This window comes from Staphylococcus caeli (assembly GCF_900097965.1).
Lineage (GTDB): Bacteria > Bacillota > Bacilli > Staphylococcales > Staphylococcaceae > Staphylococcus > Staphylococcus caeli.
On sequence record NZ_FMPG01000001.1, the window covers coordinates 519,045 to 576,715 of the forward strand.

Sequence of the window (57,671 nt, forward strand, 5' to 3'; positions counted from 1 at the left end):
TACAAATAACACTGGTATGATAACAACACCTTGCAAGATTGCCATAATCGTTGCACCACGACCTTGACCAGTGGCTTGTAGCATACCTGTAAATAGGAAACCAATACCATTTAATAGTAGTGAAGTCATCGTCACTTTCAAGATAAATGTCGCTAAATCAACAATAGTAGCATCATTAGAGAACATACCAATGATTGAGTGACCCATTGTAAATACAATAATCATGCATACAACAAACAGCATAGCAATTGATAAAATAACTGCTTTAATAATATTTTTCATACGTGCTTTATTTGAAATAAAATTATAAGCAATCAGTGGCACAACACCTTCACATAATCCCATAATAATTAATTCTGGAAATTGTACTAATCTAAAAGAAATACCATAACTAGCAATCGCGAAGTTTCCATATCCTGCTAAAAATAAATTAAGTACGAGCCCTGTCACACCCATTAGAACACTCATTAAAAACGCCGGTATTCCGACTTTAACAATTTCTGTTAAAATCTCACGTGTTGGCTTGATGTACTTAATACTAATCGAAATGATGTCATTTTTTCTCATAAAGTAAAGAATAAAAAAGATGGATGCAACTACGTTTGAAATTGCTGTTCCTAATGCTGCACCTACTACATTTAAATCAAATCCAAAAATGAGTATCGGATCTAAAATAATATTTATTGCCACACTCAATAACATACCAACCATAGATATAACCGGTGCACCCATTGCACGTGCAAATTGTTCTAAAATAAAGAATAAAATTACAAATGGTGCACTTAAAAACATTACTTTCAAATAATTACTTGTAAAATACATCGTTTCTCCGTGAGCACCTAATATTTGTGCAATTTGTTCAGTATTAAAAATAGTTACTAAGATTATCAGGATGCCTAAAACCAATCCACCATATATTGAAAAACCGCTCACAAATTTTGTTTTGTGATAATCCTTTGCGCCTAATAATCGGGATATATATGTCCCACCACCTACACCAAAAAAGTTTCCAAATCCCATCAGTAATGCAAATATTGGCAGTGTAAGCGAAATAGCTGAAATCATGTGACTATCGCCTAAAAATCCAATGAAATAAATATTTAAAATGCCATAAATTACGCTTAATAAAGTTCCAATCATCATTGGCAATGAAAAATGCATCATTGCTTTAAATACTGATGCTTTTTCAAAATAATATAACTGTTCTTCCTTCATTTTTAAAATCTCCCATTCCGTTAGACACCTTATAATTAGATATCTAACTATATATTCAAAATAATAGTGACTGTGGATTAAGATCCAAAACAGCCACTCTATATCACTAATCTTCCAAGCTTTTTATCATTTTCATCAAATTTTGTTTCATTTTTTCATTTTCTTCTTTCGAAAATTGTGCACACATGAGTGCTTCAATTTCATCAAAGACACCTGTAAATGACTCAACTAGCTTCCTTCCAGCTTCCGTTAAACCTAGGTTTTTGCGTCTTGTATCATTTGCATCGACATAGCGATAAATCAACTTTTTATTTTCTAAATTCTTGAGTAAGCTACTGACCGTTGAGCCCTTACGTTGCAGGCTTACTACTATATCATTTTGGGTGAGTCCGTCTTGCTGATGTGCATAAATATAACCAAGTGTATGTCCTTGTTCATTGGTAATATCGTAAGATTTCAATCGTTGATCTGCTTTGCGCTTCATCTCATGACCAAGCATCCGAAATAAATACCCATATGACTCTTCCAAACTAACACCTCATTTAATTAGATATCTAACGAATATAATACACTAGAATTTTTGAATGTCAATGTTTAATACAAATTTTAAAAATCTATTCTCATACTTAACAGAACCTATTAGTTTATTTATCTTTATAACACAAAAAAATGCCACCAAGATATTAAACTTGATGACATTTCAGTTTCATATTTAATAATATAAAGTATTTCTAATCATTTAAACACGCTTATCTTTTGCCCACCATAAAGCTTTATCAGGGTTATTTGCATAGTAATCAAATTCTTTATCATTTTCAACGTTCGGATAAGAACCTTTCAATGATTTACCTGATGTACTAACATGTAACAAAGTAATGACGATAATACCGACAATACTCATTGCAGTTAAATAATAAGCTGGTGCCAATGGATCGCCAGTCTTCGCAACGAGTGAAGTTGCAATTAATGGTGTAGTTCCACCAAATAGAGATACAGAAACATTAAATGTTACTGCCAATGTTCTATATCTAATATGTGTATAGAACATTGTAGGTAATGAACCTGGCATTGTTCCTTCATATGTTGCCAAGAAGAATCCTAAGACAAAGACCCCTACAATAACAAAGACAATTGATGTTGATTGTAACAGTATAAAAGCCAAGATACTAAATACTGCTGTACCTACTAAGCCTATTAAGAATACATTTTTCTCACCAATTCTATCTGCAAGGCGTCCAAACATCAATGCTAATGGAATCATAACCGCCATGACTATTGTAATTAGTATAGAAACAGTTGCACTATCCATCTTCACAATTTCTTGTAAATATGAAGGTAAGTATGAAGTTACCATATAATTTGTACAGTTAAAGAACGCAACTGCTACAAAGCATACAATAATATCTTTATAGTAATATCTTATAATTGTTAAGAAACCAACGTTATCTCTTTTTGGCTTCGTTGCAATTTCATTTTCAAATACAGGTGATTCTTCTAACTTTCTTCTTAAATAAAAACCAAATATTCCTAAGAATAATCCTAAAATAAATGGAATTCTCCAACCCCATGATGCCATTTGATCCTCACTTAAAAAGAAGAACAATAAACCACTTAATATTGATGCTGCAATATAACCAGACAAAGTTCCAATTTCTAAACCAGAACCAAGCGTATTACGTTTTTTATCTGGAGATGATTCAGCAATATAGACCATTGCTCCTGCGTATTCTCCACCTGTTGAAAATCCTTGTAAAATTCTACCGAGTAAGAGGAATATCGGTGCCCAAACACCTATTTGATCATATGTTGGTAACAACCCAATGAGTAACGTCGAGAACGCCATCATAATAATGGTTGTTGTAAGAACTACTTTTCTGCCATATTTATCGCCAATAATACCAAATATGATACCACCGACTGGTCGAAGTAAGAATGCGATTGCAAAGGTCGCAAATGTAAATACCATTTTCAGTTGATCATTTTCTACTGAACTAAAGAAGTTCTGCGCTATGATAACCGCTAGATATGAATACAATCCAAAGTCAAACCATTCCATTGCATTTCCGATACCTGTAGCAAACACAGTTTTTTTAGCTGTTTTCGCATCTACCTTATTTATGTTACTTTTATCAAAATCATTTTCATAATCCATGAATATGTCCACTCCCTTAATATGTTACATAATTATACGGAGTTAATTAATATTGTCAAACTGATTTGCGATTCGAAAAGTATTTTTCATAAATTTTTATACATAAAAGGTATATTAAATATGACATGTCTTTTTATTTTAAATCATTTTTATACAGATATTTTATATGCTTGAATATCGTTTTTAATTTTTAACTTTTAAAAATTTTCATCTTGATTTTTCCACATACATTTGACACAATCACCTTGTTATCGGTGGTGTGCTTATAATCAATAACTTCATTTATCTCAATACTTTCAACATATTTAATTTTAAATGATGACCAATCTAATTGTAGTTGTGAAATTATTATTTGTGCGACCATTTGCCCAGGTATAATTTGATCATGTATCGGGTTTGGATCATTGACTATTTTTAAATATTGTTCAACTGCTTCTCTTGTTATTTGAATCATTTTAAATTCTCTCCATAAAAGTTTGGATAATAGTTATACAGTTATATTCATTTTTATTAATTTCTAGTTTCAGGACATATTTCATAAATTGTCGTACTTTCTTCTGTTCTAATATGTAAATATTCGCTAAATAGTGTGAATCTACTTTCAAGTCATATATTTGAGTAACTTGTGTTTCTTTTAATAATATTGTTTTTTTCATAAATGGTTGAAACAACTCAAATTGCGGCCACAATTTGGCACAATAAAGCGGTGGTACTAGATTGGATGGAGAATTATCACCAAATAATTGTTTATAAGCATCTATTTCTTTACCATCAAACTGAATTATTTTTGTTACATGACCATCGTTCAAATAGGGCTGCATTCCCCATTCCTCCCCCAATTCCCATTGTCGCAATGGTTTTGTTATGATTTTCCAAATAAAACAAACGTGTGACCAATGCAGCACCACTCGCACCATATGGGTGACCCGTAGCTATTGCACCACCATAGATATTAAGTTTCTCAGTAGGAATATTTAAACTTCTTTGACTCGCTAAGACTTGCGAAGCAAAGGCTTCATTTAATTCCACTGCATCGATATCATCCATTTTGTATTCACAATTAGTTAATAATTGAGTTACTGCTGGTATAGGTCCTATACCTAAGAGCTTTGAATCAACGCCGACTGTTACGCCTGCTTTAAATGACAAACCACTCGTAAATCCATGGTTAAGCGCCGTTGTTTTATCCATAATAAGTAAAAGTACCGCTCCATCATTCTTCATACAACAATTGCCAGCAGTCACGGAACCACCTGGTAGTAGTGGTTTTAAACGATTTAATAATCGTTCATCTAAATGTGATTTAATACTTTCATCCTGATGCAGTGTCTTCCCTTTTACGCGCATCGGTATAATTTCTCGGGAAATAATATGTTGCTGATACGCATCAATCGTTTTCCTGTGACTTAGGTATGCATATTTATCCTGATCTTCCCTACTTATATGGTAGGTTTGTGCTACATTTTCAGCAGCTTCAATCATTGACGGGTCTTGTCCATCAGGGGCAAATGACGCGCGTTCATAAAATTCAGGCAACTGTGTCTCATAAACAGACTGCGGACGTTTAATCTTCCATGGTGCGCGACTTGTACTTTCTACACCACCTGCAATATAAATTGAACCTGCACCAGATTGAATCATTCTGCATGCTTGCATAATAGCCTCTAAGCCAGAACCACATTGTCTATCCACAGTGAGTCCAGGTATTTCTGTCTTTAGCCCCGCTTCTAACAATGCTTTTCTCGCAATATTGCCGCCGTTACCAATGACATTACCTAAAATAACATCATCCACGCGAGCCATAGATTCAGGGTATTGTGCTTTAAAATAGTCAAACAATGGCATCAATAAATTTTCAGGTTCAATATGTTTGAGCGCGCCGCCATATTTTCCAAATGGTGTACGTTTTGCTGCTACTATGACAACATCCTTCATATTTTAAAATTCCCCTTTCAAATAGCGTTTTTTCATTGTGCTTCGTGCAATTTTCCCACTTTGCGTATAAGACATTTGCTGTATTTTAATTATTTTCGACGGTATTTGGTATTTAGCTAAATGATTACTCAAAAAAGATTTTATCTCTTTTTTAGAAATATTAGTTTCACCTACATAAAGTAAGACTGCAATTTCTCCAAATTTAGAATGTGGCTCACTTAATACCACCACTTCATCTAATTCTGGATATATTTGTGCAACACGTTCGATTTCACTTGGATAAACATTTCGTCCACCAATAATCATGCGATCATGTTGCCGACCATGTAAATACAAATAGCCATGCTGATCAATGGAAGCAAAATCTCCGACATTAATCCAATCAACTTCCTTATACTGATTCAAAACATAGCCATTAAACGTCATATTACTTCTAATGTTTAACTGACCGATGCCTTGTGAATCAGGTTGATTCAATTGAATTTCAACATTTGAAAATGGTTTTCCAACAGATGCTGCTGGTGCTTCATTATTATAGTTATAACTAATAAAGCTTGCCTCTGATGTTCCAAAAAATTCTATGAGTAATGCACGTGGAAAATGTAGTTGCACTTGCTCCCTAACTGAATCAGACAATTTATCTCCGGTCGTAAATACATACCTTAATTGTCGCGTAACTTGATGTGAAACAAAACATGAAACTAACATAGTTGGTACTACAAATAAGGCGCTTGTATTTTCCTGTAGTTCTTGATGTATGGTTTCCAATAATAATCGACCATCAAACTGTTCTTGACCAATAAAACTTCGTCCACTATATAAAGCAAACACACAAACAAATAATGATAATGAATGTGATAGCGGCCCAGGAGCTACTAGTGTATCTACTTTTTCTTCCATTAACGCTTCAGTCATTTCATATGAAATTAGCCAAGAGCGTTCACCCCTATAATATGCTTTGGGCAGACCCGTTGTTCCAGAAGTAAAACCTATATGTAATAAGTCATGATGCCATTCTAATTTATGCTGAACTGCATGCGTAGAGGTTACTTCTAACTCGTCATTGATGAGATATGGAATACCATATTGTGCCACAATTTGATCAATTTGTTTTTGCGACCACCGTACATCGATGACGCATGGTACACAGCCGGAATTCAATAACGCCAAGTATAGAACCATTGTCATCCTAGGTTGTTGTACGACAATGCCTACAAAACACCGCTTAGGTATTTGAGCTAGTTGTATCTCAAGGCGCTTGATTTCATCGTTTAGTTGTTTGTATGTAACACACTCGGCACCAAAACATAATGCATTACGATTAGGTGCTATTTTGGAAAAATATTGTATTTGGTCCAGTAATTTTGGCATCTTCATCCCACTCTTTGTAAACTTTTATATAAAACATGTTAACATTATAGTCTGAATTTCGCTCGTTTATTATACTTACATCTACTCAATTGATAATATGGTTCGTAATGCCATAGCAATCCCATTTCTTAAGTAAATTTAGTCATATTTTCGTAGTACATAGCCATTTATAATTAAAAATCAATCATCTTGTGGTTATCTATCCCATTTTCATTTAAATTCAACTAAGATTGATGACTGCTTTATAATTGCTCCCTATTTTTTATACATTATGTAAAATAAGCTATAAAAAAAGCTGCGAAACTAACCTATGTTATAGATTGTTTCGCAGCTTAAATTTTTGTTTTATTTAAATTACAGCCTAACCCATCAAATTTTTCATTCTAAATTTGCGTGATTTTGTTGCATCATTGTTTCATCTATCTTGAGCTTAGGCATCAAATCCAAGACAATACTGTCTAAAAAGATTTGTGATGCTTGTTCAAACAAACTACCTAATGGCTGGGATGAACCTTCAGCATCGTATTTAGTACCAGCAGGTAATTCTATTACTGCATCAGCACTTTCACCAATGTCTGAATCTGGTTTTGTTGTTAATAGTACAACCTCAGCACCCACTTCTTGTGCTTTATCTGTGAGTAATTTTAAGTGTACAGTTGAACCTGAGCCTGAAATAACGATAAATAAATCTTTGTCAGAAATAGAAGGTGTCGTTGATTCACCAATGACATGCGCTATTTTTCCTAATTGATTCAAACGCATTGCAAAACCATTGGCTACAAATCCTGAACGCCCTTTACCTGCTACAAAAATTTGTTTCGCTTCTACGATTTTAGCAACAAGGGTTTCAGCTTCACTATCTTTAATGTGATTTAGTGTGTTTGCTAATTCATCTAAGATCAGACGATAATTTGTGATTTCAGTCATATTATCTGCCTTCAATCGCATCTTTACATTGTTTTGCTGCTGCTACTGGATCATCTGCATTCGCAATACCGCCACCAACTACAACTAAGTCTGGCTCTTCAGCCACAACTTCTTTAATTGTATCTGGTTTAATACCACCGATTACTGCAACTTTAGAATTATTAATCACTGATTTTACTTGGCGAAGGCTTTCTAATGGTGATTCACCTTCAGCTTGTAAATCATAACCTGTATGCACTGCGATATAATCTGCACCTAATTCATCTAATTCTTTTGCACGTTTTTGTAAATCTTGCACGGCAATCATATCTACTAATAATTCTTTGCCATTTTTATGTGCTTCTTCGACTGCAGCTTTAATTGATGCGTCTTCAGCTACACCTAAAATCGTAACTACATCTGCACCAAATTTAATCGCTTGGCTCACTTCATAGTCTGCTGCATCCATAATTTTCAAGTCAGCTAAGACCTTAACGCCATCAATGTTATCATTTAAATGTTGAACTGCTGGTAAACCTTCATTAATAACAATTGGTGTACCAATTTCTACAATATCTACATAATCTTTAACTTTATTTGCAAGTTCTGCTGCTTCTTCTTTATTTAATAAATCAATTGCAAGTTGTAATTCCAATATGATCCGTCCCTTCTTGAAATAAATGATTAAAGTCATTAGATGACTCTGCTTATTTAAAATCTTTTACTTAAAATGTCTACCCGTTTCTTATAAATTAAAACGATGTGCTATGATTTTGGTGCTGCTTCGTCATCTACATAAATTTCAACATTTGGATGAGCATGCAAGATTGAGGCAGGAATTTCACTATTCACTTCATTTTGTGTTAGTTGTTCAATCGCGGCTCTTTTCTTTTCACCAAATGCTAATAATATAATTCTTTGTGCTTTTAAAATTGTAGATAATCCCATAGAAATTGCTTGTTTAGGCACTTCATTTTCATTATCAAAATAGCGACTATTAGCATGAATTGTACTTTCAGTTAAATTTACAACATGTGTCGCACTATTGATATCTGTACCAGGTTCATTAAAACCGATGTGCCCATTTTCTCCAATGCCCAAGATTTGAATATCGACTGGACCTTGTTGGTTAATTAGGTCTTCATAGCGTTGAGCCTCTACATTTAAATCATCTGCATTACCATTTGGCACATGAGTTAGTGATGGATTAAAATTTGGGTATTGCTTAAATAATACTTGATTCATATAACTGTGATAACTTTGGTCATGTTGTGCATCAAGACCTACGTATTCATCTAAATTAAACGTTTCAATGTGACTGACATCTAACTGATTTTTGTGTAATAAATCTACTAAAAATTGATACATATCTACCATAGTGCCACCAGTTGCTAATCCCAACTTACTGTGACTTTGTTGACTCATTTGCTTATATAATTCACATGCCACATAAAACGAAGCATTTGCCCGTGTTCCAAGATTTGTTATCTTCATTTACATAACCCCCATAAATTAGTAAATACTATCGAAACATTACAACATATCTATTACATGATTCATTATACGTGTTTCTCTATTGAATTAAAGAAATTGAAGTTTGTTAGTCATAAACCTTATAAAACAAAGAAATTCATACCAATTGAGCAGAGTGATACATTTATCTCCACTTTTTTAGTAAAATAGATAGATAATCAAAAATTCATGCTTAATCTATAAAATTCACTTTTCTGGTAGAAAATGTAGTCGAGTTGGTTTAAACTAAGACATAGACTATTTTTAGACAATATACTAAATGAATGCTATTTCAATAAATGAATTTTAAATACAAAGGAGGCTAACATTTGGAAACCATAGACCAATCACACGTGCAATCTATACTTTCATCCTATGAAAATAAAGCGGTGTACCTGCATGTTGAAACAACCAATGGTGCATATGCTGCACATTTTGATCAACGTGTATTTAATGCAGGCACCTTTTTACGAAACATCCAAGTAACCTTTGAACATGCACAACTCAAAGGCGGAGACAAAGACCCATTCCGCGTTGGACTTAAATTAAAAGATAACGGTTGGGTATACGTACAAGGTTTAACACATTATGAAATTAATGATGACGGCGAATTTCTATTAGCTGGATTTAACTATGAAGGACAATTGGCAGCTGCCCTAGAAATTAGTACGCAACCATTTAAAGCTTAAGGAGGGATATATCATGCCAGAAGAACGTCAAGTATTAGTGATTTTTCCACATCCAGATGATGAATCTTTCTCATCTGCAGGCACATTAGCACGTTATATCGACAATGGCGTACCAGTCACTTACGCGTGTTTAACTTTAGGCCAAATGGGACGTAATTTAGGAAACCCACCTTTTGCAACACGCGAAACTCTGCCGGATATTCGTGAAAAAGAATTAGAAGATGCTATGGATGCGATTGGCATAACGGATTTACGTAAGATGGGATTACGCGATAAGACTGTTGAATTTGAACCTCATGAGGAAATGGACGCAATGGTCAAATCATTAATTGATGAATTACAACCATCAGTCATTATTTCTTTCTATCCACAATTCGCAGTACATCCAGACCATGAAGCCACAGCAGAAGCAGTCGTTAGAACGGTGGGTCGTATGCCCGCAACTGAAAGACCACGTTTACAACTCGTAGCATTTAGTAATGATGCATCTGAAAAATTAGGTGCCCCTGATATTCTAAATGAGATCAGTGATTATAAAGAGGTAAAACTTCGCGCATTTGAGGCGCACGCATCTCAAACAGGACCATTTCTTAAGCAACTTGCAACACCAGAAGTGTCTGGAGAAGCTCAAAGTTTCTTAGAAGTAGAACCTTATTGGACTTATAACTTTGAATCTTAAGTGGAGGCAATAGCATGACAGAATTTGACTTATCTACACGTGAAGGTCGCTGGAAACATTTTGGTTCCGTCGACCCAATAGAAGGTACGAAACCAACGATTAAAGAAGAAATGAAAGATTTACAAAGTACAAATAAAAACTTTTTATTTGAAATAGAAGAAGTGGGTATTAAAAACCTTATATACCCTGTATTTGTTGATCGTTTCCAATCCGCTGGGAACTTTAGTTTTTCAACAAGTTTGAATTTAGATGAAAAAGGTATCAATATGAGCCGTATTTTAGAAAGTGTCGAAAAGCATTATAATAACGGCATTGAATTAGATTTCGATACGCTATACCAAGTATTGCGCAGTTTACAAAAAAACATGAATCAAAATGCAGCTGGTTTAGATGTCTCTGCAAAATGGTTCTTTGATCGCTATAGCCCAGTGACGCAAATTAAAGCAGTAGGACACGCAGATGTCACTTATGGTTTAGCTATCGATCAAAAAGACGTGACGCGTAAAGAGATTACTATTGAAGCTGCAGTTACTACCCTATGCCCTTGCTCAAAGGAAATTAGCGAATACTCAGCGCACAATCAACGCGGTATCGTTACAGTTAAAGCTTATATCAATAAAGATGCAGCTTTGACTGAAGACTATAAAGATACGATTTTAGATGCTATGGAAGCAAATGCAAGTTCAGTATTATATCCTATTTTGAAACGTCCTGACGAAAAAAGTGTTACAGAACGCGCTTATGAAAATCCAAGGTTTGTTGAAGATTTAATACGCTTAATTGCTGCAGATTTGGTAGGTTTCGAGTGGCTAGATGGATTTGATATTGAATGCCGCAACGAAGAATCTATTCATCAACATGACGCATTCGCCAAGCTAAAATACAGAAAATAATATACTTTTTTCAATATACAAGTGATTGTAACTAAACAATCATCTCAGAAAGTAGAGAAACCCTTCGTGAATGAGTGCGAAGGGTTTCTTTACTTTCTAAGTTCATAATATATCTTGATTTATAGTAGAATCATTAAATGAAACTTTGAAATCATTTTTTTTAGCATCAGTATTTTAATTACACTTAATCCACAATTAACATTGAGATAAACCTAAAAATTGCATTACAGATTATTGGAACTCTATATGTTGTTTATAAATGTAACAAGGTAAAAAAATAAGCTCCCGTTATTGGCGTAACGAGAGCACCTAACTGAATAGGCTAATTGTGATACATATTGTGAGTTAGTAGCTCGGTAGTATGTGCTATGTGTTTGGCACCTAGTCGTTGGTTGGAACCTGGCTAGGTGTTTTTTCTATCTGTTATAGAAGTTCCCACATTTACATGTGACTTCTGTAAAATCATACTACCATGATATTACATGAAAATCTTGGGAAATCTATACAAAGGTATGGACTTTGAAACTAACACTGGTAAAGTGTTTAATTCCCTTTTATTTTTACCAACTTACGTTCTTTGATGTAAAAAAGTATTAACTATCACCTTTTTCATCAATTTAAATCAAATTACAGTTTAGTTGTACCATCTTGCACATGCAAAAACTATCTCCATATCGTCTCTATCATGATACGTTTTTTTCTGTAATCCTAGAAAATGGGACATAAATCAAATTTTATAATAAGTTTTCGTTGTCCCAACCCCATTTCTTAACTAATAACTGCGTTTTACATGTAATTTACTTTTAAAACAAAATGTACTACTAATTTGTTGTAGTAAAATTTCGATGCTTTTGATTAAAATAATAGCTATAAAATTCTCGAATATTTAAAAATTTTAAAACAATCCATGTTAAGAATTAAATTTAGCTAATGTCATTTATACAATTTTCATATTAAAATTATTATGCAGAAATTTTATTTCATTTTTTACTAAGTCTAGTGAAATGAATCATGAATAATAAAATAGCCTCCACCATTTCTGATAATGATCATTCACACCAATAATCACTGCACTTCTTAAACATCTCTTTAGCAACACAATTTATGATTACACATGTATAGGATGAAGGACACTAGCCCAATTCTCTACGAACAATCCAAGAAACTTATAGTAAACGCACTTTATCAATTACTTAAAAATTAAAATGGCTAAAAATTCTGCGTGATATATCAAACTAAATCAATTGTTAATCAACTGAATTTAATCGTTTTTTAAATGGAGTGAGAAGATACATATGAACACAATTTTATATGAAGAACATCGTAATTTTATCAAAAGAGCAATTAAGCACAAATTAAAATTGAGCTTCCTTGAAATTATTATTTTAGATAAACTTAAGTGCCTCAACAAAAAGAAAATTGATGCTGTAGAACTCAAAAATAACTTAAATATTGAAAATACACCTATTTCTATTCAACTGAACAATCTAAGTCGTTTAGGTCTTTTCAAAAAATCTCGCGATGAACACGATGAAAGACGTATTTACTTATATGACATTGATTTCAACAGTATCAATGAAATCTTAGAACAATACCAATTGATTGTATCGTCTATATTAAAAGTAGAATAAAACAAATAAAAATACTTAAGCCACTTTGAAGCTTAAGTATTTTTATTTATTGCTTTGTTTATTATTCATTACCATAATGTACAATGCTAACCACAATTGTTCTGGATAATTTTCAGTAGAAGATATAGTCACATAATGCTTTTCTCCTCTACGTTGCGTTATCAAATTTTTACCCAAATCAAAGAAAGAACGGTTTGCAGTTAGAATTGAATTTCCTTCAATATCCGTAATTTTAGTTTGAGTTGAAAAGTAAGGATTCTCGAATTTATATTCATATTTATCATCTTTAAAAACAAAAGGTGTTTGCTGTTTCATACCACCCTTCAGCAATTTCAGCATTGATAACTCGCCTATTTTTTTATCATTTATAAAAACTGTATATTGGGGTTTAAGTGCCCATAATTTTTCTCTTTTCAAAATAATCTTAGATTTTTCGGAGGTCAATTTTAAACCTGCCGCTGACATAAAATTAAAAATACTTAGCCATTTTTGCAATGTATTATTAAAGTAAGGAACCCATGACATTTTTTGATAACCATGAACTTTTACGTGCATATCATCAAATAAATATAGTGGGGCTTGATAAAAATATTCATTATTGGCTAAAGAAGGACTTTCTTCATACTTAGACATTTCTTCACTGAACTTTTCTTTGTTATATTTTCTTAAGAAAATAGTACTAATGAGGACAATAATACTACCACTCCAGAAAATAACTAAAGTCCACGGAGAAATTGATTGATTAAAATATCCGAAAAGAGCACCAATTGTATATATCGTTATAAAAATTGTTTCAATAAACAAAACTAAAATAACCAAATTAAACCAACCTTTCTACTCATAATTAATACTTAAGCCACTCAACACCTGTCTAATACAGAATTGAGTGGCTTATTTAATTATTCCTAATATATTGTGTTTTTTATTTTAAATGTTCATACGGACTATTTTTAACAAATGAGATAATTTGGTCTACAAATAAGCGTGCGCGTAATTGAAACTCTTCATTAAACAAATAAAATGTACCGTCTTCTAATTTTTTATAGTCTGTATCATGTGTTGCGATTTGTGTAGGCACTGCGATGCCTAATAGTGAACGCACAATCAAACGTAAATGTGATAGTGGTTCAGAACTCACAATACCACCACTGTTACCGATGAGTCCTACAGGTTTCATTTTAAAATCATCCATCGTTAAATGATCTAGTGCATTTTTCAAAATACCTGAGTATGAACCATGATAATTTGGGGTTCCTAACACAAGGAAATCCGCTTCACGTGCTTTTGTTTTCAATGTTTGCAGATTTTGTTTATAATCCTCGCTAGGATTTGAAGCCCCAGAAACATCTAATTGATGTATCGGAGACTCTGCTAAATCAAAGATGTCTACTTCAAAGTCATGCTCTTCAAAGTGACCTTTTAAATATTGAGACAATGCCGTAGTATGTGAACCTACCTTGGCACTACCTACTATGATTAATCCTTTCATTACTAATTCCACCTCATACTATTTTTGGTTATTTTCCTGAAGTAATTTCATGATTGCTTTGCCCACACCACTATTTTCATTTGATGCTGTTGCATAAGTAGCAACTGTTTTAACTTCTGGTGCTGCGTTATCCATAGCCACTGAATAACCTACACGTTCTAACATAGAAATATCATTCATATTGTCACCAATAGCCATAACATTTTCCATTTTAATATTAAGACGTTCTGCTATTGTTTCTAATGCGATGCCTTTTTGAGCATCCGAGTGAGTAATTTCGATATTACCTCGAGAAGATGATGATATTGCAAGGCTTTCAGATTGCGCTAGTTTTTCACTCACACGATCAATTTTGTCTAAATCGCTATCAAAAGCTAAGATTTTCATTACAATTTCGCCAGGTGTATCTTCAATTTTGTCATAATTTTCAACAACTTTTAAAGTTCCGTTATCGATACGTTTCTGAATACCAGCTTTAATTTTTTCAACATCTGCTTTTTGACCCGCACGTTCCGCAATATCAATATAGATTTCTAAATCACGTTGTGGGTTTTCAGTATATATTCCTAAATTTGTATACACTTGATAATAGATATCTTCTTGCTTCAATTCTGTTGTAATTCTGTTGATAAGTTCTCGATTTAAATTAGATGTACTCATAATATTAAACGACTCATCTCTCACTTCCGCACCATTTAGACAGATATAAGGTAGTTTCAAATCTGTTTGATTTACAGGTGCATTCGCTTCATAAAACGCACGTCCTGTCGCAATAACGACTGTAATCCCTTGAGATTGTGCATATTTGATTGCTTCAATATTCTCTTCTGATATTTCGTGTGCCGCGTTTAATAACGTTCCATCCATATCTGTAGCAATTAAATTGATCATTTATTTACCTCTTTCCTTTGTAAAATCGATAACACAAAGTTAATGACAATACGTGCGAATTCGTCACATTTTTGTAACACATACATATTTTACCAAATGTTTATGCATTTGTATTATCCTCTGTTCGACTGATTTTCTTTTGTTTTCTTATATTTTTGAAAAAATCCCTTAATAACTGACTGCATTCTGTTTCTAAAATGCCTGTCTCTACATTTGCTCGATGATTAAATCGAGGTTCTTGTAAGAGATCCATGAGGCTTCCGGCACAACCACCTTTTGGGTCTCGTGCACCATAGATAACATGCGGAATTCGACTCATTACAATACTTCCTGCGCACATTACACACGGTTCTAACGTCACATACAATCGACAACCTTCTAAGCGCCAACTTTGAACAACGGTCGCTGCTTTACGGATTGCAATATGTTCGGCATGTGCAGTGGGGTCTTGTGCAGATTCTCGCAAATTATGCGCACTTGCAATAATTTCATTGTCTTTAACCACAACTGCACCGATTGGCACTTCGCCTATGGCCCCTGCTTTTTTAGCTTCTTCTATAGCTGCTCTCATATAAAATTGATGATTTGTCATGTATCTCACACACCTCACATATGGTACAATATTTATTGTCTATTTTAACATTGGAGCGGTCAATATGAAAAAACAATTTATTGCTGTGGAAGGCCCGATTGGCGTCGGTAAGTCTTCTTTAACACATAAACTGAGTCAAACTTATAACTTTTATGAAGAAAAAGAAATTATTACAGAGAACCCTTTTTTATCGGATTTTTACGAAGATATTTCAAAATGGAGTTTCCAAACTGAAATGTTCTTTTTATGTAATAGATACAAGCAATTTCAAGATCTTGCATTGATTGAACAAGGGATTGTCAGCGATTATCATATTCATAAGAATAAAATATTCGCAAACAACACCCTAACTTCATCAGAGTATAATAAATTTTCAAGAATATATGATATTTTAACTGAAGATTTAGAAATGCCTAATATAATTATCTTTTTAGATGCTGAACTCGCAACTTTAAAAGCACGCATTGCACATCGTAATCGTAGTTTTGAACATCAAATCGCCGACGATTATTTATTAAATTTAAAACGTGATTACAATGCTTATTACGAATCATTAAAAGCTGAGGGTGCACGTGTGATTCGGATAGATACAACACAACTTGATTTTATGAAATACGACGAAGATTATCAATATATATTAGAATTAGTGAACCCACTGATTGGAGGACAAGATTATGAATAATTATGGTATCCCTCAAGATGCTATTATTACAATCGCCGGTACCGTTGGCGTTGGTAAATCAACTTTAACGAAGGCTTTAGCGGAGCGCTTTAACTTTAGAACATCTTTTGAAAATGTAGACCATAACCCTTACTTAGATAAATTTTACAGTGATTTCGAGCGTTGGAGTTTCCATTTACAAATTTATTTTTTAGCAGAGCGTTTTAAAGAACAAAAACGTATGTTTGAATATGGTGGCGGCTTTATTCAAGACCGTTCTATTTATGAAGACGTCGATATTTTTGCGAAAATGCACCAAGAGCAAGGTACAATGAGTCCTGAAGATTTCGAAACATATTCAGAACTGTTTAACGCAATGGTGATGACACCATATTTTCCAAAACCAGATGTACTCATCTATTTAGAATGTGACTATGACGATGTCATCCGTCGTATTCAACAACGTGGACGTCAAATGGAAATCGAAACAGATCCAACGTATTGGAAGAAATTGTACCAACGTTACGAAGATTGGATTAGCGAATTTAATGCCTGTCCAGTCGTACGTGTCAACATCAACGAGTATGACTTGCATGAGGATCCAGAATCTCTGAATCCCGTTATTGATAAAATAAGTCATATTATACAGACATACCGTAAAGTCGATCAACGCCAATCTTGATATAAAAAGGCACGAGGCTAGGACAACATATTTATCCCAGTCTCGTGCTTTTTTGGATTTCGCTAGTCTCGCTATTTATTCAACCGGACTGCGATAAATTATTTTTTCAATTTCATCGTCGGTTACACGTTTACTATAATATTGATCAACTGTTTGTGTTAATCCATATGCACTTGCTTTATCTTGATCTTCAGTGCCAATGTATAATTGACCTTCTGTATCTTGATATAAGTCAAATACTGCCCCAGCATATCTTGCTTCCTGATGTAATTCGTACAGTTCTTCAATAGCATCACGTGGCACATGCTTATAATAAAGTGTATGCGCTGTATGTTTACTTGTTTCTGCCTCAAAACCACGCGTTACTGCCTGTGCATCTTCAGTTACTAATTTAAGCTCATTGCCATTCATGTCTACAACTTTATACGTTTCCGATTGATAATCTGCATATGTTCCATCTATCATCCAATCACCTCATTGTTTTATGAAACTGGAATTTATTACCAAGCCTTTAGGTCACTCGATATCCTAGTAATATCAAAATCAACTACTTATCAAGTATCGAGACGATATCATTAGCGGTTTCAACAATATAATCGGCCTTTGTAAATTCATCTTTTAGCCCCACACCAGTCATAACAGCAACTTTCAAGCCTAACTTAGCATTCACACCTGTTTGGATATCATTTGCAGTATCACCAACGATAGCGACATCTTCTGGCGCTACATCATACTGCTCAAATAATGGATTTAACACCTCTGGATTGGGTTTTTCTACTGCATTTGCTTCCGTAGAAATAACAACATCAAAGAAGTGCGCAAAGTCAGTCACTTCTAAAAATTGTTCGACGCCCTTTTTCGAATCACTCGTTACGATTCCCAATTTATAACCTTGTTGTTGTAGCGTTTCTAAGGATTCTGTTATTCCCTCTACAAGTACATTCTCCGGCACTCTGTTATCTACTAAGGTTTGACTACGACGCTGCGCCCAATCTGTCACATCTTGATTCGCTATGTCACAAAATGCTTGTACCATTTCATCAAGCGCACCCGAAGCCATAATTGTACCTGGCAAAATCTCACCATCAACTACACCTAGATGTGCATATGCTGCTGACTTATCTTCAATACTGTGTTCATAGGTTTCCATAAAATCATCGACAAGCTTTAATCCAATCTTCATCCAACTGCAATCAAAATAAATTATCGTGCCATCTTTATCAAATAAAATCCACTTCATTGCGAGAACAGCTCCTATAAATTCACTAATATTAAACACTTTTATCTATTACATTTTAATACAAACTTGTTTCACTAAACAAATAATGTCCTTTAAACATTTTTTATTTTACAATAATTCAAAGTTGCAATGCCTATTGATTGTGTTAGGATATAAACAACAATAATATATATTGCGTCATACATTCAACAAAAACAAAGGGGTGTTAAAGATGGGTTATATCATTGTATTTATTGTCGTTTCTTTAATTATTGGTGTTTATTTTTCAAAAAGAGAAAAGCCAATGACGCCTTCAAGTTGGTATAAAGGTGTTGTTGTACTTGCCTTTGCTATGATTATCGTAAGTGGTTTTTATAGCATAGATTCTATAAAGCAAGGCTATAAAGAAGGTATAAATGAAGAAAGTGCTATAGAAGATGTTTCTAAATAATTTTTAATGGGAGTCGGACAGAATCAAATTTTCTAATAGAGGTATCATAGTCTCCCTCATCAAGTATGACTAGAATCAAAAAATTCTTGTTATAAGCGTTATTCAATGCCTATTAGCTTTTATGAATTTATAATTTTTTGAAGTGGAGGTTAAGCAATGAATAATGAAATGAAAGACGCTATATTTTGGAAACCGGGCTTCATACCTGTGTATTTCATCGTGGCATTACTCCATTTTTTATTTTTTTACTTCTATATTCGCACCGATAATTATTCTATTTACTTGTGGACGATTTTCCTAATTGCTCTAGGTATCGCCTCAATCAACTATAACGCCAATCGTAAAAATTGAATAACGCATCAAAAAACAAGCTAGAAACGATATTTGAATTCGTTTCTAGCTTGCTGCATTTACATATTAATATCTTGGAACAACGACTCTCCAACCTTGTGGATCTTCAAGTTTACCACTTTGAATACCAGTGTAATTATCGTATAATCGTTGCGTAATTTCGCCTGTTTCATTATTATTGATTACAATTTCAGTTTCTCCATATTTTAACTGACCTACTGGAGAAATCACGGCTGCTGTACCTGTACCAAAGACTTCAGTCAATTCACCTTTATTATGTGCTTCAATGAGTTCATCAATCGATACTTTACGTTCTTCCACTTCATAGCCTAAGTTTTGAGCTAGTTCAATGACTGTTTTACGTGTTATACCTGGTAAAATACTGCCATTTAATTCAGGCGTTACCAGTTTACCATTTTCAACGAAGAAGATATTCATACTACCTACTTCTTCCACATATTTCTGCTCAACACCATCTAACCATAATACTTGGTCATACCCTAATGCAGTGGCATTCGATTGCGCTAACAAACTCGCTGCATAGTTACCTGCAACTTTGGCATAGCCCACACCACCACGTACTGCACGTACGTATTGGTCTTCTACATAGATTTTCGTTGGATTTAAGGATGCACCGCCATAATATGAACCTGATGGTGATAGAATAATTAGTAATTTATATGAGTACGACGGACGCACACCTAAGATACCTTCTGTCGCAAACACATATGGACGAATATATAATGATTGTCCTTCACCTTCAGGTACCCAATCACGTTCAACATCTACTAATTGTTTTAATCCTTCCAGTAGCACTTCTTCGTCTACTTGAGGCATATCTAAACGTGCCAATGATTTATTAATACGTTTAAAATTCTCTGATGGACGGAACAAATCAACTTCGCCATCATGTTTATAAGCCTTTAATCCTTCGAATACAGATTGACCATAGTGAAGCCCTTGTGCTGCTGGAGAAATTTCGATTGGACCATAAGGTACAATCTTCAAATCATGCCAACCTTGGTCAATATCATAATCGAAACTTAACATATAATCTGTGAAGTATTTTCCAAAACCTAATTCACTTGGATTTGGTTTTTCTTTTAGCGTTTCACGTTGTACAAACTTAATTTTTTCTGGCATGATGATTTCCTCCTAATGTTCATTTCTTAAGTAATATATTAAATTATACCAATCCAACGTTTGCTGTTCAATAATTTTCAAAAAATTTCAAATACAATAACAATAATGCAGTCCTAAAATATGAGTTTCATTACAACTCAAAAATAATATCAACTTGTTTAATTAAGGTTATAAATTAAAAAGCCTAAAGCGTGGTTAACACGCCTTAGACTTTGAGATAATCATATGATATGACTTATGCTTTTTCTTTTGCTTCAATCGCTTCTAACATAACTTTTGTCATTTTATTTAAATCGTATTGTGGATCGAAGCCCCACTCTGCTCTCGCACAACTTACATCGATGCTGTCTGGCCAGCTATCTGCAATCGATTGTCTTACAGGATCTACATCGTAATCTAATTTGAAGTCTGGATAATATTCTTGAATTGCTTCTTTAACCATTTCTGGTTCAATACTCATACCACTTAAGTTATAAGCATTACGGTTAATTAATTTAACACCATCTGCTTCCATAAGTTGGATAATCGCATTAATCGCATCGTCCATAAACATCATATCCATGAATGTATCTTTAGCGATAAAGCTTGAATATTTTCCTTCTCTTACTGCTTGGAAATAAATATCTACAGCATAATCTGTTGTACCGCCGCCTGGCTCTTTAATATGAGAAATCAATCCAGGGAATCTCACACTACGTGTATCTACACCAAATTTGTCAAAGTAATATTGGCATAATAATTCACCAGCTACTTTATTCACACCATACATAGATGTTGGACGTTGGATTGTCACTTGTGGTGTATTTACTTTTGGTGTTGATGGTCCAAATGCACCGATTGAACTTGGTGTGAAGAATTGTAATTCGTGTTCACGAGCCACTTCTAATGCATTCATTAAACCGCCCATATTTAAATCCCAAGCAAACAATGGATTTTTCTCAGCAGTTGCTGATAATAACGCAGCCATGTGCATCATTGTATCTGGTTTGAATGATTCAACAAGTTCATTCATACGTTCTCTGTCTGTTACATCTAATATTTCAAATGGTCCATCAGCAATGGCAGCACCTGCTTCTGGTTCTCTAATATCTGTAGCTAAAACATTATCATTCCCGTATAATTCTCTACATTTTACAACTAATTCAGTACCAATTTGTCCTAATGCACCAGTAATCATAATTTTTTTCATATTTCTATCTCCCTTGTGTATTACAAAAAATGTAATGTATTTCCGAAGTGGACAATACTCTTATTTTCACTCACATTATACAATAAAAGCGCTTTACTGTATACATTGAGTGAACAATTCAATTGAATTTTAGCAAGGTACATCGCTAATGTCTAATATTTCACAGTTACAAAGACCTATTTTTTTAATTACTTATCTTGCTATTTATCTAAAACCATCAGCACAGGTCCCCTACATACGCTTACAAATTTGACATATTTTGCCGATGTTGATATAAGGTATATATTAAACGTTTATGGAGATGATCATATGTTGCACAAAAATGCCACATTATTAATACAAAGCAGACGATTTAAGTAGTCGATGCTTTGTAAGCAATTTCCTTTTCACAAAGCATCTTTCTTATGCATACAGACAAACAAGATGTGAAAGGAATTTTAAAAATGAAACCACAAATACAACCTTATCAATTCAATTATATAAAAGAACGTATCGCTCACTTAGTCAATGTCTATAATTCGGTGAATGATCCTAATACTGTTGCTTCTATTAAAGATGTCACACGTGAGGAAATCCTTAACACATTTCCAATACCAGATGCGACGATTCACTCAGAAGTAGAAAAATTGATGAATGTTCAATTAACAAAGGGTCAAGCAGAAAAAGTGTTAGAAACATTACAATCCTATGTCATCCCGTTTGAACATCCGACTAAAAAGCAAGTCGATAAGGTATTTAGGAAAATCAAAAAATTAAAAACACCACTAATCAGTGAAGAAATCCTTAAAGAAAGCACCTTTATTGGTTGGAATGATATTGCCTCAAACAGAAAATATATCATTTACTACAATAACTTAGGTCAACTTGAAGGATTTTATGGAGATATTTCAAATCAAACAGTCAAAGGGTTCTGTTCAATATGTAATAAAGAATCACGCGTCAGTCTATTTATGCGAAAAACGCGTACTGCCAATGATGGTCAATATACTAAAAAAGGCGACTATATTTGTTTCGATAGCACAGTTTGTAATCGACAAATATCAGATTTATCGCATTTCCATCATTTCTTAAATAAAATACAATAACTTAAAATAATCGCGCTTAATGGGAGTGGGACTTTGAAATCTTTGTTCAAAATTTGATTTCTGTCCCACTCCCATGCTTTATTAGTGCTATTTTATTTTCTTAAATAGTTAATAAATGTTTGTATCGTCCGCGCATTACTTCTATCTGAGTGAGAAATGGCTGTAAAGTAAATATAATAATCGAATGGCGCACCAATCGGCAATGTTTCAATCAACCCATTTAAGATAAATGGATCATCTTCTAACATCAAGCTAGATACAATGCTGACACCTAAACCTTCTGACACAGTTTTAATCAATACACTTGGATTATTGGTACGAAAAACAATTTTTAATGGACCATTTTCTTCTTCAAATTGTTTGAAATTATGGTGATAAAAATTTCGATCATATAAAACAAACGGATAAGCACTGATAGACTCCATTTGAACCGTATCTTGTAAGGCTAATTTAGATTTTTTAGGCACTATCAACTTAAAATCTGTAGCAATATTCAATGCGTGCGTAACAATTTGCTGACCAAATGTTTCCGTTTCTGTCTTACCAATTAGTCCAATATCTACCGCATTCATCTCAACCATTTTCAATATTTCATCCCTATCACTTTCAATGACCTCTACTTCAATATGTGGATAATCTTGTTTAAATGCAGACAATGCTTTCGGGACAATTTTATTAAAAAGCGTTGGTATCGTTGCTATTTTTAACGAACCTGAAATATTTGCATGTATCGCCTCTACTTCCGATAACAGTTCATCTTGTGCCTCTAAAATATTAATAATACAGGGAATTAACTTCTTGCCAATATCTGTCGGCAACGTCCCTTTACGAGACCGTTCGAAAAGTTTAGCATCCAATTCAGATTCCAGATTAGCGATTGATTGACTCATTGCAGGTTGACTAATATGCATCGCTGCAGCTGCATGTACAATCGATTCAGTTTCATATATTTTTTGAACATATGCAAGTTGTTCGAAATTCATTTATTCACCTCTTTTATATAAGCTACCCTTATGGAAACATCAAAAATACTAATTTTACATTAGCATATATTAATCATTATAATAAAAAGTACAGACAAAATAGTTAAAGGAAGGTCATCATATGTACGATAAACTCTGGTCAAAAGACTTTATCTTTATTACTTTGGTTAATTTTTTAATGTATTTAATCCATTATACATTAATCGTTACAGTTACCATTTTTACAATAAATAAATTTCACGCATCTGAAAGTATGGGTGGTTTAGCTGCCGGTATTTTCATCATTGGTATGTTATTCGGACGGCTAGCCGCTGGGCGCGTGATTGATTATTTACAACCAAAAAACGTATTACTCTTCGCTATCATTTGGTCCATCATTACAGTTGGGCTATATTTCGCGATTCATAGTTTAGCGATATTAATGACTGTTCGACTATTACATGGTATCGCCTTCGGATTAGCATCAACAGCGACTGGTACAATTTCATCTAGAATCATTCCTGAAAATCGTAAAGGCGAAGGCATCGGCTATTATGCACTAAGTGTTACAACTGCATCTGCCATTGGGCCATTTTGTGGAATTATTTTAAATCAACGCTTTGGCTTTGAATCTATATTCGTAGTCAGTCTCGTCATTATACTTATTGCATTTGTCGTTGCATTATTTGTAAAACGTTTACCAAAAGCGCAACCTACTCAAAGCAACGATGCTGAAACAAAAGGATTGGACGCTTATATTCAAAAAGAAGCACTACCAATTTCATTTGTGATTATCTTTGTGGGTATTGCTTACTCAAGTGTACTATCTTTCTTAACGGTTTATACTGAACAAATCAATCTCGCTACTGCATCTAGTTTCTTCTTTATTGTTTATGCAGTCAGCACATTTGTGACACGTCCATTTACCGGTAAAATTTATGATAATTACGGCGAAAATAAAGTCATGTATCCTGTATTAATCAGTTTCACACTTGGCTTAACACTCTTAGCGCTAACACATACAAGTATGTTATTACTCATATCAGCAATCTTTGTAGGTATTGGATACGGTACGATTGTTCCAAGTGCACAAGCCATCGCCATTCAACAATCACCTAAAGCGAAAATTGGATTAGCAACGTCTACATTCTACATGTTCGCTGACTTTGGTGCGGGTATAGGTCCATTTATTTTAGGTATCCTCATCCCACTCATGGGTTACCGAAATTTATATATCACAATGTCCATACTCGTTATCTTTTCAATCGTACTTTATTACTTTATGCACGGCAGAAAAGCGACACGTTAACGAAACATTTGGCTTCTTCAGCTTTCTGCGTAGTTTATATTATAAACTACCTAAAAGGAGTTTAATTTAAAGCGATTCAATTTAGTGTTGAATTAATGGCTTTGTAAGCCCGATAAAAAGTAAAACAGAAGCAAAAATCCCTCACTAAAGGAAATAGTGAGGGGGTGGTGCATTAAATGCAAATCGTTTTGATAATTAACCTTTTAACTTTTTCACAAGTGACGACTTTAATCCGACTAAGCCGATTTTATCAACCTTAGCGTCAATGTCATGACCGTCTTCTGGTTCTACGATACGGATACTTTTCACTTTAGTACCTTGCTTAATGACAAATGATGTACCTTTTACTTTTAAATCTTTAATTACTGTTACTGAGTCCCCATCTTCAAGAACATGACCGTTTACGTCTCTTGTAATTTTTGCTTCTTCATTCTCACTGTTTTCAGCAGCTGACCATTCATGGCCACACATTGGACAAACAAGTAAGTTGCCATCTTCATATGTATAGCTCGAGTCACATTCTGGACAATTTGGTAAAGTATATTCCATTATTCAACCTCCATTAAATTGTTCTGTTGCGCATAATCTACCATATTATAAAATATATATCCTATTTTCTCCACAATTTTTATAAAGTTTTAAGCCTCAGCCAAATATTTATTTTTAATTAAACACCCTCACTTCATGCATATTATTAGAATTCCACACCAGAATTGAAGTAGTTAACACCCTCTTATTTCACATAATCGTCAAAAAATTGTTTAATAACGTTTATAAGTGGAATAGTACCAGTGTCACAAATCATAAAGGAGGCTTTTATAATGAGTAAATTTGATGATTTTAAAGACAAAGCGCAAGACAAAGTAGACGAAGTGAAAAACGATAAAGACAAACAACAAGAAGTTAAAGATCAAGCACAAGATAAAGCAAAAGACTTAAAAGACAAATTTTAATTAATATAATGATGAATCTATTTGATTCATTAAAAAAGCATCGACCAAGTACATTTCGTACTTCGGCCGATGCTTTTTCTATGTCTTATGCTTCCAGTTCAAGTTGCTGTGCAATTGCTTGCTTTTTACTATCAAAATCACATTCACTTTGATCAATAGGCTGTCCTGTTTCTGCTACGCTTTTAATGCTTTCCATTTGAAATTGCCAACCGGAGAAATCAAGTACAATATGTGGAAAGCCATATGGTAGAAATTCATCAAATACGAGAATCGTCTGATTGCCCTCACCAATTACATCAAACCTTACTGTTCCACTATCCCAAGTATATCCAATAGCTTCATTTTCCTCAAAAGCAGTGATTTCCATTTCCATATCGTCTTGGCCATCCATATGAAACGTCATCTTTCCGCCCACTTGTCGAGCGCCGAAAGCTAACTGTGGAAACCATTGTTGTATACCTTCTGTAGTACTTAGATAATGAAAGACCGTTGCAACATCTTTCTCGATTGTGATTTTCAAGGTTTGATATGCGCCTTGATCATCTTTCGAATATACAGCATCCATATTATCCTGACTCCTTTCGATTAACTATACATAAGTTGTTCTGCATTTCGTGACACGCTCATGCTATTCCCGACTTAGTCTATTTTAATCTTGAATCAGATTGATTTTGTAATTCTAATTTACGTGCTTTTCTTGTATATCTTAAATAAATCAAACCTAATAAGATAAACCATAATGGTGATAGTACGACGCCCATTCTTGTATCAGGTACGACTAATAAGATTCCCAACACAAAGACAAAGAATAGTTGTACCAATCGAGCCGAGTGCACACCGCCTGGTAATTTAAATTTACTTTCTGCATGTGATTTAGCATGTGCTTTAACATATTTACTATATGAGTGCATAATAAACATCCATACCACGACTAATAATATTGTTGAAATCGCAGTTACATAAAAGAATACTTGAGTTGCATTAGGAATAAAATAATTCAGTAACACGGTAATAGATAATAATAAACACGTTACTAAGATTGCTATATATGGCACACCTTTTTTATTTGTTTTCATTAATAAATGGTGTGTTTGTTTTTTCTCTGATAGACCAAACAAGATTCTACTGTTTGCAAAAATACCGCTATTACATGCTGATGATGCTGCCGTTAATACGACAAAATTAATTAAACCAGCTGCAAATGGTACCCCGATTAATGCAAATAAGCTCACGAATGGACTATTATTTGGATCAATATCTTGCCATGGGATGATTGACATCATAACAGCAAGCGCACCTACATAGAATAGTAAGATTCGAATCGGCACACTGTTAATCGCTTTCGGAATCGTTGTTTCTGGATTCTTAGTTTCACCCGCTGTAATACCAAGTATTTCAATACCTGTAAATGAAAATACTACCATTTGGAATGACATGAAAAATCCGGAAGCGCCATGTGGGAATAGTCCACCATTATTAAATATGTTAGATACACCCGTTTTCCCGTAAGGTGTCTGCATTGCAAACACAATCATTACTATACCAACAACATTCAATGCGACAATCGTTAGTACTTTGATGATTGCAAACCAGAATTCTAATTCTCCAAACATTTTCGTGCTTGTTAAATTAAATGCCATCAATATCAAAATACAAGATAATGATGTAATCCAGTTTGGTAAGTCTGGTACCCAAAACTCGACGTATTTTGCCACTGCTGTGATTTCCGCCATCCCTGACGTAATCCACGTTAACCAATACGTCCATCCGGTTACAAATCCTGCAAACGGACCGATTTGATCATGAGCAATATCCGCAAATGTTTTATATTCTGTGTTAGATAATAACATTTCCCCCATTGCACGCATGAACATAAATAATACAAAACCGACAATAATATAAGTGAGTAGAATAGATGGTCCAGTTAAACTAATGGACTGCCCAGCCCCTAAAAATAAGCCAGTCCCTATGGCACCACCAATCGCAATAAGTTGAATATGTCTATTGCTCAACTCTCTATTCAAAGTATTTGTCATAAATCTTGCCCCATTCAATTGTTTTTAAGCATCATCAAATCCATATACTTAGTTTATTAGCCCCTTTGTTTCATAAAATAAACTAATGTATTTCATACACGTATATTTCTCAATAATGCTTGGTTGTATAATATTCTTTTTTTCTGAAAATTACAACTAATGAATTAAGTTTCTTCTACTATAATTGCTTATTAGATATTTGAATTTTCAGATTTATTTGAAATACAAATATCTAATCTATATACTTATTTACAACAAAGGGGAGGAAATACATGATGAAGAACAATATTTATGGTAATGCACCTTGTTTTTTAAACAGTAAAAATCTCACTCAAACAAACACATTAGATACAGATGTCATTGTATACGGTGCGCCTTTTGAAGGGGAAAGTACATGGGGAGACTACACTGGTGTCGAATTAGGACCGAAACAAATCCGTGTATGCTCTGCGCGATACAGTCAATATTTACCAGAATTAGACCATATTGATATTAGTGAACACCTGACTATGGGAGATGTCGGGGATATTCCATATGTTGCGCATGATAATCAACAGAGCTACGACAATATTACAAATTTTGCTAAGTCTTTATGGGAAAGTGGTAAATTCTTAGTTGGTTTTGGCGGTGAGCATGGTGTAACGTATCCTATACTTAAAGCACTCACAGAAACTGGAAAGAAAGTCGGCATTATACATTTAGATGCACACTACGATAATATGCCTGATTATGAAGGTGAGGCATATGCACGCAATACGCCTTTTATGCGTTTATACGAAACGGAAGGCATACGCAATGAAAGCATTATTCACACAGGTATTCATGGCTCTCGCAATAAACCTGCTACTGGAAAATATGCTAAAGAAGCTGGTGCGGTCACTTTAACCATCAATGACATCCGTGAAGCACAGGATTTAAAAGCATATGCACGTGATATTTATGCTCAAGCACAGAAAGATGTCGATGTGGTTTACCTTACGATTTGTAGCGATGTCTTAGATTTCGCATTCAACCCAGGTGGCCCAGTCGATGGCAACGGATTAAGTTCCTATGAATTATTGACGATGATTCATGAATTTGGCAAACTCGGCCTTTGCGGAATGGATTATGTTGAAGTCTATCCAATGATGGATGCCAATCAAAACTCAGCACACTTTGTCTCTACAGCAGTCTTATACGTACTCGCTGGCCACGTCGCTTATTTAAATCAAACAAAATAATTGAGGAGTGGTTGCATTGTTCAAAGATGCTAAGAAGATTCTACGTTCAATTGGCCCTGGGATGATTATCACTGCCTCATTTATTGGACCAGGCACCGTAACAACAATGACGCAAGGTGGTGCTGGTTTTGGTTATAGTTTATGTTGGGCAGTCGCTTTTTCTATTATTGCGACAATCGTGCTACAAGAAATGATTATTCGCCTATCGCTCGTCACACGTGAAGGCTTAGGTGAGGCGATACAAGATTTATTTAAACATCGCATTGGCAAACTCATCATTGTATGGTTTACATTGATAGCTGTTACTGTTGGTTGTGCAGCATATATTAGTGGTGATTTAATAGGGACTTCCCTTGGGGCTGCTTATTTATTACATTTGCCCGAGCGTTGGGTTGCCCCTATGATTGGTGTCATCATTTTACTCATTGGTTTATTTGGCAATTATCGCTTTTTAGAAAAAATCATGCTTGTACTCATGGTAATCATGGGCATTATTTTTGTAACCACAATGATCGTAATCAAACCAGATATTATTGGTATTTTAAAAGGCATATTTATCCCTTCCATACCAAATGGCTCTATCATTACTGTCATCGCGCTTATCGGAACCACTGTAGTCCCTTATAATTTCTTTATTCATTCCACGGCCGTACATGAACGCTTTGGTAATATCAAAGAACTCAAATATGCACGTTGGGACACAGTAATTTCGATTACGGTTGGTGGTATCATCTCAGCCGCTATTTTAATCGCTGCTGCTACCTTAATACAAGGTAAAGAAGTAACAAGTGTCATTCAACTTTCCGGACCACTCGAACCCGTACTTGGTAATGCAGCACCTTTCGTGATTAGTATTGGATTATTCGCAGCAGGTCTTTCTTCTGCCATTGCTTCACCTACTGGCGCCGCGGCAACAATAAGTAGCTTACTCGGCTGGCAAGGTGGTATGAAGAGCAAGAAATATAAAACTGTTTTTACAATTATTATCATCATTGGCATTATTACGTCTGCATTAGGATTTGAACCGCTTCAAGTTTTACTCATAGCACAAGCACTCAATGGTATTATTTTACCTATAGTAGCTATATTGATATTTATTATTATAAACAAGAGAAACCTTATGGGCCATTACGTCAATACGCTATGGCTCAATCTACTCGGAGGCATTGTCGTCCTTGTCGTATCCTTTTTAGGTATCTACAGTTTGATCGATGCAATTAGTAATTTCCTGTCGTAACAACACATATATTTCTATAGAAAAACCACCTCTGCCTAAATTTTGCTGACAGCGGTGGTTATTTTTATATCATGCTAAGATGCAATCTGTTATGCAAATTTTATTGCGCATTTGATTCTGTTTCACATAAATGTTTTAAACCTTTGAACATCATTTCATAACCTGCTTCTGTTTGTGATTTCGCATCACTTTTAGCTTTTTCTATTTCTTGTTCACTTTGCTTATCATCTATTTGAACTTTTATACCATGATTGAATTTAACTTCGGTTTCATCTTGTAAATCTATAAATTCTACCGTGATGATATCTTCTAATTCACTAAATTGTGGCATTTTAAATGAAAATATTAATTTATAAGGTTCTACGATATCTATATACGTGCCAATCGCTCTATATTCTACGCCATCTCTCACGTCAACAATTTCCCAGTCACCATTAACTTCTAAAGTATTTTCAGCCACTTTATTTGTTTGTGCCATTGTCATAAACCATTGTTTAAATAATTCCGGCTCAGTCCACGCTTTAAATACTGTTGCTATCTCTGCTTTCACTTTAAATGTCATATCTAAATTCACAATTTCCCATTCCATTATAATCACCCTCTCATTAATCTACCAATATCTACCTTACTGATTCATTACCTATTTTGATTAAAATAAACGTATTTGCATTACGCATGTATACAGTTAATATGGATTTAGATATTTAATTAAATACAATAATTAACACATCTCACGCTTTTTTTGATGCAACTTCATTTAATTATATTTCGCACATAGAAAAAGACTGTTCCGCGATAATCACGTACAGCCTTTCATCATTAATCATACTTGACTTAAATAAGTTTAAAAGTTACATCAACGCACTCACATTACGCATAATGCGTGCTTTTTTATATCCATGTAAATCATGTAATTCTTTGTATGCAGAGAATAATTTTTTATAAATTGCAACTTGTTCAGGATCAGGTGTGACCTGATACAGTACCGGTTCTTTCATTGCTGCGATGGCTGTATTGAAATCCGGATGTGCTTTACCACAAATAGCGCCAAGTATCGCTGCGCCAATAGCAGGTGCATATTCACTATCTATGATAGTCACCTGTTTATTTAACACATTCGCATAAATCTCCATAAGCAAGCCATTTTTCTTAGGTATGCCGCCACATGCAAAGACGTTTTCAACATCCATTTGCCAACCTTGATATTGTTGCATAATCATTTTCGTTCCAAATGCAGTTGCTTCTATATAGGCCCTATAAATTTCTTCATGCTTTGTTTGTAAAGTCATTCCAAACAAACTACCTTTTAAATTACTATCACTTAATACACTGCGGTTTCCGTTGTGCCAGTCTAAAGCTATCAAACCACTTTCTCCAGGATATAGCTTCCCAGCTTTTTCATTCAATAAATCAAATATGGATATCCCACGTGATTCAGCAGCTTGCACATAATCATATGGTGCTTGTTTAGCCACATATTCAAACAAATCTCCAACAGCGGACTGGCCAGCTTCATAGGCATATAAATCAGGAATGATTGCACCTTTAACAGAACCAGAAATACCTGGTACTTTATGTTGTGCTTTATTGAGCATCAGATGACATGTACTCGTTCCCATAACCATCGTCATTTCTTTGTCTTTTTCCGCACCAATGCCCAATAAACTAGCATGTGCATCAATAATAAAGGGACTTACTTGTGTCTCAGGTGACAGACCCAATTGTTCCGCCATTGTAGCGCTCACTTGACCTACACTTTCTCCAATATTCACAATAGGTGCATCCAGCTTATTACGTACAATTTCTGATAAATCACTATTCACTTTATCAAATAAATCATAATGGAATCCTGTAGATGCTTCCCAAAAAGCTTTAAAGCCTAAACCGCAATTGGAGCGCACATTTTTATCAGTCAGTCGATTGACAATCCAATCGCCCGCTTCCATAATATATGCTGTTTCGGCCATGACTTCAGGCGCCTTGTGATGAACTTCCATAATCTTAGGAATCATCCACTCACTGCTCACATTAAAACCATAGTACCCGAGCCAGCGATTCTTTTCTTCTAATGCTGTATTCAATAATGCATCCGCTTCTTCTTGCGCACCATGATGTTTCCATAGTTTCACGTATGCATGCGGATTATCGTGAAAATGCGGCTTATTATGCATCGGTTCCATATTTTCATCAACAAAAATCACTGTTGAAGATGTAAAATCGATCCCCATGCCTACGACCTCTTCCACATTCACTTGGGACTCCGCCAATATAGCGGGTACACCCAATTCAATGACTTCCATATAATCATTGGCATTTTGCAACGAGAAATTTTGCGGTATTTTTCGCCCGTTTAAATTCCCTTCAATCGTGCCATGCGTATAATTTTTTATATATTGAGCAACGATTTCTCCATTTTCCGTATTAACTAAAAAAACTCTCCCTGAGCCCGTTCCAAAATCAATTCCTATGCTATAAGTCATACATTAGCCTCCAGTCCCCTATTAAGAAAACGCTTTCCTAAATCATAATTAAGTTATGCTCAAAAATCAACATAAACATTCATAAAACTACAAATAAAAACATTAATTTCTTATAATTCAATTGACAAACGTAAATGAAAGCGTTTACCATTAGCGATATGAACATAAACAAACAATATTTCGAAGGAGTTGCGCAAATATGAAAATCCAATCACATGCATATCGTCTTATAGAGCCAGGTGTATTTGAACCAGCGACACTTGAACATGATTTTGATGATAGAGATATTATCGTTAAACCAACGAAAGCAAGCGTCTGTCATGCCGATTTACGTTACTATACTGGCAATCGCCGTCCTGAAGCACTCGCTAAAAAATTACCAATGGCTTTATTTCACGAAGGTATTGGCATCGTAACGCAATCTAAACACCCCGCTTTTCAATCTGGAGATAAAGTCGTCATTGTGCCGAATATACCATCAAGATTGCGCAAAGCATCATTTGAGCCTTCACCCTTACAAGATAACTATGATGAAAATGCCCTATTTATGGGGAGTGGCTTTGATGGTATTTGCCAGGATCAAATGGTTGTTTCAGGTGATAACGTTGTCAAAATTCCTGAAGAATTAGATGAAGATGTCGCACTACTTGCCGAATTATGCTCAGTTTCTTTATTCCCTATTAATCAACTTAAAGCAATCACAACTGACGCTTCACCGCAAGTAGCAATATTTGGAGATGGCCCTGTTGGATACCTTGCTGCAACTGCTTTACATTATATTCATGGCATAGACAAGCACAACTTAATTGTCTTTGGAGCTATTGAGGAAAAATTAGCTGCATTTGATGGATTTGCAACGACACATCTTGTTACAGATTATGACTTTGCACAACATCGTGGTGTACATACTGTATTTGAATGTGCAGGTGGTAAATTTTCAGAAACTGCAATTAACCAAGCCATTGATTTAATTGATAGAGAAGGACAAATCATACTCATGGGCGTTACAGAAACACTTGTAGGTATTAATACAAGGGATGTGCTCGAAAAAGGACTAACATTTTCCGGTAGTTCTCGCAGTACGAAACACGAATTTGAACAACTTATTGCTGCGTTCAGCAATGAACAATATCAACAAGCACTACGTCAATTGATTCCAGAAGACTATTACCACATTCATTCTACAGAAGATTTAAAACGCGCAATGGACGACACAGTCGCAAATAGAGGTTGGAAAAAAACGTATTTACAATATCATTGGTAAGCGATGACAAAAAGGTGGGTTATATATGCAACAATCTAGTTCGTTTTTAGGCATGCCCCGACAAATTATATGGGGTTATATTGGTATTATTATTTTTATGATGGGTGATGGCTTAGAGATTGGTTGGCTAAGTCCGTGGCTCAATGGACATGGTTTCTCAGTACAAGAAACCAGTTTACTCTTCTCTGCTTATGGTGTCACGGTCGCAATCGCAAGTTGGCTCAGTGGCGTCTTTGCAGAAGCATTGGGTGGAAAGCGTACAATGATCTTAGGCTTGACGTTCTACATCATCGGCACAATTTTCTTTGTAGGATTCGCTATTCCATCACAAAACTTAGCACTCATGTTACCTGCTTATGCATTAAGAGGTTTAGGTTATCCACTATTTGCCTATTCATTCTTAGTATGGATTTCCTATCGTTCTGAGCAGAAAACTCTCGGAGCTGCTGTAGGTTGGTTCTGGTTTGTCTTCACAGGTGGTCTGAATGTGCTCGGCGCACTTTATTCAATTTGGGCTATTGAACATTTAGGTCATATCAATACATTGTGGAGCTCACTATTCTGGGTATTACTTGGTGGATTCTTCACCCTCGTCTTGAATAAAGATAAATTACCTTCCAATCAAGGAAGCTCTAAAGAGAAATTCAAAGAAATTATTAAAGGTATCACAATAATGAAAGACGAACCTAAAATCTTCTTAGGTGGTATTGTTCGTGTCATTAATACGACTGCACAGTTTGCTTTTCCAGTGTTCTTACCTATATATTTATCATCCTTTGGCATTCCCACTTCAAAATGGCTCGCCGTCTGGTCAACCATCTTTGTAGGCAATATTGTATTCAACCTTATCTTTGGTATAGTAGGAGATAAGATTGGTTGGCGTAACACTGTTATGTATTTCGGTGGTATCGGTAGTGGTATTTCTGTATTATTAATGGGCTATGTCCCGATATGGACAGATGGTAACATCATCCTATTAACCATTGTCGGTTTCAGTTGGGGTGCATTTATCGCAGCATACGTACCACTTTCTGCACTGATTCCATCATTAGTTAAAACAGACAAAGGTGCTGCATTATCCGTGCTTAATCTAGGTGCTGGATTACCTGTATTTATTGGACCTATGATTGTTTTTCTATTAATTGGAACTATTCATGCGATTGGTGTCATCTGGGTACTTGCGATTCTTTATTTCATTAGTACAATACTGACTTATTTCATAAAAATGCCAAAGCATATGCAAAGCGGCGATCAAGAAGTAACTTAACTATAAAAAATATTTAAAATTGGAGGTGTCGTCGTTGTTACCAGCAGAACGAGAGCAATTGATTATTACTTTTTTAAAAGCAAATAAAAAAGCGACCATTCATGATTTAGCAACTGAATTCAATGTTCATGAAGCTACCATTCGTCGTGATTTAAATAAATTAGAACAATATAATCAAATCAAACGTACACACGGTGGTGTCGTTTTAAATAACACCGAAGTATGGGATGAATTAAACTTTGATGACCGTGAAACAAGTTATTATCATGAAAAAGTAGCCATCGGTCAACATGCCGTAACATTTGTTGAAGATAATGATACATTGTTTATTGACTCTGGATCGACGACCATCCATTTTGCGCGCGCTTTAACACAAAAACACAATTTAACGATTATTACGAATGACATCCATATCGCGACGGTTTTAAAATCATCATCAAATCAAGTGATTGTAACCGGTGGCGTTTTGTACAAGGATAACTATTTATTGAACGGTATGATTACCAATGAAATCTTGCAACGCTTTAATCCAAACAAATTATTTTTAGCAACACCAGCACTAGATTTAGAAAAAGGCGTAACACACTTTAATGACGCGTTAGCTGCTACAAAAATCCAAATGGTTAAACAAGCGAAAGAAGTGTATGTTCTGACGGATAGTTCAAAATTTGATAAAGTATCACTTTATCACGTCTGTCCTACGAGCAAAGTTGACGTGTTAATTACTGATCAAAGCAATACAGACATTGATTGGGAAGCATATACTGACGTATTTAATAAAATAGTACCCGTCAAAGTAAACATCTAGTAATATTACAGTTTTTTTATGTACACAAGCACATGGTTACTATTAAAAAGAGAGCTAATCCAAAATTTCAGGATTAACTCTCTTTTAATTTTATGATTATATTATCATAGAACGAACTACACACCTGAATAAGATGAGAAGCCGCCATCTACTGGCACAACAATACCAGTGACAAAGCCACTTAACTGATGATCCATCAACCAATACAATGTACCGAGAATATCTTCAGGCTCACCAAAGCGATTCATTGGTGTTTGTGATAGAATTTTCTGCGCACGATCTGAGTAGGATCCATCTTCATTTCTCAGTAACGCTTTATTTTGTCTTGTTTCAAAAAATCCTGGGGCAATGGCATTTACACGGATGTGACCTGCAAAGTAAGTACTTAACCATTGCGTAAAGTTGCTTACTGAAGCTTTGGCGCCACTGTATGCTGGAATTTTCGTTAATGGTGTAAAAGCATTCATAGAAGAAATATTGATAATTGTGCCCGCTTCCTCTTCAACGACATCTTTGCCAAATACTTGCGAAGGTAAGAATGTGCCTGTGTAATTGAGTTTGAACACGTTGTCTACACCAGCTTCCGTTAAATCAAAGAATGTTTGCTCAGCAGTTGCATCATACATTTCATCATCCGTTGTTGCATTTGGGTGATTACCTCCGGCCCCATTAATCAGTACAGCAATCGCACCAAACGCTTCATTAAATATTTGCTTCGCTTGTACTAATGCATCTTTATCTAATACATCAGCAACTAAAGCTACCGTTTGCTTTCTATCTTTATCAATTTCATCTTGTAATGCTATGATTTTATCTTTGGAACGACCTAAAATACCTACATTCGCCCCTTTCGCTACTAGACCTTTGACAAACGTTGAACCAATCACACCTGTCGCACCTGTAATCACGACATTGACGCCCTTAAATTGCGCAGTCATTATTTGCTCACCCCTTCTATTAACCCATTAATGTATGTTGCACCTAATGCCCTATCAAACAAACCATAACCAGCTTTGCCCGTTTCTCCCCAAATCATGCGGCCATGGTCTGGTCTAATCGTACCTTTAAATTCTATCTCACATAATGCTTCAACAACTGCTTTCATATCTACAGAACCATTTTTAGATAAATGACCTGTTTCCACAAATGAAAATTCATCTAAGCGCTTAACATTACGCATATGCACAAAATGAATATGCGTACCAAATTCACGAATCATATTCGGCAAATCATTGTCAGCTAGTGCCCCTAGAGAACCTGTACAGAAACAAATACCATTATGAGCATCATCATTAATAGATAAAAGTCGCTTGTAACTATCTTTATTTTTAATAATACGTGGTATTCCAAAAATCGACCAAGGCGGATCGTCCGGATGTATCGCCAGATCAATATCATGTTCGATTGCAGTTGGTAATACTGCATCTAAGAAGTATTTCAAATTTGCCCATAACTGTTCATCTGACATGTCACGATATGTCGTGATCAGTTGATTCATTTCTGACCTTGAATAACTTTCATCCCACCCTGGTAAATTTAAGTCAGTCGTTAGTGGGTCAATATCTTTAAGTTGATCGTGTTTGTATATTAATGTGTTTGAACCATCTGCTAACTCATAATCTAATTGCGAACGCGTCCAATCAAATACAGGCATGAAGTTATATGTCACCGTTTTGATACCGTTTGCTGCTAAATTGATAAGTGATGTTTTATAATTTTCGATTAAAGTGTCACGCTTGTCCGTGCCCATTTTAATTTCTTCACTAACTGGTAGACTTTCTACGACTTCAAACTTTAAACCTTCCGCTTCAATGGACTGCTTTAACTGTTTGATTCTTTCCGATGTCCATACTTCCCCAACTGGAACATCGTAAATTGCTGTCACAATTTGTTTCATATCTGGAATTTGCTTAATATTTTTTAATGTTACTGGGTCATCTTCCCCATACCAACGAAATGATAATTCCATGATTATGCCTCCTTAGCACCCTCTATTTTGAATAAATTAACTGCATTGTTATAACAAATCGCTTTCACCATTTCATCAATCGTTGAAGCAGACAATGCAATTTCTCCCTTTTCAATCTTTTCACCTAAAAAATTACATAAAATTCTTCTAAAATACTCATGACGCGTATATGAAATCATGCTCCGTGAATCCGTCAACATACCTACGAATTCCGACAATAATCCTACATTGGCGTAATCCACCAAATGTCTCTCCATGCCTTCTTTCGTATCGTTAAACCACCAAGCTGCACCCAACTGTACTTTGTGTACACTGTTGGTAAAATTACCTGCCGTTGCTTGAACCATAAGGTGATCGTTACCATTATTTGGATAAATGATTGTATCTGATAGCGCTTGGTGTTGTTCAAGATGGTCTAACATCGCATTTAATTTCTTGGCGCTTAACTGTTCGCCTACACTATCAAATCCACTATCAGCGCCAACTTGTTCATACATACTTGTGTTATTATTTCTCGTTGGACCTAAATGGTATTGCACCACCCATTTTAATTCATGATAGACCTTGCTAATTTCCGTTAAAATATAGCCTGCCAACTCATACTGTTGCGTTTCCGAAACATTTTCACCATTTAATAACGCGGTATATATTGCAGTTGCTTCTTCGGAAGATGCTGTCATAAGTGGTGTTTTTTCAAAACTTTGATCTGAACTTCTAGCACCTTGTCGATCAAAATAATGAATACGTGCTTTCAATGCTTCAATATAGCTGCTTAAGTCATTAATGTTACGTTTTGTGGCTTGATCCAATTTGTTAATCTTTTCTTGAATCGTTGCACTACTTAAAAATACATAACTGTCAGGTCTAAATGTAGGGATTACTTTGAATGTTACTTTTTTATCTTCATTTAACAAGCGATGATACTCCAAATCATCACAAGGATCGTCAGTTGTACAAACGACCTTGACATTACTCCATTTAATCAAATTTTGAGGTGTATGTGATGATTTTGCTAATTTACGATTCAATGTTTTATAAAGCTTTTTGATGTTAACTTTATCTAAATCTGTATCCTCATTAAAATAACGCTTCAATTCCAAAGCACACCAATGATACATCGGGTTCACTACGGCATATGGCAGCATCTGCATAAATGCTTTGAATTTTTCGAAATCGTCTGCATCACCAGTTATCAAATCTTCGTCGATACCATATGCACGCATCAGACGCCATTTATAATGATCCCCCGATAACCACAGTTGTGTGATTGTTTCATAGTTCTTATTCTCATAAATTTCTTTTGGGTCTAAATGACAGTGAAAATCATATATTGGAAGGTCCTTCACTTTTTCATATAACTTTACTGCAGTTTTATTATTTAATAAAAAATCATCTTTAATTAAAGCCATCATCTATTGCCCCTTTTCTTGAAAATTGTTTTATAGCCAACTATATGTACTTGCACCTGCTCATTTGAATGCGCTTACAAATAATGGCGAAACTATTCTCATATTTCATCTTTTCCACATCATACTTAGCGATTTAATTCACCAAAATGTGTAGCTAGATGAAATACGTCTCGCTCATCCACCGCTAATGCATCTTCATTCGTTGTATGTTGCATAACCGAGCATTTTGTTGCGAAATCCACTATCTGCGTTAACGACCACCCCTTCAATAAGCCATGTAGCGTACCTGCCATAAACGCATCACCTGCACCAATACGATTAAGTACTGTATATGCGTATACTTGCCCTTCAAAATAGTCTTGGCCTGATAACACAATGCCTTGTAAAGTACTTGCTTCAATATCACGATTACTCGAAGCCATGAAGGCAATATTATATTGCTTTTGTATGGTTTTTGCACAAGTTTCCATATCGTCATCAACTGAATTAGTTTCCAATAAATGCGTTGCATCTTTCTTTCCAAAAAACAATACATCGACAAGCGGCAGTATCGACTGAATAACTGGCAATGCTTCTTCTTTCGTCCATAAATTACTTCTAAAATTTATATCAAATACGATCTTAACCCCTCGTTGTCTCAGTTGCGTCAATACTTCTACTATTTGTTGGCGAATGCTTGGGTTTACTGCCAAAGTAATACCAGTAAATAAGAAATAGTCACCCTTATCTGCATTTAGATGTTTTAATACACTTTCTCCTTGTTCTGCAAATGTTGAATGGTTACGGTCATATATGACTTTACCGCTTCGATAACCGAAACTTTCCTCCATATAATATGTGCCCATTCGTCCGTTCACCAGTTGGAGCGTTTGTGTTCCTACACGTGCCTGATACATCCTTTGTAATGCCAGTTGCCCCATAGCATGATTCGGTAAAACCGTTAACATTTCTGTTGAATGTCCAAACTGGGTCAAAGTAACTAATGCGTTAAACTCTGCGCCACCAACGTTTACTTCAAACGCACTGGCATCCTTAAGTTGTTCATAATGTGGCGGTGTATAGCGTAATAATACTTCGCCAAACCCATATACAGTCATAAACTACCCCTCGCTTTTTAGTTCTGTAACATACTGTACTAATGCCGCTTGACCTTGTTGCTCATAAATTTTAGTGATTTCACTACCAATACCAACTGCAAAACTACCTGCTTTCAACCATTCACGATGATTATCTTTACCAACACCACCGGTTGGCACAATTTCAATTTGTGGCAATGGCCCTTTAAAATCTTTTATCGATTTCGGTGAAAATTGTGTTGCTGGGAACAATTTCAATACTTTGCACCCATAACGGAGCGATGTCACCATTTCTGTAACTGTCATACATCCCGGAATATAAGGTATATTATATAAATTAGCCATTTTCGCTGTTTCTTCATCAAATGATGGACTCACGATAAATGTTGCACCATTTAAGATAGCTGTACGTGCTGATACACTATCTAATACTGTTCCAGCCCCAATAATAGCGCCGTCTTTTTGTGAAAGTTCCGCAATAATATCCATAGCGTTCGGCGTAGTTAACGTCACTTCGATAATATTGAGTCCATTATCAATAATCGTATGCGCAATATTTAAAAATGATTCCGCATCATCTGTACGCATCACTGCGATATGTTTCCCCTGTCGGATTGCCTGCATTGTCTCTGTAGCATTCATCTCGTCATCCCCTTAATAGATCATTTACAAAATAACAACGTTGTTATTTTTATTCAAAAAAATATTTTAATGCTTATCTCTATGGTATAATTAATTCTAACTTAAATCAATCTATTTCAAGGAGAAATTTCATGGCAGTCACTCTAAAAGATGTCGCCGAAGCCTGTGGAGTCAGTTATTCCACAGTTAGTAAAGCATTAAAAAATTCTAAATTAGTCAAACCAAATACAAAACAAATGATTCAACAAAAAGCCCTTGAGATGAATTACATACCTAATCACTCCGCGCGAGCACTTGTGTCTAAAAAAAGTGGTACGATTGGTCTGATTTGGCCATCCGTAGACCGCGTCGCCGTGACACATCTGATTACGGAAATTAACATAGCAATTAAAGCATTAGGTTACACGATGTTTGTGTCAATTGATGATGTCGCAACCGCTTCGAAAAAATTTGTCGAATTCGGCTGCGACGGTATCGTCATTTTTGACGAAGGTGATGGCTCTAACCTTCCTCCAGAAATTTATAACAATGTTCCCGTAGTAGCCTATGGTGTTGACCGCGCTCTTCCTTATCCAATCATCAATGTCAACCATGCCGAAGCAATGATCATGGCAATTAAAGGCTTGCGTGATAAAGGTATACAAACGATTGACTACATTGGCGATACTCAAACCAATGATGCACGCCAAATCGCCAAAAAAGAAGCGATTGTTCAGTATTGTAATCAACAGCATCTTTCTTATCGCATGATTGATTCAAATGGTTTAAATGCGATGGATGCTGAAACTTCTATTAAAAATTTCCAACAACACGATAGCCTATCCGAAGGCGTCATTTGCGGAAGTTATGATATTACTGTAGGCACAATCAATGCACTTAACACGAAGCAACGCCCAGTCATTTATTCATATGACAATATTCCACAAATTAAAAAATTAGACTATCCAATACATGCAATTGGTGTTCCCACTGCTGAAATTGCACAACAAATTGTGACAACACTTGATAAAATCGTACAAGGCGAACCGACAGAACAAACTTATCACTTACATCCTTCCATTGCTGATAATCAATAATGTCGATGTACCATGCCTCATTTTAATATAAAACAAAACACCCAAGACTACATGGACAGTGTAGCCTTGGGTGCATTTGTTTGAGAGATATTTATCTAGAGGGTTATTTCATTTTCACTTCAACTGAAGTATAAGTTTCGACACATGTATTAATATATTCATCACGTGTTCGTAGATAATCAAGTTGTTCATTTCATAGATGATTGGTCGTCTGATCGATTTACAACAGCTGGTACACCTTTGTTGTTCATCTGTGTATGAATGTTATTGTCTAATACCGTTAATATTACGTATATTAATAATTGCTTGTGTATATGTTCTGACGTTTCTAGCTCACTCATTTACAATCACCATTTGTGGTGGGCAGGGGATGTGTTGTTTTTATTTTATTGATTGGGCAAAAACATGAAAAACAAATTTGTTGTTGTATTTGGAATGAACATGCTGTTTACAAGCAAGTGGATAATGAATCATTCAAGTGTTTAAGGGGTACATATGAAAATCATCTTAGATTCTACCACATCATCTCTGTATGGTACGTCATCATTATCCGGTCGATATTCTATTGAGACTCCCTCAGTATGTTTATAAGTTATGAGTCCTGATTAGAATGACGTTAATATTAAACTGTTGTGTTGGTTGTACGACGAATTAATACATCGGAAATACTTATCTTAAATCATGGTGAATGATTTGTTAATCAGTACTCATAACCCTCTACTCATCTATTATATTACGCAATCTTCTATGATAAAAATACATAGTTGGAATATTTGACATTCGTTAACGGAATACTTTATATAATCTTAATATATCTTTTCATCGACTTCCGTTGTGTCACTCTGTGCTTCATTTTTATACTGTGGCTAATGATAATTTTTCAGAAAATCAATCCATTTGTGCGTTACAAAATTCATATAGCTTTCTTTTTTCCATATGACACCCAAATTCCATGATACGTCTGCGCCCGTGATTTTGACGCCGACAACATCTTCATGCAAGATACTTACAATACTCTCTGGCAATATGCTCACACCCATGCCATCGCGAATCATATTTTCAATAAATGTAATTTGCGACATTTTTGCTACCGTTTTAGGATGGAAACCAACTTTCCGACAACTTTCAATAATCTGATCTTTTAAATAATAATCATCGTGAAACATGATGAAATGTTCGCGTTTTAAATCACCTAAATAAACAGAGGCTTGTGATGCATACGCCGAATTTTTATTTACCACTAAAAGTAGTTGCTCATTATATAGTGGCACAGCATTGTAAACATCATCGTCTACAGGTAATGTTGTAATGCCGACATCAATTTCATCTCGGTTCAAATAATTCTCAACGGCTTTACCACCACCTTCAATCACTTCATATGTGACATTCGGATATATGTTATGGAATTCATTTAAACTTTTTGTAAATAATCTCACATTCATAATTGCAGACACACCTAATCGAATATGACCACGCTCTAAGTTAGTTACATCTCCCATTTCAAGTGACAAATCATCCAATACTGCCAGAGCTTCTACACATTTATCATAGAAAATTTGTCCCGTATCTGTTAAGACAATATGTTTTTTACGACGGTCAAACAATGTAATGTTAAATTCATCTTCAATACTTTTTATATTCTTACTGATTGTCGACTGTGCGATATATAAATGTTCTGAAGCCTGTGTCATGCCCCCATTTTTCACAACTTCCACAAAATATTTCATTTGCTTAATTTCCATATTTATCTCCTCTATGAGTACTTTTATTTGAATTATAGATGTAGTGTGTAACCCATTAATTGTTAGGACGCTTAAATCATTATCTTAATTATAACGATAAACCCTACAAATTTCATTTAGCTACATGTTAAAAAGTCATAAAATAATAAGTTTCACTATTGTTCTGTACTATCGTATGACCCAGTAATTTTTTATCTTTTATAAATATCATATGCGTTTTGTTACCTTTTACTTCAACTTATCTTTATGCTTAAAGTACAAACTTTAGTTATTGAGAAGGGATGTTAAAATATGGCACAATTTTACAAGTGGATTTCCCGCTAGAAGGACCTTTTGGAAATGAAATGGCTCAACAATTTGAAGATTTAGCAAAGTCTATCAATGATGAACCTGGTTTTTTATGGAAAATTTGGACAGAAAACGAAAGTGAAAAAGTAGCTGGCGGTGTGTATGCTTTTGATAACTATGATAATGCACAGCAATACTTAACAATGCATCGTGCACGCCTTAAATCTATGGGCGTAACAGATATGCATGCACGTATATTTGATGTGAACGAAACACTTACAGATATCAATCACGGCCGTCTCCAATAATTAGTAATAACTAACCCCCTCATTCTATACATCAAAATGTATCGTCTGAAGGGGTTAATTGCTTATATAGAAAATGGGATTTCTGTCACACTCTCAACACCCATTTTACTGTAATACACGCATTTCATTCACAAACGTTTCATAGCTAATCTCATTTTTCGAAAATTGAGAAACAAGCTTATACATTTGTTCGTTTTTTGTATACTCCTGTTTATATAAAACAGTATCAATCTGTGATTCTTCTGCTACTGGATTCACTACATTTGCTTTATTAGAAAATGCGGCATAATAACGTACACCAAATACACGCTGTGATATTGCGTCAATATGTATAGCATCAGGGTTAGACGTTAATCCTTGTGCTGTCACATAATAACAATGGTCTTGCTCGCGCGCAACGCGTTTAATTTCAGCATTGATTTCCTCGTATTCTATTGCACTTTGACCAAAAGCTGTTTTTCCTAAAAAATCCGGTAACAAGCCCATAACAAAAGGTGTTTCTGGAATATTTAAAGTTGTTCTAAAATGATGAATCAAAGTATTTAATTTCTCAGCATATGTTTGATAGCGCTGATTTAAACTGTCACTTTCTCCTTGATGCCATAATATACCAATGATTTCACTCGTTTCTTGCGCAAATGTGGCTTCAGAGATTGCATGTCGCGTCAAGACGCCATCTGGTGCCCAATCCTCTATAGATGTTCCACCATCCGCACACGGAATCAGACCAATCGTTTCATTGGGATGTGCATCTAGCCATAATTTTGCTAAAGAGGCAGCAGGACCAATACCAGCCACTGCACGATCGTTATGAATCGGTTCTTCCATCATTTGCCATCTACCATTTCGTAACATCAAAATACGCTCATCTAATATCGGTTCTACCTCGTTAGTATAACCGCGCCCAGCCATATTTGACTGTCCTATTAATAATATAGACTTCATCTATTTCACTCCTTACTTTTAGACTTTAATCTGCTTAAAATTATCCAGCTTAATGTCTGTTTCACTTAATTTTTAAAATGCTAATTTCTCTCATCAACAGTGAAAATTAATATTTAAATTATAGCATCTATACGTTTGATTTAACTACAAATCGGAAATTCAACTAGAATAAAGTAACTATTGGAGGATTTAATCATGACTAAAGTATTTGTAACAGGCGCAACAGGCTTAATCGGTACGAAATTAACACAAAGATTATTAGAAGAAGGCTACGACGTCGCTGGCTTTACAACATCTCAACAAGGTAAAGCCAAATTGGTAAACGCTGGCGTGGAAGCTTATATTGGAGATATCTTAAAATACGACACGGTCGAAGCTGCAATTTCTGATTTTAAACCCAATATCATTATGAATGAAATTACTGATTTGAAAAATGTGAATATGGCAGCGAATACCAAAGTAAGAATTGAAGGTACCAAAAATCTGGTCGAAGCTGCACTTAAAAATGATGTCAAACAACTTCAATCTCAAAGTATCGCCTTTACCTATGAAGGTGGAGACACATTAGCAACCGAAGAGACGCCGCTCGACTACCATTCAACAGGCGATCGTAAAGTAACCGTCGATGGCGTTGAAGGATTAGAAAGTCAAACAGCACGTATTGAACATTACGTGGGACTACGTTATGGGTTACTCTATGGTCCTGGTACTTGGTATGGTAAAGACGGTATGATATATAACCTTTTCAAAGAAGATAACGTAACGATGTCAGATGGCGTACAATCATTTATCCATATTGATGACGCTGTAGAAGTTGCAATTCAAGCACTCCATTTCGAACCAGGAATCTACAACGTGACAGATGATGAACCTGTCAAAGGCGATGTATGGGCGCAATGGTACGCCGATTTATTAAACGTAAATCCAACGCTCAATATCCAATCTGCTGCAACGCATGAACGTGGCGCTTCAAATGCAAAATTGCGTGCACACGGTGGTCAGTTGATTTATCCGTCTTGGAAACAAGGCATGGATCCAATTCAATAAATGTAACAAACACGTGGGACAGAAACTTAATTTCTGCCCCACCTTTTATATTGCTTAAAATTAATAAAACAGTATACCAACGCCAATACCAATCAGTACAATAGACCACGAAGGCCATTTAAAATACATCAATAGCACAAATAACATTGCTGCAAATGTAAAATCCAATGATGTATGAACTGTTGAAGTCCAAATTGGCGTATAAAAAGCTGCGATCAAAATACCAACTACACCTGCACTGATACCTGTTAAAAATCCATTCATATACTTGTTTGATTTAAGCGCATCCCAAAACGGTAACACACCAAATAACAATAGAAATGCCGGTAAGAATATAGCGATCGTTGCGACTAAACCACCAACAATACCTTCCATTTCTGTTCCTAGATATGCTGCAAATGTAAATAATGGCCCTGGTACTGCTTGTGCTGCGCCATAACCTGTAATAAAGTGATCTGCTGAAATTAAATTTTGGGGAACAAATTCCTTTTCTAATAAAGGCAACACAACATGCCCACCACCAAATACTAAAGATCCAGCACGATAAAAACTATCTATCATTTTCACCCAAATATTATTAGTCTGTGCACTCAATATCGGTAACACTACCAATAATGTTGCAAATAATGACAGCGAACATAAGCCAACTTTTCTAGATAACTTAAATAAATGCGCGTCATTTTCATCCTGTGTTTTTGCGTCATTTCTTAAAAAGTACATACCATACAAGCCAGTTAGTAACAAAGCAACCACTTGTATAAGCACGTGGTCGATCAGTAACGTCATAGCAAGTACAAACATCGCCAATACAATCGTTGTCTTGGTATTCGCTAACTTCTTCCCCATACCTAATATTGCTTGTGCTACAATCGCCACCGCAACAAGTTTCAAGCCCTGAATCCAAGTAAAGTCCGCACTACTATTTACAAAAATCAATGCAAATAACATCAATACAACCACTGAAGGCAACGTAAAGCCTATGAAAGATATAATGCCTCCAACAATACCAGCTCTCACTGTACCAATGCCTATACCGACCTGACTACTCGCTGGTCCCGGTAAAAACTGACATAGCGCCACCAGATCTGTATATTCCTTTTCGTTAATCCATTTCCTGTTTTTAACATATTCGTCATAAAAATAGCCCAAATGTGCAACCGGACCACCAAAGGACATACATCCAAGTTTAACGGCAACGATAAATATTTCTAAATATTTTGTCATAAACGACTCCTATAAAGTTTTTTGATAAAAATAATTGGCTACCACGATATCTACGATGGCGACACCTACAGATTTAAAAATTGTAATTTCGTCAGTAGACACACGTCCCTCTTGTCGCTTTGCAATAATGTGACCTAGCTCACCATATAAATCATTTTTTGTAAACACGCCCTCATTTTCAGGCGTGATTAAGTCACCTGTTTCTTCCATTGCTGCACCTTCAGCTTCGACGACAACTTTATCTGCATCAACAATCGCTTGTGTTGGCAACTCTTGCATATCAGGTTTAAATGAACCTACTGCATTGACATGTACACCAGGTGCTAGACGTTGCTCGAATACAGGTGTGCGCGCATTCGTTGCTGTGACGATAACATCTGCACCTTCCATAGCTTTATCTGCATCTTGATACACTTCCATGTCGATGTTTGAGTGCAATGATTTTACAGTTTTTGAAAATTGCACCGCTTTATCATATGTACGATTATAAAATTGAATTCGCTCTATCTGTCTTACAGCTAATACCGCTTCAATCAGTCCTTCAGCCTGATCCCCTGTACCAATGACACATAATGTTTTGGCATTTTCACGTGCTAAATATTTCGTCGCAACTCCTGAAATGGCGCCAGTACGAATTTTAGTCAGATAAGAGCCTTCCAACACAGCAAGTGTTTCACCAGTTTCATAATCCGAAAGTGTTACAGAACCCACAATCGTCGGCTTACCTATTTGAGCATTATTCGGTGCGACTGTCACGGTCTTAACCCCTGTCACTTTCAATGCATCTGAAAGTGCAGGCATGACCAAATATCTATTTTCATCATTAAATGGTAATGAATACCGCAGTGGCGTATCTGTCTTACCTTCTGAGTACGCTTCAAGCGCCTCAGCAACCTCTTCTATAACTTCACCCATATTGAGTAGTTGTGCCTGTTCTTGTGCATCTATATATCGCATAAGCCACCCCTGTTTCTGTTAGTCGTCTTCATGATCAATAATATCTGTTTTCTTTTCAAATTTGGTAATAATCATTAGTAATACAATAAATACTAGGACAATACCTAATAAACTTAGCCACATTGTTTGCCCACTCAAATATAGAGAAATAAAGAAAATTGCTGCAAAAAAGCCATATATTATCAAATTTCTAATAAATAATAACCAGTAGTCCACTTTGATACTGAACCATGTGCGTATATTAGGATTTTCCGTTTGAATATGAAATCTCGTGCGAATTATACCTCTGATTACCACATATATCAGCAACAGAATCATAATTGCCGTTGCAACTAGCCGATATAGCGGTTTATCCAAAACATCTGAAAGTATAGCAAAACCTATACTAACAACGATAGTTAGCCAATCACCATTTTTTGCATTATTATTTTTCATCAGCCTATCACCTTCAATCTATATTTTCAATGTTACCTTTAACGTAACATATTTAGATTGAATATCATTACTGAATTAAAAATTTGTTGCTTGAAATATTTTGATTATTGAACCGTATAACCACCATCAATCAAAATCGCTTGCCCCGTCACACTTTTCGCACTATCACTACATAAGAATAATGCATAATCTGCAATATCTTTAATATCTAATAGTCGTTTTTGCGGAATAAGCGGATATAGCACTTCTTCAAGTACTTGCTCAACTTCGACGCCACGTTCTTTAGCCAAGTCTGCCATTTGATTACGCACAAGCGGTGTATCAATATAACCTGGGCAAATCGCATTGACTGTGATGCCCTCCGTGGCCGTTTCTAATGCTGTCACTTTTGTTAGTCCAATGATGCCATGTTTTGCACTATTATAGGCAGCCTTACCGGCGAAACCAATCACACCATTAATTGATGCCATATTTAAAATTCGACCCGCTTGCTGTTGTTTCATGATTGGTAATGCATATTTCGTACCTATAAAGCTACCCGTTAACATGATATCAATCATCTGTCTGAACTTTTCAGTAGGAAACGATTCAATACTTTCAACATGTTGGAGTCCGGCATTATTAAATAAAATATCTAGACGTCCATATTGTTCAACCGTTTTGTCTATCATCGATTTCACAGCTTGTTCATCTGTCACATTGACTTTGATAGCCATACAGTCATAGCCTTGCGCTTTCAAAGTATCTGTTTCTTGAATAAGTTTGTCTTCATTTAAATCTGCAAGAACAACTTTCGCTCCATTTTCCAAAAATACTTTTGCAATCGCCAAGCCAATACCACTTGCAGCACCTGTAATAATCGCTATTTTTCCTTTTACCATGCATGACACCTACTTTAAATGATATTCAAAATGTGCATCCGTACTTGCTTCAACTTGTTCTAATGTTGTATCCGGTTGTAATTCAATCAGTTTCATGACACCATTTTCAAATTGAAATACAGCTAAATCCGTAATTAAGGTATTGACCACACCCGCACCAGTCAGCGGTAATTCACACTGTGCTTTAATCTTAGACTCACCATGTTTATTCATATGATCCATAATAACGACAACTTTCTGAGCACCAACCACTAAATCCATTGCGCCACCCATGCCTTTAACTAATTTGCCAGGAATCATATAGTTCGCCAAGTCTCCCTTTTCTGAGACTTCCATGCCTCCAAGGATGGCTAAATCGATGTGTCCACCACGTATCATCGCGAAAGATTCTGCATTGTCAAAATAAGACGCCCCTTTAGCCGCCGTTACCGTCTCTTTACCAGCATTAATTAAATCTGGGTCAACCTCTGCTTCTGTTGGATAAGGTCCAATACCTAACAAACCATTTTCCGATTGAAAATACACATTCTCAACATGATCATTGATTTCATTCGCAACTAATGTTGGCATGCCAATCCCTAAATTGATAACCATGTCACTTTTAATTTCTTGTGCTGCACGTTGAATAATTTTTTTACGTTGTACTTTTTTATCCATGATTTGCCTCCTTTACTGTGCGTTTTTCAATACGTTTTTCAAAATGCGCACCATGATAAATGTAATCTACATATACACCTGATAAATGCACATCGTCGGGGGCAATTTCTCCGACTTCAACCAGTTCTTCTACTTCAACGATAGTTGTCTTAGCCGCCATTGCACATAATGGATTAAAGTTACGCGCTGTTTTTTCAAAAACAAGGTTGCCAAATGTATCTGCTTTTTGCGCTTTAACAATACCAAAGTCACCTTTAATCGCACGTTCCATTAAATACGTTTCACCATCAAAGTCACGCGTTTCTTTATCTTCAGCGATTAATGTACCTACACCTGTCTTCGTGTAAAATGCTGGAATACCTGCACCACCTGCACGTAATTTTTCAGCTAGTGTGCCTTGAGGTGTCAATTCGACGTTTAATTCACCACTGATAAATTGTTGTTCAAATATTTTATTTTCACCCACATAAGAACTAATCATTTTATCGATTTGTTTATTTTCTAATAAACGACCTAAACCAAAATCATCTACACCACAGTTGTTACTCACTACGGTCAACCCTTTCGTACCTTTCGCGCGAATTGCTTCAATACCATGTTCTGGAATACCACATAGCCCAAAACCACCTGCAAGTACAGTCATACCATCCTCAAGACCTGCAAAAGCGCTATTTATATCTGTAATTACTTTCGACATCTTTAAACCTCATTTCTCACTTTAGTTTTTAATACCTAGTACTAACAATTATACTTGAAATGTTTAGCGAAGTCTTTTATTTATGTTTGCGGTTTCATTGATGAAAACAAAAAGAAACTCGTCATTTTATAAGCAACGAGTTTCTTTTAATTAATATATTTTACGCAATTTCGATTTGGAAGCGACGTACGACTGTGCCATCTTCTAATGTAGATGATTCTATTTCTTCTCCACCATTATGTTCAATTACTGCTGCAGAAGCTTTATTATCTATTTCGCATGTGACAAGTGCTTCTTGGACGCCAATTCTTGATAAATAGTCCAATGACTTCTTCAGAATCTTGTTTCCGAATCCTTTGCCTCGTTTTGACTTGCGGACGCCATAGCCAACATGGCCGCCGATAGTCTTCAGCTTTTCATTTAGATTATGACGTATATTTGCTGCCCCAATAATTTCATCATCGTCTATTAGAAATAATGTTGTATTATCTACAAATGCATCATGTGATTTGTTATCTGCGAGTACATGTACGAGTTCGTCGAAATCATTATAATTGGTGATATTTGTGATTTCAGGGACAATTTTTTCATCATGATCAATCCATTCTCTCATATAATCACAATACATTAGCTCGTCACCCATTGTTAATTCTCTAAATTCAACCATGTTAACACTCCTTCCTTTCTCAACTTATATATTTGGTGGTTCATTATGAGTATTTATGTAATACACGTAATGATCGGTCCATTGTCCATTTTCAAAAATAAATCCTTTACGGACACATTCAAATTGGAAACCAACTTTTTCAATTAAGCCAATAGAAGGTTGATTATCCAAATTAATATGCGCCTCAATTCTATGAAAATGCAATTTCTCTTGTGCTTGTTTCACTAATTCTGTCAGTGCTTCATATGCATAGCCCTGTTGCCAATACTGATTATGAATAAAATAGCCAATTTCAGCCCATTGAAAGTGATCGCGACTTAAATTTTTAATATTTAACATCCCAATATGATGACCTGCTTTGTCAAATATTCCAAAAATATATAAATCGTCCGCTTCAATTGCTTGCTGCTGCCTTGCGACGAGTGCTGCAAACCAAGGTTCAGTCGCATCTGACATATCTATTTGACCTTTATCATGCCGGTATTGCGCTGGCTTGCGATTTACAAAACCATGCAACCATGACGTATAATCACTTTCTTCCAACGGTCTAATGATAAGACGTTGTGTAGTGAAATGCAACCCCAAATTTTTCGTCATTCAAAATCCCCTTATTCATTAATCTTCTTCTATTTTTTGCCGTTAAAACAACCATCTCCATTTGAAATCGTCCTTATCTTGCTTATAACTTTATATAACCTATTCCAGAATGTCTAAAACTTCATATACTATTTCTAGATTCCAGCAACGACTATTTTACTATTACTCCTATTTAAGCATAGTTAACATATTATTCCAATATTCTGGATTGCTAGTGGTGATAATCACCTATGCTTATATTTGTCCTTAGCAGTCTATTTCACATCACTTAATATCTGTCTTAATATTTGCGCTTCAGTCATTTCCTGGGTAATACACATTTCTCCCTTTACTTGCAACATGTCACGTTCGACAAACCACTTTGCCATTGCTGCTTCTCCAAAATCAGTATCTTTTTTGGAATGATGTCTACGTACCGTTTCTTCAAAAGGCAAATCAAAGTAATAGGTGTGTGTTTCAACATGCTCATGTTTGATAATTGATTCTAACATCTCTCCATATTTATTTTTATTTAAAATGCCTTCTAAAATAATAAAATCGCAATGTTCTATCCCGAAGGCCAATATTTCTGCTATCAGTGTTATCGCCAAATTACCAGGTCGATCATGCACATGCAGCATTTGCCGCCTAACGATATCTTGTTCTATTAATAAGACGGCTTCGTCATCAAGTTCATGCTGTAACTTTCGTGCAATCGTTGTTTTGCCACTACCTGAATTGCCTCGAATAATTATGAGTTTAACCATTTGTGTACGCTCCTTCCTATTATATATGCTAAAAAACGCTCGAAGACAATCATATCTCCGAGCGTTCATCAATAGTCAAACATAACGATATTTGTGTACCGTATGCTTTATATCAAAAATTATTTAATTGTACCTAGTTCTTTACCTACTTTTTCAAAAGCAGCTAAGGCTTGATCTAACATTTCTTTTGTATGTGCAGCAGTCGGCATGTTACGTACACGACCAGTGCCTTTTGGAACTGTAGGGAATACGATTGATTTCACGTATACACCCTCATCTTTAAGACGGCTACTGAATGCTTGTGTTTCTTTTTCATCACCAATGATGACTGGTGTGATTGGTGATTCAGAATCGCCAATATCAAAACCTAATTTTTGTAATCCCTCTTTAAGGTAGTTACCATTTTCCCAAAGTTTGTCATGTAGCTCTGTAGAAGCCATTAATTTTTTCACTGCAACTGTAATTGCTTTTGTATCTCCAGGTGCTAATGAAGTTGAGAATAAGAATGGTCTAGATTGTGCTTTTAACCAATCGATAAGTGATTGTGTACCAGCTACATAACCACCAACAACACCAATCGCTTTAGATAACGTACCAATTTGGAAATCAATTTTATCTTGTAATCCAAAATGTTTCACTGTACCTGCGCCTTTACCCATAACACCAGAACCATGTGCGTCATCAACATATGTGATTAAACCAAATTCTTCAGCAATTTCAACGATTTCTGGTAATTTAGCAACGTCTCCGTCCATACTAAATACACCATCCGTGATGTACATCACTTTATTATATTGACCTGATTCTACGGCTTCTTTAGCTTTCGCACGTAAATCGTCCATATCTGAGTGATTCACACGAATAATCTTCGCTTTAGATAAACGACAACCATCAATGATAGATGCATGGTTAAGTTCATCAGAAAGAATTGCATCATTTTTGTTCATAACAGCAGAAATTGCTGCCATGTTACAGTTGAAACCTGATTGATAAGCAATCGCTGCTTCTGTACCTTTAAATTCAGCAAGTGTTTGCTCTAATTCATCATGCACATCTAATGTACCATTGATTGAACGTACAGCACCTGCGCCTACACCATGTGTATCGATAGCGTCTTTAGCTGCTTGTTTCAAATCTTCATCTGTTGCTAAACCTAAATAGTTATTTGAAGATAAGTTAACATATTTTTTCCCATTAATAGTAATTTCAGGGCCATTCGCACCCTCAATTGTATCAATTTCATTATATAATCCATTATCTTTTAAATATTGGATATTTTCATCTAAAAAACCGTGTAGTGATTGAACCACTGCAAGTCCCCCTTTTGGAATTATCATAGTTTTCAAGTTAATCATACCTTATTTTTATTGTTGTGGAAAGTAGAATAATTATAACTTAGAAAGCGTTTACCACAATTTAATTTATCAACACTCAATTGCGCCTACAGATACGTATTATAAAATGGTATAATAGTTAAAAAGCTTAAGGAAGAAGGGTTGAAGTTGTTTGATTGGTTTCAACTAGCGCAACAAAAAGAAAGTAGAATGATCCAAGTACGTCGCTATTTACATCAATATCCCGAATTATCATTTGAAGAACATCATACGCATGACTATATAGTAAATCAGCTCAGCCAATTATCATGTGATATACGTACCCCTGTTGGTCGCAATGGTATTGTTGCTACATTTAAAGGTCGCGGTGATGGCCCAACGATAGCATTACGTGCTGATTTTGATGCTTTACCTATAGACGAACTTACCAATGTAGATTATAAATCTAAAAATCCAGGTGTCATGCATGCATGTGGTCACGATGGCCATACTGCAATCCTATTAGGAGTAGCGGAAATCATTGAACAACACCTCTCTTCGTTAAATGGTAATGTGGTATTAATTTTCCAATATGGCGAAGAAATCATGCCTGGTGGTTCCCAAGAAATGATAGATGATAACTGTTTGAAGGATGTCGATAAAGTTTATGGTAATCACTTATGGTCAGGTTATCCAACTGGTATGATTTACTCACGTCCTGGTGCAATGATGGCTTCACCTGATGAATTCAACATTACTATTCGAGGTAAAGGCGGTCATGGAGCTAAACCTCATGAAACGATAGATCCAATTGTTATCATGGCAGAATTTATTATGAGCGCGCAAAAAATCGTTTCTCGTACTATTGATCCTGTTAAACAAGCAGTCATCAGCTTTGGTATGGTGCAAGCAGGTTCAGCGGACAATATTATCCCTGATACAGCATTCTGTAAAGGTACTGTTCGTACATTTGATACTGAGGTTCAAAGTCACGTAATGACAAAAATGGAAAAACTATTGCAGGGACTTGCGGTAGCAAATGACATTACCTACACGTTTGATTATATTAAGGGATACTTACCTGTTCATAATCATCCAAACAACTATGAAATCGTAAAACAAGCTGCGAATGATATGAATTTACGTTTTCATAAATCAGAATTAATGATGATTGGTGAAGATTTTGCGCACTATTTAAAGGTCCGCCCTGGCGCATTCTTTTTAACTGGATGTGGTAATCCAGAAAAAGATACCATGCATCCGCACCATAGTCCAAATTTCAATATTGATGAAAAAGCTATGAAATATGCTACATGCGAATTTCTCAAAATATTAGAACTAGAAAGTGTGATTGATAGAGCCACTTCGTAACTTTGTTACATTAATGGCTTTTATGCATGAGCTTTAGCTCAAGTATTCCTCTGCTGGTGTTTTATAACTTTAACTATTCAATCATAACCTTATATTATGTATAAAAAGACCATTGTCATGCGCTAATGACAATGGTCTTTTTGCTCTGCTTAATTCTGCAATTCTATGATAACTTTGTTTGCATCAACAATTGGCTAATACACTAAGAACCCCTAATTCAATTTATGTGAATAAATTCGGTTTACATTAGCTGTCGGCTAATGCACTAATAACCCCTAATTCACTTTGTGAATAAATTCGGTTTACATTAGCTGACAGCTAATGCACTAAGCCCCCCTAATTCACTTTGTGTGAATTAGGGGGGCTTAGTGAAAAAAGAGGCTCCCGAAGGAACCTCTTGAAATTTCTATCTAAGATAGAGATTTATATTATTGGTTGATTACAGTAACAACGCCTGATCCAACAGTACGTCCACCCTCACGGATAGAGAAACGAGTACCGTCTTCAATAGCGATTGGAGAAATTAATTCAACTTCCATTTCAACGTTATCGCCAGGCATAACCATTTCAGTACCTTCTGGTAAGTTAACAACACCAGTTACGTCTGTAGTACGGAAATAGAATTGTGGGCGGTAGTTAGTGAAGAATGGAGTATGACGTCCACCTTCTTCTTTAGATAAAACATACACGTCCGCTTTGAATTTTGTATGTGGTGTAATAGTACCAGGAGCAGCTAAAACTTGACCACGTTGTACGTCATCACGTGAAACACCACGTAATAATGCACCAATGTTGTCACCAGCTTCAGCGTAGTCTAATAATTTACGGAACATTTCTACACCAGTAACTGTTGTTTTGCTTGAATCTTCTTGCATACCGATGATTTCGATTTCTTCACCGACTTTGATTTGACCACGTTCAACACGGCCTGTAGCAACAGTACCACGACCAGTGATTGAGAATACGTCCTCAACTGGCATCATGAATGGTTTGTCAGAATCACGTTCTGGTGTTGGAATGAATTCATCAACAGCGTTCATTAAGTCTAAGATTTTTTGCTCATAGTCAGCATCGCCTTCTAAAGCTTTTAATGCAGAACCAGAGATTACAGGTACATCGTCACCTGGGAAGTCATATTCGCTTAATAAGTCACGAACTTCCATTTCTACTAATTCTAATAATTCTTCATCGTCAACCATGTCAACTTTGTTTAAGAATACAACTAATGCTGGAACACCAACGTTACGTGATAAAAGAATGTGTTCACGAGTTTGTGGCATTGGGCCATCAGCAGCAGATACTACTAAGATAGCTCCGTCCATTTGAGCAGCACCAGTGATCATGTTTTTAAC

General features: G+C 35.4%; 63 protein-coding genes (2 of these 63 cut by a window edge). 20 read left to right on the forward strand and 43 right to left on the reverse strand.

Annotated features, from left to right (window positions below; translation table 11 throughout):
- From BJS11_RS02535 to nagB, 10 genes are all read right to left on the reverse strand, one after another.
- On the reverse strand, positions 1-1,215 hold the 5' portion of the coding sequence (locus BJS11_RS02535; protein WP_069994247.1) for an MATE family efflux transporter. 141 nt of this gene lie to the left of the window's left edge; the window shows 1,215 of its 1,356 coding nt (coding positions 1-1,215); the start codon lies at positions 1,213-1,215; the stop codon falls past the left edge of the window.
- Positions 1,216-1,321: 106 nt separating this feature from the next.
- On the reverse strand, positions 1,322-1,744 hold the full coding sequence (locus tag BJS11_RS02540) for a MarR family winged helix-turn-helix transcriptional regulator (protein ID WP_069994246.1): 423 nt from the start codon (positions 1,742-1,744) through the stop codon (positions 1,322-1,324).
- A 210-nt stretch (positions 1,745-1,954) separates the two neighbouring features.
- A complete protein-coding gene (locus BJS11_RS02545; protein ID WP_069994245.1) occupies positions 1,955-3,367 on the reverse strand; it encodes an MFS transporter in 1,413 nt (470 codons plus the stop codon).
- 190 nt (positions 3,368-3,557) lie between these two features.
- On the reverse strand, positions 3,558-3,821 hold the full coding sequence (locus tag BJS11_RS02550) for a hypothetical protein (protein ID WP_069994244.1): 264 nt from the start codon (positions 3,819-3,821) through the stop codon (positions 3,558-3,560).
- A 1-nt stretch (position 3,822) separates the two neighbouring features.
- Complete coding sequence (locus BJS11_RS02555) at positions 3,823-4,188, reverse strand: VraC family protein (RefSeq protein WP_069994243.1); 366 nt, start codon at positions 4,186-4,188, stop codon at positions 3,823-3,825.
- A complete protein-coding gene (locus BJS11_RS02560; RefSeq protein ID WP_069994242.1) occupies positions 4,139-5,302 on the reverse strand; it encodes a thiolase family protein in 1,164 nt (387 codons plus the stop codon). Before BJS11_RS02560 ends, BJS11_RS02555 begins: the two co-directional genes overlap by 50 nt.
- A 3-nt stretch (positions 5,303-5,305) precedes the next feature.
- A complete protein-coding gene (locus BJS11_RS02565) occupies positions 5,306-6,673 on the reverse strand; it encodes an AMP-binding protein (protein WP_069994241.1) in 1,368 nt (455 codons plus the stop codon).
- Between the two features lie 378 nt (positions 6,674-7,051).
- Positions 7,052-7,600, reverse strand: a complete 549-nt coding sequence (hxlB, locus tag BJS11_RS02570; RefSeq protein WP_069994240.1) for a 6-phospho-3-hexuloisomerase — start codon at positions 7,598-7,600, stop codon at positions 7,052-7,054.
- Position 7,601: 1 nt separating this feature from the next.
- Entirely contained in the window at positions 7,602-8,234 is a 633-nt protein-coding gene (gene hxlA, locus BJS11_RS02575; RefSeq protein ID WP_069994239.1) for a 3-hexulose-6-phosphate synthase, read from the reverse strand.
- Positions 8,235-8,344: 110 nt separating this feature from the next.
- Positions 8,345-9,073, reverse strand: a complete 729-nt coding sequence (nagB, locus tag BJS11_RS02580) for a glucosamine-6-phosphate deaminase (RefSeq protein WP_069994238.1) — start codon at positions 9,071-9,073, stop codon at positions 8,345-8,347.
- Positions 9,074-9,420: 347 nt separating this feature from the next.
- Between nagB and BJS11_RS02585 the strand changes: the two genes are divergently transcribed.
- The 4 genes from BJS11_RS02585 to BJS11_RS02600 all read left to right on the forward strand — a co-directional run bounded on the left by BJS11_RS02585 (position 9,421) and on the right by BJS11_RS02600 (position 12,983).
- A complete protein-coding gene (locus BJS11_RS02585) occupies positions 9,421-9,780 on the forward strand; it encodes a YojF family protein (protein ID WP_069994237.1) in 360 nt (119 codons plus the stop codon).
- A 13-nt stretch (positions 9,781-9,793) separates the two neighbouring features.
- Positions 9,794-10,459 (forward strand): bacillithiol biosynthesis deacetylase BshB2, encoded by a 666-nt coding sequence (gene bshB2, locus BJS11_RS02590; RefSeq protein WP_069994236.1) that lies wholly within the window; start codon positions 9,794-9,796, stop codon positions 10,457-10,459.
- 14 nt (positions 10,460-10,473) lie between these two features.
- A complete protein-coding gene (gene folE2, locus BJS11_RS02595; protein ID WP_069994235.1) occupies positions 10,474-11,352 on the forward strand; it encodes a GTP cyclohydrolase FolE2 in 879 nt (292 codons plus the stop codon).
- Positions 11,353-12,647: 1,295 nt separating this feature from the next.
- Positions 12,648-12,983, forward strand: a complete 336-nt coding sequence (locus tag BJS11_RS02600) for a transcriptional regulator, SarA/Rot family (RefSeq protein ID WP_069994234.1) — start codon at positions 12,648-12,650, stop codon at positions 12,981-12,983.
- Positions 12,984-13,025: 42 nt separating this feature from the next.
- Here BJS11_RS02600 and BJS11_RS02605 read toward each other — a convergent pair whose 3' ends face one another.
- The 4 genes from BJS11_RS02605 to tadA all read right to left on the reverse strand — a co-directional run bounded on the left by BJS11_RS02605 (position 13,026) and on the right by tadA (position 15,955).
- A complete protein-coding gene (locus BJS11_RS02605; protein ID WP_069994233.1) occupies positions 13,026-13,802 on the reverse strand; it encodes a hypothetical protein in 777 nt (258 codons plus the stop codon).
- 103 nt (positions 13,803-13,905) lie between these two features.
- Positions 13,906-14,472, reverse strand: coding sequence for an NADPH-dependent FMN reductase (locus BJS11_RS02610; RefSeq protein ID WP_069994232.1), 567 nt, complete (start codon positions 14,470-14,472; stop codon positions 13,906-13,908).
- An 18-nt stretch (positions 14,473-14,490) separates the two neighbouring features.
- Entirely contained in the window at positions 14,491-15,363 is an 873-nt protein-coding gene (locus BJS11_RS02615) for a Cof-type HAD-IIB family hydrolase (RefSeq protein ID WP_069994231.1), read from the reverse strand.
- Between the two features lie 100 nt (positions 15,364-15,463).
- Positions 15,464-15,955, reverse strand: a complete 492-nt coding sequence (tadA, locus tag BJS11_RS02620) for a tRNA adenosine(34) deaminase TadA (protein ID WP_069994230.1) — start codon at positions 15,953-15,955, stop codon at positions 15,464-15,466.
- Between the two features lie 64 nt (positions 15,956-16,019).
- On the opposite strand from tadA, the gene BJS11_RS02625 reads away from it, so the two are divergent.
- A complete protein-coding gene (locus tag BJS11_RS02625; RefSeq protein WP_069994229.1) occupies positions 16,020-16,637 on the forward strand; it encodes a deoxynucleoside kinase in 618 nt (205 codons plus the stop codon).
- Positions 16,630-17,298, forward strand: a complete 669-nt coding sequence (locus BJS11_RS02630) for a deoxynucleoside kinase (RefSeq protein WP_069994228.1) — start codon at positions 16,630-16,632, stop codon at positions 17,296-17,298. The genes BJS11_RS02625 and BJS11_RS02630 overlap by 8 nt, the downstream gene beginning before the upstream one ends.
- A 75-nt stretch (positions 17,299-17,373) precedes the next feature.
- Here BJS11_RS02630 and BJS11_RS02635 read toward each other — a convergent pair whose 3' ends face one another.
- Complete coding sequence (locus tag BJS11_RS02635; RefSeq protein WP_069994227.1) at positions 17,374-17,763, reverse strand: UCP033725 family protein; 390 nt, start codon at positions 17,761-17,763, stop codon at positions 17,374-17,376.
- A gap of 82 nt (positions 17,764-17,845) precedes the next feature.
- Positions 17,846-18,538, reverse strand: coding sequence for an HAD family hydrolase (locus tag BJS11_RS02640; protein ID WP_069994226.1), 693 nt, complete (start codon positions 18,536-18,538; stop codon positions 17,846-17,848).
- 211 nt (positions 18,539-18,749) lie between these two features.
- Between BJS11_RS02640 and BJS11_RS02645 the strand changes: the two genes are divergently transcribed.
- Both BJS11_RS02645 and BJS11_RS13875 read left to right on the forward strand, forming a co-directional pair.
- Positions 18,750-18,968 (forward strand): hypothetical protein, encoded by a 219-nt coding sequence (locus tag BJS11_RS02645; RefSeq protein ID WP_069994225.1) that lies wholly within the window; start codon positions 18,750-18,752, stop codon positions 18,966-18,968.
- 168 nt (positions 18,969-19,136) lie between these two features.
- A complete protein-coding gene (locus BJS11_RS13875) occupies positions 19,137-19,319 on the forward strand; it encodes a hypothetical protein (RefSeq protein WP_069994447.1) in 183 nt (60 codons plus the stop codon).
- Between the two features lie 66 nt (positions 19,320-19,385).
- On the opposite strand, the gene BJS11_RS02655 is transcribed toward BJS11_RS13875, so the two are convergent.
- The gene (locus tag BJS11_RS02655; RefSeq protein WP_069994224.1) at positions 19,386-20,462 is read right to left on the reverse strand and encodes a branched-chain amino acid aminotransferase; all 1,077 of its coding nucleotides are present in this window, start codon (positions 20,460-20,462) and stop codon (positions 19,386-19,388) included.
- A gap of 235 nt (positions 20,463-20,697) precedes the next feature.
- Positions 20,698-21,651 (reverse strand): NAD-dependent epimerase/dehydratase family protein, encoded by a 954-nt coding sequence (locus tag BJS11_RS02660; protein ID WP_069994223.1) that lies wholly within the window; start codon positions 21,649-21,651, stop codon positions 20,698-20,700.
- Between the two features lie 443 nt (positions 21,652-22,094).
- On the opposite strand from BJS11_RS02660, the gene BJS11_RS02665 reads away from it, so the two are divergent.
- A complete protein-coding gene (locus BJS11_RS02665) occupies positions 22,095-22,736 on the forward strand; it encodes a FusB/FusC family EF-G-binding protein (RefSeq protein WP_069994222.1) in 642 nt (213 codons plus the stop codon).
- 92 nt (positions 22,737-22,828) lie between these two features.
- Here the strand turns inward: BJS11_RS02665 and BJS11_RS02670 are convergent, their stop codons facing one another.
- A complete protein-coding gene (locus tag BJS11_RS02670) occupies positions 22,829-23,719 on the reverse strand; it encodes a LysR family transcriptional regulator (RefSeq protein WP_069994221.1) in 891 nt (296 codons plus the stop codon).
- A 121-nt stretch (positions 23,720-23,840) separates the two neighbouring features.
- Between BJS11_RS02670 and BJS11_RS02675 the strand changes: the two genes are divergently transcribed.
- Complete coding sequence (locus BJS11_RS02675) at positions 23,841-25,007, forward strand: MFS transporter (protein ID WP_069994220.1); 1,167 nt, start codon at positions 23,841-23,843, stop codon at positions 25,005-25,007.
- A 195-nt stretch (positions 25,008-25,202) separates the two neighbouring features.
- Here the strand turns inward: BJS11_RS02675 and BJS11_RS02680 are convergent, their stop codons facing one another.
- On the reverse strand, positions 25,203-25,556 hold the full coding sequence (locus BJS11_RS02680) for a zinc ribbon domain-containing protein YjdM (protein WP_069994219.1): 354 nt from the start codon (positions 25,554-25,556) through the stop codon (positions 25,203-25,205).
- Positions 25,557-25,828: 272 nt separating this feature from the next.
- On the opposite strand from BJS11_RS02680, the gene BJS11_RS13765 reads away from it, so the two are divergent.
- Complete coding sequence (locus BJS11_RS13765) at positions 25,829-25,960, forward strand: YtxH domain-containing protein (protein ID WP_142351543.1); 132 nt, start codon at positions 25,829-25,831, stop codon at positions 25,958-25,960.
- Positions 25,961-26,045: 85 nt separating this feature from the next.
- On the opposite strand, the gene BJS11_RS02685 is transcribed toward BJS11_RS13765, so the two are convergent.
- The gene (locus tag BJS11_RS02685; protein ID WP_069994218.1) at positions 26,046-26,525 is read right to left on the reverse strand and encodes an SRPBCC domain-containing protein; all 480 of its coding nucleotides are present in this window, start codon (positions 26,523-26,525) and stop codon (positions 26,046-26,048) included.
- A 79-nt stretch (positions 26,526-26,604) separates the two neighbouring features.
- Positions 26,605-27,996, reverse strand: coding sequence for an amino acid permease (locus BJS11_RS02690; RefSeq protein WP_069994217.1), 1,392 nt, complete (start codon positions 27,994-27,996; stop codon positions 26,605-26,607).
- A gap of 275 nt (positions 27,997-28,271) precedes the next feature.
- Here BJS11_RS02690 and BJS11_RS02695 point away from each other — a divergent pair, with 275 nt between their 5' ends.
- Together BJS11_RS02695 and BJS11_RS02700 are read left to right on the forward strand one after the other, a co-directional pair.
- Entirely contained in the window at positions 28,272-29,216 is a 945-nt protein-coding gene (locus tag BJS11_RS02695; protein WP_069994446.1) for an agmatinase family protein, read from the forward strand.
- Positions 29,217-29,232: 16 nt separating this feature from the next.
- Positions 29,233-30,453 carry an Nramp family divalent metal transporter gene (locus BJS11_RS02700; RefSeq protein ID WP_069994216.1) on the forward strand — a complete coding sequence of 407 codons (1,221 nt, stop codon included), beginning with the start codon at positions 29,233-29,235 and terminating at the stop codon, positions 30,451-30,453.
- A gap of 100 nt (positions 30,454-30,553) precedes the next feature.
- Here BJS11_RS02700 and BJS11_RS02705 read toward each other — a convergent pair whose 3' ends face one another.
- Positions 30,554-31,042 (reverse strand): SRPBCC family protein, encoded by a 489-nt coding sequence (locus BJS11_RS02705; protein ID WP_069994215.1) that lies wholly within the window; start codon positions 31,040-31,042, stop codon positions 30,554-30,556.
- A gap of 262 nt (positions 31,043-31,304) precedes the next feature.
- A complete protein-coding gene (locus BJS11_RS02710; RefSeq protein ID WP_069994214.1) occupies positions 31,305-32,933 on the reverse strand; it encodes a ribulokinase in 1,629 nt (542 codons plus the stop codon).
- Positions 32,934-33,132: 199 nt separating this feature from the next.
- Between BJS11_RS02710 and BJS11_RS02715 the strand changes: the two genes are divergently transcribed.
- The 3 genes from BJS11_RS02715 to BJS11_RS02725 are packed head-to-tail and all read left to right on the forward strand — an operon-like array spanning position 33,133 to position 36,272.
- Positions 33,133-34,197, forward strand: coding sequence for an alcohol dehydrogenase catalytic domain-containing protein (locus BJS11_RS02715; protein WP_069994213.1), 1,065 nt, complete (start codon positions 33,133-33,135; stop codon positions 34,195-34,197).
- A 25-nt stretch (positions 34,198-34,222) separates the two neighbouring features.
- Positions 34,223-35,464, forward strand: coding sequence for an MFS transporter (locus BJS11_RS02720; protein ID WP_069994212.1), 1,242 nt, complete (start codon positions 34,223-34,225; stop codon positions 35,462-35,464).
- 34 nt (positions 35,465-35,498) lie between these two features.
- Positions 35,499-36,272, forward strand: a complete 774-nt coding sequence (locus BJS11_RS02725; protein ID WP_069994211.1) for a DeoR/GlpR family DNA-binding transcription regulator — start codon at positions 35,499-35,501, stop codon at positions 36,270-36,272.
- Between the two features lie 116 nt (positions 36,273-36,388).
- Here BJS11_RS02725 and BJS11_RS02730 read toward each other — a convergent pair whose 3' ends face one another.
- The 5 genes from BJS11_RS02730 to eda all read right to left on the reverse strand — a co-directional run bounded on the left by BJS11_RS02730 (position 36,389) and on the right by eda (position 41,368).
- On the reverse strand, positions 36,389-37,210 hold the full coding sequence (locus BJS11_RS02730; RefSeq protein WP_069994210.1) for an SDR family oxidoreductase: 822 nt from the start codon (positions 37,208-37,210) through the stop codon (positions 36,389-36,391).
- Complete coding sequence (locus BJS11_RS02735; RefSeq protein WP_069994209.1) at positions 37,210-38,241, reverse strand: mannonate dehydratase; 1,032 nt, start codon at positions 38,239-38,241, stop codon at positions 37,210-37,212. Before BJS11_RS02735 ends, BJS11_RS02730 begins: the two co-directional genes overlap by 1 nt.
- Before the next feature lie 2 nt (positions 38,242-38,243).
- Complete coding sequence (uxaC, locus tag BJS11_RS02740) at positions 38,244-39,650, reverse strand: glucuronate isomerase (RefSeq protein ID WP_081333045.1); 1,407 nt, start codon at positions 39,648-39,650, stop codon at positions 38,244-38,246.
- 125 nt (positions 39,651-39,775) lie between these two features.
- Positions 39,776-40,747 (reverse strand): sugar kinase, encoded by a 972-nt coding sequence (locus BJS11_RS02745; protein ID WP_069994207.1) that lies wholly within the window; start codon positions 40,745-40,747, stop codon positions 39,776-39,778.
- Between the two features lie 3 nt (positions 40,748-40,750).
- Positions 40,751-41,368: a bifunctional 4-hydroxy-2-oxoglutarate aldolase/2-dehydro-3-deoxy-phosphogluconate aldolase gene (gene eda, locus BJS11_RS02750; protein WP_069994206.1), complete on the reverse strand. Its 618-nt coding sequence runs from the start codon at positions 41,366-41,368 to the stop codon at positions 40,751-40,753.
- Between the two features lie 131 nt (positions 41,369-41,499).
- Here eda and BJS11_RS02755 point away from each other — a divergent pair, with 131 nt between their 5' ends.
- On the forward strand, positions 41,500-42,444 hold the full coding sequence (locus BJS11_RS02755; RefSeq protein WP_069994205.1) for a LacI family DNA-binding transcriptional regulator: 945 nt from the start codon (positions 41,500-41,502) through the stop codon (positions 42,442-42,444).
- A 188-nt stretch (positions 42,445-42,632) separates the two neighbouring features.
- Here the strand turns inward: BJS11_RS02755 and BJS11_RS13690 are convergent, their stop codons facing one another.
- On the reverse strand, positions 42,633-42,785 hold the full coding sequence (locus tag BJS11_RS13690) for a hypothetical protein (RefSeq protein WP_159427248.1): 153 nt from the start codon (positions 42,783-42,785) through the stop codon (positions 42,633-42,635).
- Positions 42,786-43,310: 525 nt separating this feature from the next.
- Complete coding sequence (cidR, locus tag BJS11_RS02760; RefSeq protein ID WP_069994204.1) at positions 43,311-44,186, reverse strand: cidABC operon transcriptional activator CidR; 876 nt, start codon at positions 44,184-44,186, stop codon at positions 43,311-43,313.
- 281 nt (positions 44,187-44,467) lie between these two features.
- On the opposite strand from cidR, the gene BJS11_RS02765 reads away from it, so the two are divergent.
- Positions 44,468-44,782, forward strand: a complete 315-nt coding sequence (locus BJS11_RS02765; RefSeq protein ID WP_069994203.1) for a monooxygenase — start codon at positions 44,468-44,470, stop codon at positions 44,780-44,782.
- A gap of 105 nt (positions 44,783-44,887) precedes the next feature.
- On the opposite strand, the gene BJS11_RS02770 is transcribed toward BJS11_RS02765, so the two are convergent.
- On the reverse strand, positions 44,888-45,727 hold the full coding sequence (locus tag BJS11_RS02770; protein ID WP_069994202.1) for a sialate O-acetylesterase: 840 nt from the start codon (positions 45,725-45,727) through the stop codon (positions 44,888-44,890).
- 195 nt (positions 45,728-45,922) lie between these two features.
- On the opposite strand from BJS11_RS02770, the gene BJS11_RS02775 reads away from it, so the two are divergent.
- Positions 45,923-46,774: an NAD-dependent epimerase/dehydratase family protein gene (locus BJS11_RS02775; RefSeq protein WP_069994201.1), complete on the forward strand. Its 852-nt coding sequence runs from the start codon at positions 45,923-45,925 to the stop codon at positions 46,772-46,774.
- Positions 46,775-46,834: 60 nt separating this feature from the next.
- Here BJS11_RS02775 and chrA read toward each other — a convergent pair whose 3' ends face one another.
- The 10 genes from chrA to BJS11_RS02825 all read right to left on the reverse strand — a co-directional run bounded on the left by chrA (position 46,835) and on the right by BJS11_RS02825 (position 54,945).
- Positions 46,835-47,998: a chromate efflux transporter gene (gene chrA / locus BJS11_RS02780; protein ID WP_069994200.1), complete on the reverse strand. Its 1,164-nt coding sequence runs from the start codon at positions 47,996-47,998 to the stop codon at positions 46,835-46,837.
- A gap of 9 nt (positions 47,999-48,007) precedes the next feature.
- Positions 48,008-48,955 carry an ornithine cyclodeaminase family protein gene (locus BJS11_RS02785; protein WP_069994199.1) on the reverse strand — a complete coding sequence of 316 codons (948 nt, stop codon included), beginning with the start codon at positions 48,953-48,955 and terminating at the stop codon, positions 48,008-48,010.
- An 18-nt stretch (positions 48,956-48,973) separates the two neighbouring features.
- The gene (locus tag BJS11_RS02790) at positions 48,974-49,390 is read right to left on the reverse strand and encodes a hypothetical protein (RefSeq protein ID WP_069994198.1); all 417 of its coding nucleotides are present in this window, start codon (positions 49,388-49,390) and stop codon (positions 48,974-48,976) included.
- 104 nt (positions 49,391-49,494) lie between these two features.
- Positions 49,495-50,271, reverse strand: coding sequence for a 3-hydroxybutyrate dehydrogenase (locus tag BJS11_RS02795; protein ID WP_069994197.1), 777 nt, complete (start codon positions 50,269-50,271; stop codon positions 49,495-49,497).
- A gap of 9 nt (positions 50,272-50,280) precedes the next feature.
- Positions 50,281-50,928 carry a 3-oxoacid CoA-transferase subunit B gene (locus BJS11_RS02800; RefSeq protein ID WP_069994196.1) on the reverse strand — a complete coding sequence of 216 codons (648 nt, stop codon included), beginning with the start codon at positions 50,926-50,928 and terminating at the stop codon, positions 50,281-50,283.
- A complete protein-coding gene (locus BJS11_RS02805) occupies positions 50,921-51,625 on the reverse strand; it encodes a CoA transferase subunit A (protein ID WP_069994195.1) in 705 nt (234 codons plus the stop codon). Before BJS11_RS02805 ends, BJS11_RS02800 begins: the two co-directional genes overlap by 8 nt.
- Positions 51,626-51,785: 160 nt before the next feature.
- Complete coding sequence (locus BJS11_RS02810) at positions 51,786-52,292, reverse strand: GNAT family N-acetyltransferase (RefSeq protein ID WP_069994194.1); 507 nt, start codon at positions 52,290-52,292, stop codon at positions 51,786-51,788.
- Between the two features lie 24 nt (positions 52,293-52,316).
- The gene (locus tag BJS11_RS02815; protein ID WP_069994193.1) at positions 52,317-52,889 is read right to left on the reverse strand and encodes a GNAT family N-acetyltransferase; all 573 of its coding nucleotides are present in this window, start codon (positions 52,887-52,889) and stop codon (positions 52,317-52,319) included.
- Between the two features lie 254 nt (positions 52,890-53,143).
- Complete coding sequence (locus tag BJS11_RS02820) at positions 53,144-53,635, reverse strand: kinase (RefSeq protein WP_069994192.1); 492 nt, start codon at positions 53,633-53,635, stop codon at positions 53,144-53,146.
- 119 nt (positions 53,636-53,754) lie between these two features.
- Positions 53,755-54,945, reverse strand: coding sequence for a glycine C-acetyltransferase (locus BJS11_RS02825; RefSeq protein ID WP_069994191.1), 1,191 nt, complete (start codon positions 54,943-54,945; stop codon positions 53,755-53,757).
- Between the two features lie 192 nt (positions 54,946-55,137).
- Between BJS11_RS02825 and BJS11_RS02830 the strand changes: the two genes are divergently transcribed.
- Positions 55,138-56,319: a M20 family metallopeptidase gene (locus BJS11_RS02830; RefSeq protein WP_069994190.1), complete on the forward strand. Its 1,182-nt coding sequence runs from the start codon at positions 55,138-55,140 to the stop codon at positions 56,317-56,319.
- 428 nt (positions 56,320-56,747) lie between these two features.
- Here BJS11_RS02830 and tuf read toward each other — a convergent pair whose 3' ends face one another.
- On the reverse strand, positions 56,748-57,671 hold the 3' portion of the coding sequence (tuf, locus tag BJS11_RS02835; protein ID WP_069994189.1) for an elongation factor Tu. It continues 264 nt past the right edge of the window; 924 of the gene's 1,188 nt are visible here — the last part of the coding sequence; its start codon lies off the right edge, out of view; it ends in the stop codon at positions 56,748-56,750.

Excerpts from the sequence above, each read along its gene's own strand:
- BJS11_RS02785 (WP_069994199.1), bottom strand. The coding sequence starts at position 48,955 with ATGCGATATATAGATGCACAAGAACAGGCACAACTACTCAATATGGGT.
- tadA (WP_069994230.1), bottom strand. The coding sequence starts at position 15,955 with ATGACAAATCATCAATTTTATATGAGAGCAGCTATAGAAGAAGCTAAA.
- BJS11_RS13690 (WP_159427248.1), bottom strand. The coding sequence starts at position 42,785 with ATGAGTGAGCTAGAAACGTCAGAACATATACACAAGCAATTATTAATA.
- BJS11_RS02805 (WP_069994195.1), bottom strand. The coding sequence starts at position 51,625 with ATGTCGAAAGTAATTACAGATATAAATAGCGCTTTTGCAGGTCTTGAG.
- BJS11_RS02555 (WP_069994243.1), bottom strand. The coding sequence starts at position 4,188 with ATGCAGCCCTATTTGAACGATGGTCATGTAACAAAAATAATTCAGTTT.
- BJS11_RS02800 (WP_069994196.1), bottom strand. The coding sequence starts at position 50,928 with ATGGATAAAAAAGTACAACGTAAAAAAATTATTCAACGTGCAGCACAA.
- BJS11_RS02775 (WP_069994201.1), top strand. The coding sequence starts at position 45,923 with ATGACTAAAGTATTTGTAACAGGCGCAACAGGCTTAATCGGTACGAAA.
- BJS11_RS02815 (WP_069994193.1), bottom strand. The coding sequence starts at position 52,889 with ATGACGAAAAATTTGGGGTTGCATTTCACTACACAACGTCTTATCATT.
- BJS11_RS02735 (WP_069994209.1), bottom strand. The coding sequence starts at position 38,241 with ATGGAATTATCATTTCGTTGGTATGGGGAAGATGACCCAGTAACATTA.
- BJS11_RS02710 (WP_069994214.1), bottom strand. The coding sequence starts at position 32,933 with ATGACTTATAGCATAGGAATTGATTTTGGAACGGGCTCAGGGAGAGTT.
- BJS11_RS02765 (WP_069994203.1), top strand. The coding sequence starts at position 44,468 with ATGTTAAAATATGGCACAATTTTACAAGTGGATTTCCCGCTAGAAGGA.
- BJS11_RS02705 (WP_069994215.1), bottom strand. The coding sequence starts at position 31,042 with ATGGAATGGGAAATTGTGAATTTAGATATGACATTTAAAGTGAAAGCA.
- BJS11_RS13875 (WP_069994447.1), top strand. The coding sequence starts at position 19,137 with ATGAAAGACGCTATATTTTGGAAACCGGGCTTCATACCTGTGTATTTC.
- BJS11_RS02770 (WP_069994202.1), bottom strand. The coding sequence starts at position 45,727 with ATGAAGTCTATATTATTAATAGGACAGTCAAATATGGCTGGGCGCGGT.
- BJS11_RS02810 (WP_069994194.1), bottom strand. The coding sequence starts at position 52,292 with ATGGTTGAATTTAGAGAATTAACAATGGGTGACGAGCTAATGTATTGT.
- BJS11_RS02630 (WP_069994228.1), top strand. The coding sequence starts at position 16,630 with ATGAATAATTATGGTATCCCTCAAGATGCTATTATTACAATCGCCGGT.
- uxaC (WP_081333045.1), bottom strand. The coding sequence starts at position 39,650 with ATGGCTTTAATTAAAGATGATTTTTTATTAAATAATAAAACTGCAGTA.
- BJS11_RS02695 (WP_069994446.1), top strand. The coding sequence starts at position 28,272 with ATGAAGAACAATATTTATGGTAATGCACCTTGTTTTTTAAACAGTAAA.
- BJS11_RS02560 (WP_069994242.1), bottom strand. The coding sequence starts at position 5,302 with ATGAAGGATGTTGTCATAGTAGCAGCAAAACGTACACCATTTGGAAAA.
- chrA (WP_069994200.1), bottom strand. The coding sequence starts at position 47,998 with ATGACAAAATATTTAGAAATATTTATCGTTGCCGTTAAACTTGGATGT.
- BJS11_RS02820 (WP_069994192.1), bottom strand. The coding sequence starts at position 53,635 with ATGGTTAAACTCATAATTATTCGAGGCAATTCAGGTAGTGGCAAAACA.
- BJS11_RS02615 (WP_069994231.1), bottom strand. The coding sequence starts at position 15,363 with ATGATCAATTTAATTGCTACAGATATGGATGGAACGTTATTAAACGCG.
- BJS11_RS02755 (WP_069994205.1), top strand. The coding sequence starts at position 41,500 with ATGGCAGTCACTCTAAAAGATGTCGCCGAAGCCTGTGGAGTCAGTTAT.
- BJS11_RS02640 (WP_069994226.1), bottom strand. The coding sequence starts at position 18,538 with ATGAAGTGGATTTTATTTGATAAAGATGGCACGATAATTTATTTTGAT.
- BJS11_RS02635 (WP_069994227.1), bottom strand. The coding sequence starts at position 17,763 with ATGATAGATGGAACATATGCAGATTATCAATCGGAAACGTATAAAGTT.
- BJS11_RS02715 (WP_069994213.1), top strand. The coding sequence starts at position 33,133 with ATGAAAATCCAATCACATGCATATCGTCTTATAGAGCCAGGTGTATTT.
- BJS11_RS02565 (WP_069994241.1), bottom strand. The coding sequence starts at position 6,673 with ATGCCAAAATTACTGGACCAAATACAATATTTTTCCAAAATAGCACCT.
- BJS11_RS02795 (WP_069994197.1), bottom strand. The coding sequence starts at position 50,271 with ATGGTAAAAGGAAAAATAGCGATTATTACAGGTGCTGCAAGTGGTATT.
- BJS11_RS02690 (WP_069994217.1), bottom strand. The coding sequence starts at position 27,996 with ATGACAAATACTTTGAATAGAGAGTTGAGCAATAGACATATTCAACTT.
- BJS11_RS02550 (WP_069994244.1), bottom strand. The coding sequence starts at position 3,821 with ATGATTCAAATAACAAGAGAAGCAGTTGAACAATATTTAAAAATAGTC.
- BJS11_RS02680 (WP_069994219.1), bottom strand. The coding sequence starts at position 25,556 with ATGGAATATACTTTACCAAATTGTCCAGAATGTGACTCGAGCTATACA.
- BJS11_RS02625 (WP_069994229.1), top strand. The coding sequence starts at position 16,020 with ATGAAAAAACAATTTATTGCTGTGGAAGGCCCGATTGGCGTCGGTAAG.
- folE2 (WP_069994235.1), top strand. The coding sequence starts at position 10,474 with ATGACAGAATTTGACTTATCTACACGTGAAGGTCGCTGGAAACATTTT.
- BJS11_RS02655 (WP_069994224.1), bottom strand. The coding sequence starts at position 20,462 with ATGCCAGAAAAAATTAAGTTTGTACAACGTGAAACGCTAAAAGAAAAA.
- nagB (WP_069994238.1), bottom strand. The coding sequence starts at position 9,073 with ATGAAGATAACAAATCTTGGAACACGGGCAAATGCTTCGTTTTATGTG.
- hxlB (WP_069994240.1), bottom strand. The coding sequence starts at position 7,600 with ATGACTGAAATCACAAATTATCGTCTGATCTTAGATGAATTAGCAAAC.
- eda (WP_069994206.1), bottom strand. The coding sequence starts at position 41,368 with ATGAATGCTACAGAGACAATGCAGGCAATCCGACAGGGGAAACATATC.
- cidR (WP_069994204.1), bottom strand. The coding sequence starts at position 44,186 with ATGGAAATTAAGCAAATGAAATATTTTGTGGAAGTTGTGAAAAATGGG.
- BJS11_RS02660 (WP_069994223.1), bottom strand. The coding sequence starts at position 21,651 with ATGAAAAAAATTATGATTACTGGTGCATTAGGACAAATTGGTACTGAA.
- BJS11_RS02545 (WP_069994245.1), bottom strand. The coding sequence starts at position 3,367 with ATGGATTATGAAAATGATTTTGATAAAAGTAACATAAATAAGGTAGAT.
- BJS11_RS02610 (WP_069994232.1), bottom strand. The coding sequence starts at position 14,472 with ATGAAAGGATTAATCATAGTAGGTAGTGCCAAGGTAGGTTCACATACT.
- BJS11_RS02685 (WP_069994218.1), bottom strand. The coding sequence starts at position 26,525 with ATGGATGCTGTATATTCGAAAGATGATCAAGGCGCATATCAAACCTTG.
- BJS11_RS02720 (WP_069994212.1), top strand. The coding sequence starts at position 34,223 with ATGCAACAATCTAGTTCGTTTTTAGGCATGCCCCGACAAATTATATGG.
- BJS11_RS02675 (WP_069994220.1), top strand. The coding sequence starts at position 23,841 with ATGTACGATAAACTCTGGTCAAAAGACTTTATCTTTATTACTTTGGTT.
- BJS11_RS02745 (WP_069994207.1), bottom strand. The coding sequence starts at position 40,747 with ATGACTGTATATGGGTTTGGCGAAGTATTATTACGCTATACACCGCCA.
- BJS11_RS02665 (WP_069994222.1), top strand. The coding sequence starts at position 22,095 with ATGAAACCACAAATACAACCTTATCAATTCAATTATATAAAAGAACGT.
- BJS11_RS02645 (WP_069994225.1), top strand. The coding sequence starts at position 18,750 with ATGGGTTATATCATTGTATTTATTGTCGTTTCTTTAATTATTGGTGTT.
- BJS11_RS02670 (WP_069994221.1), bottom strand. The coding sequence starts at position 23,719 with ATGAATTTCGAACAACTTGCATATGTTCAAAAAATATATGAAACTGAA.
- BJS11_RS02600 (WP_069994234.1), top strand. The coding sequence starts at position 12,648 with ATGAACACAATTTTATATGAAGAACATCGTAATTTTATCAAAAGAGCA.
- BJS11_RS02790 (WP_069994198.1), bottom strand. The coding sequence starts at position 49,390 with ATGAAAAATAATAATGCAAAAAATGGTGATTGGCTAACTATCGTTGTT.
- BJS11_RS02730 (WP_069994210.1), bottom strand. The coding sequence starts at position 37,210 with ATGACTGCGCAATTTAAGGGCGTCAATGTCGTGATTACAGGTGCGACA.
- bshB2 (WP_069994236.1), top strand. The coding sequence starts at position 9,794 with ATGCCAGAAGAACGTCAAGTATTAGTGATTTTTCCACATCCAGATGAT.
- BJS11_RS13765 (WP_142351543.1), top strand. The coding sequence starts at position 25,829 with ATGAGTAAATTTGATGATTTTAAAGACAAAGCGCAAGACAAAGTAGAC.